The following is a 55,442-nucleotide window of genomic DNA, read 5'->3' on the forward strand; positions in this document are numbered from 1 at the left end:
TGGGCGTGCGGAAATTGAAAGAAACAGCGCCATCGGCGTGTATTTGAGGGCGAATTGAGTATGGGTTTCAGAGCTTTGATGATGGGCTTTGCTGGTGTTTTGCTTTTGGTCTTAGCTGGATGCGAGTCAACATCCAGCCAAGCTTTGGACGCTGACACATCTCGCGCTCAGTTTCGTACACAGGTTCCGCAGGGCCTCTATGATGTGGCCTTTGCCAACGCTATGGCAGAGCAGATTGCAGGCGGTTGTCCGAATTTGTCGCTCAATCGTTCGCAGATCAGGCAAAGCATGAAAACGGTAGCTGACGACCTAGAAGCCAAAGGGTATCGGGAAAGCGATTTTGCCTATCTCGAAAGAAATTTGCCGCGGAAGCGGATACAGGACGACGCTATTCGCTATATCCAAGGAAACGGCATCGTGATTGGCGTTCCAGATACGATGTGCTCGGCAGGGCGAAGCGAAATCGCCAAAAAATCTGCTATCGGCACATTCCTGAAAGGGTAGTTTAAATCATGTCTGACCTCCGCAAAGTAAACATCGACGGACAGGAAATCGAAGTCGATGGTGCGATGACCCTGATTCAGGCCTGCGAACAGGCCGGGGTCGAAGTGCCGCGCTTTTGCTATCACGAGCGTCTGTCGATTGCCGGGAACTGCCGGATGTGTCTGGTCGAAGTTGTTGGGGGGCCGCCCAAACCTGCGGCCTCTTGTGCCATGCAGGTGCGCGATCTTCGTCCGGGGCCGGAAGGGCAGGCACCGGTGGTCAAAACCAACTCGCCCATGGTCAAGAAGGCCCGCGAAGGAGTGATGGAGTTCTTGCTGATCAACCACCCGCTGGATTGCCCGATCTGCGATCAGGGTGGCGAGTGCGATCTGCAAGATCAGGCGATGGCTTATGGCATGTCGGGCACGCGGTTTAAGGAAGCCAAGCGCGCGGTCGATGATCTGGATCTGGGTCCGCTGGTTGGCACCGCGATGACCCGCTGTATCAGTTGCACCCGCTGCGTGCGCTTTACAACCGAAGTGGCCGGGATCACTCAGATGGGTCAGACCGGGCGGGGCGAAGACGCCGAGATCACGTCATATCTGAACCAGACGCTAGATTCGAATCTGCAAGGTAATATCATCGACTTGTGCCCCGTCGGGGCGCTGACCTCGAAACCCTATGCTTTCACCGCGCGCCCTTGGGAACTGACCAAGACCGAAAGCATCGACGTGATGGATGCATTGGGTTCGAACATTCGTGTGGATACCAAAGGGCGCGAAGTCATGCGCTTTTTGCCGCGCAATCATGATGGCGTGAACGAAGAATGGATCAGTGATAAGACGCGGTTTGTGTGGGACGGCCTGCGTCGTCAGCGGCTGGACAAGCCATACCTGCGTGAAAACGGTAAGCTGCGCCCGGCGACGTGGCCCGAGGCGTTGACCAAAGCGGCCGAGGCGTTGAAAGGGGCTGAAAAGCCCGCCGGTATCGTGGGCGACTTGGCCCCGGTCGAGGCTACGTTTGCTCTGAAGCAGATGATTGAAGGGCAAGGTGGTGTTGTCGAATGCCGTACCGATGGCGCCAAGCTGCCAGCGGGCAACCGCGCGGCCTATGCCGGGACCGCTGCGATCGAAGATATCGACAGCGCCGAGCGCATTCTGCTGATCGGAACCAACCCGCGCGATGAGGCGCCGGTGCTGAACGCGCGCATTCGCAAAGCCTGGGCGCATGGGGCCGAGATTGCTGTGGTCGGCCCGGCAGTCGATCTGACCTATGATTACCACCATGTCGGCGATGATCGTGCGGCGTTGCAGCAGGTGGTGGATATGGGCGGAGATGATGAGGTCAAGGGCAAACGCTCGTTGGTCATCATTGGTCAGGGTGCATTGCAGGAAGCGGATGGCGCTGCGGTTTTGGCCTCTGCGCAAACCATTGCGGCGAATACCGAAAGCGGTTTGATTGTCCTGCACACAGCCGCCTCACGTGTTGGTTCTATGGATGTCGATGCCACCAACGAAGGTGGCATGGATGCAATCAGCGCGGCGGATGTGATCTATAATCTCGGTGCCGATGAAGTTGAAATCGGCGACGGCGCCTTTGTCATCTATCAGGGCAGCCATGGCGATCGAGGTGCGCACCGCGCCGACGTGATCCTGCCGGGCGCAGCCTATACCGAGGAAAACGGCCTGTTCGTGAACACCGAAGGCCGCCCGCAACTGGCGATGCGTGCCGGGTTTGCACCAGGTGAGGCGAAGGAAAACTGGGCGATCCTGCGCGCTTTGTCTGCCGAACTGGGTGCGACACTGCCTTATGACTCGCTGGCGCAACTGCGCACCGCGCTGATCGAGGCGGTGCCGCATCTGGCCCGTATCGACGAGGTGATCGAAAACGAGGTTCAGGCGCTGAAGCTCGGCCCGCTGGGCAAGGCGAGCTTCCGTCACACCGTCAAGGACTTCTACCTGAGCAACCCGATTGCACGGGCCTCGCAGTTGATGGCTGAGCTATCGGCGCAGACGCAGGCACGCAAAGGCGAAAAGATCGCGGCGGAATGAACCGAAACTCTGTCATATCGCATTTCGACCCTGTGCTGGTCGGACAGGGGCTCGCCCCTGTTTTGCCTATAAAACGGAATAAAAAGGGTGGCGTAGAGGCTGCAGATGCTGTTTACACCAACGCGCCGACCCAGACGCACTTTGCGCAGGCACATGGCCTTAGCATTTCGTGCGGAAAACGGAATACCCACGGTGTGAGGACCAATGGCTGAATTCTTTAACACCCCAGGCGGAATAGCCCTCATCATTCTGGCACAAGTGCTTGCCGTTGTGGCCTTTGTGATGATCTCGCTGTTGTTCCTTGTCTATGGAGACCGGAAGATCTGGGCGGCGGTTCAGATGCGCCGTGGCCCCAACGTGGTGGGCGTCTATGGCCTGCTGCAATCGGTGGCCGACGCACTGAAATATGTGGTTAAAGAGGTGGTTATCCCAGCGGGAGCAGATCGCACCGTCTTTATCCTCGCGCCGTTGACCTCATTTGTTCTGGCGATGATCGCCTGGGCTGTGATTCCGTTCAACGACGGCTGGGTGCTGTCGGATATAAATGTCGCCATCCTGTATGTCTTCGCCGTGTCCTCGTTGGAGGTTTATGGCGTGATCATGGGGGGGTGGGCGTCGAACTCAAAGTACCCTTTCCTTGGCTCATTGCGCTCTGCCGCTCAGATGATTTCCTACGAGGTCTCGATTGGTCTGATCATCATCGGTGTGATCCTGTCGACCGGGTCGATGAACTTCGGTGACATCGTGCATGCGCAAGACGGGCGCTTTGGGTTCTTCAGCTGGTACTGGTTGCCGCATTTCCCAATGGTCTTCCTGTTTTTCATCTCGGCGCTGGCCGAAACCAACCGCCCACCGTTTGACCTGCCAGAGGCGGAATCCGAACTGGTCGCGGGCTATCAGGTCGAATACTCGGCCACGCCTTTCCTGTTGTTCATGGCTGGCGAATATATCGCCATTTTCCTGATGTGCGCGCTGACCACGCTGCTGTTTTTCGGCGGCTGGCTGTCCCCGATCCCGGGCCTGCCCGACGGCGTGCTGTGGATGGTCGCTAAGATGGCGTTCTTCTTCTTCCTCTTCGCAATGGTCAAGGCGATCACGCCGCGCTACCGCTATGACCAGCTGATGCGGCTGGGTTGGAAAGTCTTCCTGCCGTTTTCGCTGGCCTGGGTGGTATTCGTGGCCTTTGCGGCAAAATTCGACTGGTTCTGGGGTGCATTCGCTCGCTGGAGCGTAGGAGGCTGACATGACCCAAATCGACTACACCCGCGCCGCCAAGTACTTCCTGCTACAGGACTTCTGGGTCGGCATGAAGCTGGGACTGAAGTACTTCTTCGCACCGAAGGCCACCCTGAACTACCCGCATGAAAAGGGTCCTCTGTCTCCGCGTTTTCGCGGTGAACACGCCCTGCGTCGTTACCCCAACGGTGAAGAACGCTGTATTGCCTGCAAACTCTGCGAGGCGATCTGCCCTGCACAGGCCATTACAATCGACGCCGAACCGCGCGAAGATGGCAGCCGCCGTACCACGCGCTATGACATCGACATGACCAAGTGCATCTATTGCGGTTTCTGCCAAGAGGCCTGCCCGGTCGATGCCATCGTCGAAGGTCCGAATTTCGAATTCGCCACGGAAACCCGCGAAGAGTTGTTCTACGACAAGGAAAAACTGCTCGACAACGGCGAGCGCTGGGAAGCCGAGATCGCCCGCAATCTGGAAATGGACGCGCCGTACCGATGACTGACGCCCCGACAAATCCGTTTGAGCTGATGATGAAGCAGGCGCAGGACATGGCCAAGGCGATGAACCCTGCGATGGAGAGCTTCTCGCCCAAAGGGTTCGAAACTCTATGGCCGACCATGCCAAAAGAAGTCATGGAGATGATGTTCGGCAACACCGTCAACAAAGACGGGTTGGATGCCAAAACGCGCCTGTTGCTGACACTGGCCGGGCTGACCTGTCAGGGCGCGCAGGCGGATGCGGCGGTGCGTCAGACCGTGCGCCACGCTGTGGAAGCCGGTGCCAAGAAACAAGAGATCGTGGAAACGATCGGTCAGATGTCGGTCTTTGCCGGCATCCCGGCCATGACCCGCGCGCTGGAATTGGCGCAAGAGGTCATGGGCGATAACGAGGATGAGGATCAATGACCGTCTTTGCCTTCTATCTGTTCGCCATCAGCGCCATCACCGGCGGACTGTTCACGGTGATCAGCCGCCAGCCGGTGCATTCCGTGCTGTGGTTGATCCTGTCCTTCCTGTCCGCGGCAGGACTGTTTGTGCTGCTGGGGGCCGAGTTCGTGGCGATGCTGCTGATCATCGTCTATGTCGGTGCGGTCGCGGTGCTGTTCCTGTTCGTGGTGATGATGCTCGACGTGGACTTTGCCGAACTCAAGGCTGAGATGGCACGCTATATGCCGTTGGCCTTGCTGATCGGTCTGGTCATCCTGATGCAGTTCGTCATGGCCTTTGGCGCTTGGGACAGCGCGCAGGGCGCGGCGGCCAATCTGGCGCAGCCGATCCCGGTGGATCGCCACAATACCGAGGCACTGGGTGTCATCCTGTACGATCAATACTTCCTTCTGTTCCAACTGGCGGGCCTGATCCTGCTGGTGGCCATGATCGGCGCCATCGTTCTGACCCTGCGCCACCGTAAGGACATCAAGCGTCAGGACATCATAGGCCAGATGATGCGCGACCCGGCCAAGGCGATGGAGTTGAAGGACGTGAAACCGGGGCAGGGGTTGTGAAATTCTCCAAAGTCATAATCTTGGCATCTTTAGCCATGGGCGTCTCGTTTGGCGCGAGTAGAGCTTATGCCTGCTCCATAGAGGAGCCAAGTGAAGGTCAGAAATGGAAAGACAACCGCAAGGCGCGAGCTTCGAGCGAACCGGTTGTAGTTGGCCAAAGCTGCGAATTGTCAAATGGCGGAATACGGGACCGTATTAAGACTGGGGCAGCAGTAGCTCTTGGCGGTTCTCGTTTTTACCAAGTGATTGACCAAGGCGAAGGCCAAGTCATTGACGTTATGGTCGGAGACTGCGCTTTGCCTGAAGTAATCCGCATTTTCAGTTTTGAAGAATGGTCAATCGAGAAATTGGACTCGGCGTGCAATTTTGTTGGACGAGAACCCGTTTCTTTGTTGGAGTCCGACGGTCCGTTTTCGCTCACAGAGGGTTCAACTATTGCAGAGTTGAAAACCCATTTGTCGGCGTATTCGGATCAGGTCACCATAGACGAAAACCTAGTACCACTAATGTTGGATGACTTCGGCAAAAAGGTACCCAAAAAGGATCGTTTTGACCCTCTTTGTGGCTGCAAACTCCACTACCCCGACTCGCCAGGAGCGAAGCTATGATCGGACTTGAACACTATCTGACGGTCGCGGCGACGCTGTTCGTCATCGGCATCTTCGGTCTCTTCCTGAACCGCAAGAACGTCATCATCCTGCTGATGAGCATCGAGTTGATGCTGCTGGCGGTGAATATCAACCTCGTGGCGTTTTCCAGCTTTCTGGGCGATCTGGTCGGGCAGGTGTTTACGCTGTTCGTGCTGACCGTGGCGGCGGCCGAAGCGGCGATCGGGCTGGCCATTCTGGTCTGCTTCTTCCGCAACCGCGGCTCGATCGCGGTTGAAGACGTCAATATGATGAAGGGGTAAGGGCACATGGAAACCACCATCCTCTTTGCCCCGCTGGTGGGCGCGATCCTGTGCGGGTTCGGCTGGAAGTTCATAGGCGAGAAAGCCGCCATGTGGACCGCCACGGGCCTGCTGTTTCTGGCCTGTCTGCTGTCGTGGATCGTGTTCCTGACATTCGACGGCCACACCCAGCAGATCGAGATCATGCGCTGGATCGAAAGCGGATCATTGTCGACAAGCTGGGCCATTCGTCTGGACCGGCTGACCGCGATTATGTTGATCGTGGTGACGACCGTCTCGGCGCTGGTGCACCTGTATTCCTTTGGCTACATGGATCACGATCCACAATGGCGCGAAGGCGAAAGCTATAAGCCACGCTTCTTTGCATATCTGTCCTTCTTTACCTTTGCCATGCTGATGCTGGTGACGGCGGATAATCTGGTTCAGATGTTCTTTGGCTGGGAAGGTGTGGGCGTCGCGTCCTATCTGCTGATCGGGTTCTATTACCGCAAGCCAAGCGCCAATGCGGCGGCGATGAAGGCGTTTATCGTCAACCGGGTTGGGGACTTTGGCTTTGCGCTTGGAATCTTTGCGCTATTCCTGCTGACCGACAGCATCAATTTCTCGGACATCTTCGCCTCTGCCCCGGCATTGGCCGAAGAGAAGCTGCACTTCCTGTGGGGTGAATGGACCGCGATCGAGGTGATCTGCGTTCTGCTGTTCATCGGTGCGATGGGCAAATCGGCACAGTTGTTCCTGCACACCTGGTTGCCGGATGCGATGGAAGGTCCGACGCCTGTATCAGCCCTGATCCACGCCGCGACCATGGTGACTGCGGGTGTATTCCTGATCTGCCGCATGTCGCCGCTGATGGAGTTCGCGCCGGGGGCTACTGGTTTCATCACCTTCCTCGGCGCTTCGACGGCTTTCTTTGCTGCGACCGTGGGTTTGGTGCAGACCGATATCAAACGCGTCATCGCCTATTCGACCTGTTCGCAGCTTGGTTACATGTTCGTGGCCGCAGGCGTTGGCATGTATTCGGCGGCGATGTTCCACCTGCTGACTCACGCGTTCTTCAAGGCGCTGCTGTTCCTTGGGGCCGGTTCTGTGATCCACGCGATGCATCACGAGCAAGAGATGACAGAATATGGCGGGTTACGGAAGAAAATCCCCTATACTTTTTGGGCGATGATGATCGGTACGCTGGCTATTACCGGGGTTGGCATTCCGCTGACCACATTCGGTTTTGCCGGGTTCTTGTCCAAGGATGCCATCATCGAAAGCGCCTTTGCCGGAGGCACCGGCTATGCGTTCTGGATGCTGGTGATTGCGGCGGTATTTACGTCATTCTACAGCTGGCGTCTGATTTTCCTGACCTTCTATGGCGAGCCGCGCGGGGACAAGCACACGCATGACCATGCGCATGAAAGCCCGTTGGTCATGCTGGTTCCGCTGGGCGTTCTGTCGCTGGGTGCGGTTTTCGCCGGGATGATCTGGTATGGCAACTTTTTTGGCCATACCGACAAGGTCGGCCAGTTCTATGGCATTCCGGTTGCAGAGGCTTCGGTGGATGGCCACGCGGCAGAGGGCGCGCATGGGGACGATACCCATGTCGAAGATGATCACGGCGACGATACGCATGCGGATGCTGGTCACGCGGAGGACAGCCATGGTGAGAAGGACGCGCAGGGCGGCGATCACCATTATGCCTTTGTTGGCACGCCCGGAGAAGGCGCGCTCTACATCGCACCGGACAATCATGTGCTGGACGATGCGCATGCTGTTCCGAAATGGGTCAAGGTCTCACCCTTCGTTGCGATGCTGCTTGGTTTCATCGTGGCCTATTGGTTCTATATCGTGAATACGACGTTGCCCGCGCGCTTGGCAGCAAACCAGCGTCCGCTTTATCTGTTCCTGCTGAACAAATGGTACTTTGATGAGATCTATGACGCGATCTTCGTCAAACCTGCCTTGGCACTTGGGCGGTTCCTGTGGAAACGCGGCGACGGCAACACGATTGACGGTTTCCTGAACGGGGTAGCGATGGGCATCGTGCCATTCTTCACCCGCCTCGCAGGCAAGGCGCAGACTGGTTACATATTTACCTATGCCTTCTGGATGGTCCTGGGAATTGCTGCCCTGGTCACCTGGATGTCGATCGGCGGAGGCGCACACTAATGGACAATATCCTCTCGATCGTCACCTTCATCCCCGCAGCGGCGGCCGCCATTCTGGCGCTGTTTCTGCAGGGCGACGACGCAGCCGCGCAACGCAATGCCAAATGGGTGGCCATGGTTGCGACGACGGTGACCTTCCTGGTCTCGATTGGCATCTATACTGGCTTTGATCCTGAAAACACCGGCTTCCAGATGGTGGAAGAGGGCCAGTGGCTGATGGGTCTGAAATACAAGATGGGTGTGGATGGCATCAGCGTCCTGTTCGTGTTGCTGACCACTTTCATTATGCCGCTGACAATTCTGGCCAGCTGGAATGTGACAGACCGCGTCAAGGAATACATGATTGCTTTCCTGCTGCTGGAAACGCTGATGCTTGGCGTGTTCATGGCGCTGGACCTGGTGCTGTTCTACCTGTTCTTCGAAGCGGGTCTGATCCCGATGTTCCTGATCATCGGCATCTGGGGTGGTAAAGAGCGCATCTATGCCAGCTTCAAGTTCTTCCTCTACACGTTCCTTGGCTCTGTGCTGATGCTCGTGGCTATGGTTGCGATGTATGCGGATGCAGGCACGACGGATATCGAAGCGCTGATGGCGCATCATTTCTCGTCCGACAGCTTTACCGTTCTGGGCATCCATATCGTAGGCGGTATGCAGACGCTGATGTTCCTGGCGTTCTTTGCCTCATTTGCGGTGAAGATGCCGATGTGGCCGGTCCACACCTGGCTGCCGGATGCACACGTGCAGGCGCCGACCGCAGGGTCGGTCGTGCTGGCGGCGATCCTGTTGAAGATGGGTGGCTATGGCTTCCTGCGGTTCAGCCTGCCGATGTTCCCGGTGGGGTCGGCGGTGATGACCGATCTGGTGCTGTGGATGTCGGCCATCGCTGTGGTTTACACATCGCTGGTTGCTCTGGTGCAGGAGGATATGAAAAAGCTGATCGCTTATTCCTCGGTCGCACATATGGGCTTTGTCACCATGGGCATCTTTGCTGCAAACCAGCAGGGTGTCGACGGAGCCATCTTCCAGATGCTCAGCCACGGGTTCATCTCGGCGGCACTCTTCCTGTGTGTCGGCGTGATCTATGACCGGATGCACACCCGCGATATCGAGGCCTATGGCGGTCTGGTAATCCGGATGCCTGCCTACGCGCTGGTCTTCATGCTGTTCACCATGGCCAATGTTGGCCTGCCGGGCACCAGTGGGTTCATCGGAGAGTTCCTGACCCTGATGGGCGCATTCCAGGTCAATACCTGGGTGACTGCTGTGGCCGCGACTGGTGTTATCTTCTCGGCGGGATATGCTTTGTGGCTGTATCGTCGGGTCGTATTTGGGGATCTTATCAAAGAAAGCCTCAAGGCGATGACTGATATGAGCTCGCGCGAGCGGTTGATATTTGCCCCCCTGATCGTCATGACGATCCTGCTGGGTGTGTATCCATCGCTGGTAACAGATGTGATTGGCAACTCGACTGCCGCGCTGATTTCGAACTATGATACGGCTCTGGCCGCGGCTGAAACCGCGACCCAGACAGCCGCCTCGCATTAAGGAGGCTTTGGAGACATGATCCAGGCTGATCTGACAATTATCCTGCCAGAGATCGTTCTGGCACTATATGCGATGGCGGCATTGCTTGCGGCTGTTTACACCACCAAGGACGGGCTTGCGCCGACATTGGTCTGGGTGACAGCAGGGCTGATGGCGCTGCTGGCGTTCTGGATCGCCACCAATGGCGACGGGACGAACATCGCGTTTAACGGCATGTTCGTTGATGACGGATTCGCGCGCTTTGCCAAAGTGGCGATCCTGCTATCTGCCGCTGCCGTTTTGATGATGAGCCAGGACTATATGACCCGCCGCGGGTTGTTGCGTTTCGAATACCCTTTGCTGGTGGCGCTTGCCGCTGTCGGCATGATGATGATGGTCAGCGCGGGTGACCTGATGTCTCTGTATATGGGGCTCGAGCTGCAGTCGCTGGCACTCTACGTTGTGGCTGCGCTGCGTCGTGACAGCGCCAAATCCACCGAGGCTGGCCTGAAATATTTCGTTCTGGGCGCGCTTAGCTCGGGCTTACTGCTGTATGGGGCTTCGCTTGTCTACGGCTTTACGGGTACCACGCTGTTCTCGGGCATCATTCAGACCGTTCACCACGGCGATGTGACCCTCGGGTTGCTGTTCGGGTTGATCTTCCTGATCTCGGGGCTCGCGTTCAAGGTTTCGGCTGTTCCGTTCCACATGTGGACGCCGGATGTCTATGAAGGATCGCCCACACCAGTCACTGCCTTCTTCGCCACGGCGCCCAAAGTGGCCGCCATGGCCCTGTTTGCCCGCGTGTTGCACGACGCATTTGGAGGTGTCGTAAAGGACTGGCAGCAGGTGATTGTACTCTTGTCTGTTCTGTCTATGCTGTTGGGGGCCGTGGCTGCCATCGGACAACGCGACATTAAACGGCTGATGGCGTTTTCGTCGATTGCCCATATGGGGTATGCGCTGATCGGACTGGCGGCTGGGACCGAGCTGGGTATCAAGGCGATGCTGATGTATCTGGCGATTTACGTGACCATGAATGTCGGAACTTTCGCCTTTATCCTGATGATGGAACGGGACGGTAAACCTGTTACCGACATTGACGCTTTGCGCCAGTATTCCAAACGCGATCCGGGTAAGGCTCTGGCCGTGCTGATCCTGATGTTCAGCCTTGCCGGTGTTCCACCGATGCTTGGGTTCTTTGCGAAATTCGGCGTCTGGCAAGCGGGTATTGAGGCTGGCCTGACCGGGCTGGTTATCATGTCTGCCATCGCCTCGGTGATCGGTGCATTCTATTACCTACGGATCGTATACTATATGTATTTCGGTGCCGAGAATGACGACCCGATCGACGCAAATTCGTCTCCGGTTCTGTGGGTTGCTCTGATGGGGTCAGCTGCATTGATGTTGGTTGGCGTATTCTATCAGTTTGGGATTGAGGGCGCAGCGGCAGCTGCAGCGGCGACGCTTGTTAACTGATCTCGACCATTGCCCGCGGCCTATTGTACTTGTGACATGAGTGATTGGCCGGATGGATATGGCCTGCATGTATTGCAAGAGGTCGATAGCACTCTGAACGAAGCCGCCCGGATCGCGCCGATGGCTCAGGGTCCGGTCTGGATCCTGGCGCACCGCCAGACACAGGCGCGCGGTCGGCGCGGACGGGTCTGGACCAACCCCGAGGGAAATCTTGCTGCAACGCTGCTGATGCGGCCCGCAGGACGCCCGGAACGGGCCGCTCTGCGCAGTTTTGTCGCCGCCTTGGCCCTGTTTGATGCATGTGTGGCGGTCACCGGACGCATATCGGGTCTGTCGCTAAAATGGCCCAATGATGTGTTGCTGAACGGTGGCAAGCTTGCGGGGATACTGCTGGAAAGTACCGGGCAGGGGCGGGACGTCTCGCATTTGGCAATCGGCATCGGCGTAAATCTCGCGCAGGCACCGACTGCAGATAAAGTCGAACCAGGTGCGCTAAGGCCGGTTTCGCTGTTGTCCGAGACAGGGGCAGATGTCACCACCGAAGATTTTTTGACCGAGCTTGCATCGGCCTATGCGCGTTTTGAGGCCCAGTTTGTAACCTACGGGTTCGAACCCATCCGCGCTGCCTGGTTGTCCCGCGCAGCTAAGCTGGGCGAGGTCATCACCGCGCGTACTGTCACCACTGAGACGGTCGGGACCTTCGAAACGGTGGACGCAGGCGGTAACCTTGTCCTAAACACCGCGAAGGGCCGCGTCAGCATACCTGCGGCAGACGTATTTTTCTGAAAGGGGCACCAATGCTTCTAGCCATCGACTGCGGCAACACCAATACCGTTTTCTCGATTTGGGATGGTAAGGAATTCGTCTGCACGCTGCGCACGTCTACGCACCATGCCCGTACGGCGGATGCCTATTTCACCTGGTACTCTACGCTGGTCAAACATTATGAGATCGAAGCTGATATCACCGATGTGATTATCGCCTCGACCGTGCCGCGTGTGGTTTTCAATCTGCGCGTCTTTGCGGACCGGTTTTTTGGCTGTCGCCCATTGGTCGTGGGCAAGCCGGAGTGTCTGCTGCCTGTCAGCCCGCGCATAGACGAGGGTACGGTCCCTGGCCCGGATCGCCTGGCCAACGCTGCCGGGGCATTTGAACGGCATGGCGGGGATGTGGTTGTTGTCGATTTTGGAACGGCCACCAACTTTGACGTGGTGTCTTCGGATGGAGCATATGTCGGCGGCATCATCGCCCCAGGTGTAAACCTGAGCCTTGAGGCGTTGCACCAGGGGGCCGCCGCGTTGCCGCATATCGACATCACACGTCCCGAAAAAGTGATTGGAACAAATACGGTTGGCTGCATTCAATCTGGCGTGTATTGGGGCTATTCCGGTCTGATCGAAGGGCTGATTGCCCGGATCAAGGCGGAATATGGCATGCCAATGAAAGTCGTGGGAACCGGGGGGCTTGCGCCTCTGTTCGATCAGGCAGATGTTGGGTTTGACGCTATAGAAGACGATTTGACGATGCACGGACTGACCGTGATCCATCGCTATAACAAGGAAAATGGCTCAACATGAGCAGTGAACGACTGATCTATCTGCCCCTGGGCGGGGCGGGCGAAATTGGGATGAATGCCTATGTCTATGGCTATGGCAAGCCGGGAAAGGAGAAGCTGATCCTTGTCGATCTTGGTGTAACCTTCCCAGATATGGACACAACACCCGGTGTCGACCTGATCCATGCCGATATCAGCTGGCTAAAAGAACGTGCCGACCGGCTTGAGGCGGTATTCGTCACCCATGCCCACGAAGATCATGTCGGCGCTGTGGCGCATTGCTATGACGACTTGGGCGCCCCGATCTATGCACGCGCCTTCACCGCAAATCTCGCGCGTCGCAAGATGGAAGAGAAAGCCCATCCGACAGACGCGGTTCAGACCCTGTCAGCCTGGCCTGAACAGGTGACGGTTGGCCCGTTTACAGTCGGGTTTTTGCCGGTATCGCACTCTATCCCCGAAAGTGCGGCGCTTGTCATAGACTCGCCTGCGGGGCGGATCGTGCATACTGGGGATTTCAAGCTGGATGCCAACCCTGTAGTAGGTGAACCGTTCGATCAAGACCTTTGGGCAGAGATTTCAAAGGACGGTGTGAAAGCATTGGTCTGCGACAGCACAAATGTGTTTTCAACGCATGCGGGCCGCTCGGAATCCGAGGTCGGGCCCGAGATCACCAAATTGGTCGAAAATGCCAAATCAATGGTGGTTGCGACGACTTTTGCCTCGAATGTCGCACGGGTGAAGACGCTGGCCGAGGCTGGGCAGCGCGCGGGACGCTCGGTCGTTCTGTTGGGTCGTGCGATGCGGCGGATGATTGAGGCCGCGACGGAAACCGGTATTCTCACGGATTTTCCCAAGGTTATCAGCGCCGAAGAGGCCGTAGATATCCCACGCCAGAACCTGATGCTGATCGTAACCGGCAGCCAGGGTGAACGCCGTGCGGCCAGTGCCCAGCTTGCACGCGGTAAATACCGCGGGATCGAGTTGAAGGAAGGCGATCTGTTCCTGTTCTCGTCGAAGACGATACCGGGCAATGAGAAGGGCGTAATCTTCATCATGAACCAGCTCAGCGAAAAAGGCGTTGATGTGGTGGATGACAGCTCGGGTCTGTATCACGTCTCTGGCCATGCCAACCGGCCTGATCTGGAAAAAGTGCACGCCATAGTCAACCCACAGATGGTTATTCCCATGCATGGTGAACACCGACATCTGCGCGAACATGCTAAACTGGCCGAAGCGGGTAGTCGTACCGGGGTTGTGGCAGTCAATGGCACGATGCTGGATCTCAGCGGCAATGCCCCCAAGGTCGTCGACTACGTCGAGACAGGCCGAACTTATCTGGATGGAACCGTAAAGGTCGGAGCCTTGGATGGAGTTGTCCGCGACCGCATTCGCATGGCCTTGAACGGGCATGTAACCGTGACGGTTATTTTAGACGAAGAAGACGAACCGTTGGGTGAACCTTGGTGCGATACGATGGGCTTGGCCGAGACCGGAACATCGCGCGCAGCACTGGTTGAAGTTCTGGAAGAGGACCTGAACCAATTCCTCATGCGGGCGGATGCCAAAACACGGCGCGACGATGACAAGCTGGAAGAGGCACTGCGCCGGATCGTGCGTCAGACAGCAAAGACCGAGATCGGCAAAAAGCCCGAGGTGACCACGGTGATCAGCCGAATGAAGTAGGTTCGGCTAGAAGTCCTGTTCGGACATTGGATAGCCTTTGATCTGTAAGAACAGGCTTTGTTCTTCTTGATTGAGGAAGAACGGAACGCTTTGGGGTGGTTCGGGTCGTGTGACCCGGGCTGCAACTTCGGCCAGAACAACTTCGGTTATGAAGGGAAGATCAAGCTCGCGCGCCTTGTTCAACGGAACCCATTGCAGGTGAGACAACTCATCCGAAGCGCGGCCAAAGTCATCCAGATCGCCTTGCAGGGCGTCTGCATCTACCAAAAAGAATCGTGCATCAAACCGGCGCGTACGGCCGGGCGGGGTGACGGCGCGAAAAACAAACTGCAACGCCTGTGCAGAGGGCAGAAATCCTGTCTCTGCATAGCTTTGCCAGTCAATCGGCACCTCACCTGTCCAAGCGCCGGGAACTCCAAGCACCAGGCCGGTTTCCTCCCAGAGTTCGCGGATTGCGGCGGCCGCCAAAGCATTCTGCAGCCCGGGCGGAGACTGTTCAGTAAGCCGATCGCGGCAGAGCTGGGACATGTCAGCCGATAGCGGGACCAGGGCGTCCTCTGCGTCTACCGCGCCACCTGGAAACACGAATTTGTTCGGCATAAAAACGGCTTTTGCGCCCCTTTGACCCATCAAAATGGAAGGGTTCGTCATCCGGTCCCGCAACACGATAACTGTTGCAGCGTCCCGTATAGCAGTTTTGTCCGTACTCATCTCAGGGCCGACCCAATCATTCCAGTCATCGGTCCGTTTCGAACCCATGCATCCGTCGTGCCCACTGATAGGCGACAACGGCCCCTTTCATTCGCGGTAGCAGGAACAGTGTCAAGGCTGTACATCCGAATGCAAAAATCAGGAACATGTTCAGCGGGTCAGGGCGCCACTGGACATAAGAGATGTGCAAAGCGGGCGCCAGCAGGTGACCGACCAACAGGATCGTCAGATAGGCTGGACCGTCATCCGCACGGTGATGAAACAGTTCCTGACCACAGCTGCTGCAGCTGTCATTCACCTTCAGGTAGCTGTGCAACAGCTTGCCTTCACCGCATTTTGGGCAGCGGCAACGGAAGCCTTTGATTAGCGCAGGCCGGGTTGGACGGTCGCTCTCGGATATTGTGTCGATCGTTTGATCTGTCATTTTGAAACTCGCGCATTCAGATTGCCCTGATATTGCGCTTGTTTTGCCCCACAGAAAAGGGGGGTGCGTCGCTTTGTGCCGCGATGAGATGTCCGGAAATTATGTGGTCGTTGGCAGTGAGCAACAGAAAAAAATTAAAATTGGGCGACGGAAACCGAAAACTGCACCGTTTTAACCTATGTGAGCAGCGACAAACCGGTCGCGAGAAACAAAGGAAAACGATATGAAAAGCGCGAAACTTATCCCGGCCATTCTGGTATCGGCCATTGCATTGACAGGCACAACCGCCTTGGCTGTCGGTCCGAAAGGCCGAGAGGACGTGACCTTTCAAGAGCTGGACCTGAACAATGATGGTCAGGTCACGCAGGAAGAAATGCAAACCTATAGGCAACAGCGTTTCACCAATGCCGACACCAATGGCGACGGCATGTTGAGCGTCGACGAGATGCAAGCGGCTAGCCAGAAGAAGGCGAATGAGCGTGTGAATCAAATGTTCGAAAAGCACGATGCCAATCAAGATGGCCTCTTGTCCGATGATGAGTTGCCCAAGCCGCGCCGTGCTGGCAAGATGTTTGACCGCATCGACGCGGACAAAAATGGCACGATCTCGGAACAGGAATTTGCCGATGCGAAAAACCGGATGGGCTGGCATCACAAAAAACGTGACAAGGCTGGCACCGACGACAGCTAATGAAGGATGCGGGACCTGAGTACCTCATCAACGGGGGCTCGCAGCCAAAGTCAGGCTGCGGGCGACCCCGGAGACGATGCATTGTTGCGGCGGTTCGCCGAGGGTGACGCTGATGCGGCACGCATTTTGACCGATCGGCTTGGGCCGCGCAGTTTTTCGGTGGCACTCAGGCTGTTGAACGACCGGGCCGAAGCCGAAGATGTCACACAGGAAGCCATGATGCGCCTATGGAAGATGGCGCCGGATTGGGTTGCTGGACAGGCAAAGGTGTCGACTTGGCTTTACCGAGTCACTCTGAACCTGTGTGTCGATATTCGGCGGAAGAAATCGGCGGACAGTCTTTCTGATGTTGCCGAACCTGAAAGCGATGCGATCAGTGCAACCGAACACCTTCAGGATGCCGCCAGGTTGGACGCACTGCAGTTCGCGTTGGCGCAACTTCCGGATCGGCAACGTCAGGCTGTTGTCTTGCGCCATATCGAAGAGTTGCCCAATCCCGAAATCGCGGGAATCATGGATATTTCCGTCGAAGCTGTAGAGAGTTTGACAGCTCGGGGAAAGCGGGCACTGGCACAGCAGTTAGCCGCAAGAAGAGACGAGTTGGGATATGCCGATGGATGAAAATAGCGACCTGAATCACCTGTTTTTACGTGCTCGGCAAGAAAATGAGCCGTTACCCGATGCTCTCGCCCTTCGTATTCTGGCCGATGCGGAAACCGTTCGTTTGCAAAGGCATCAGAAATCACCCCAAGGGTTCTGGGCACAGGCATTGGATAGTTTCTTTGGCTGGCAGGGGATGGGAGGTCTGGCGGCCGCGGGCATTGCTGGCATCTGGATTGGATTGACTGCCCCGGCCTTTTTGCCCGATCCGGCGACGTTGCTTTATTCGCAATCCTCTGGCTTTGAGGTTGCGGATATGGATCTGAATACAATCTTCCTGGAGGAAGGCGAATGAGCGAACAGTCAAAACCTAAACGCCGGTGGATGCCTGTTCTGCTGATCGTGTCCCTTGCTATCAATCTGCTAGTCATCGGTGCGGTTGTTGGCACGGCGCTGCGCATCAGAAACAATGACCACGTCAAAGCCCCTCCGGGATTTGGATCGGCGCTTTATCGCGCGCTTCCCAAGCATGAACGCCAGGCGATGCGGGCCGAGCTTTCGGGCCTGCACCGCCAAGGTGTCGATCATCGGACGGCGGATTTTCAAGCCCTTGGCGACGCACTTCGTGCCGAACCCTTCGCGGTTGACGCTGTAGAGACTTTGTTGGGTCAGCAGGCGCAGGTGATGTCAGAGATGCAGTCTGCTTTGCAGGAACAGTGGCTGATCCGTGTGTCAGCCATGAGCCCGAAAGAACGCGTCGAATACGCTGATCGTCTGGAAGATGTGGTGCACCGAAAATCGAAAGCGGGCAGAAAGCGCGACTGACCGGATCAGGCTGCGTGATTCTGGACCATGACCTGATTGCGTCCCGCCTTTTTCGCAGCATACAGGGCCGTATCCGCAGATTTTATCATGTTGTCCAATGGTGCGGGTGGGATGCCCTGGCGAAACGTGTTGTCATCGGCTGTAATGAGGCCGATGCTGATTGTCACTGCGATTGGTTCGGCGGCCTCGGATAGGTCAAATGGACACTGGCAGATGTCATCGCAGACGGTTCGTGCGATCCCCAATGCTCGAGGCCCCGTAGTTTCAGGCAGACCGATCAAGAATTCTTCGCCCCCGATCCGTGCCACAAAGCCGTCAGAACCAATGGAATTGCACATGCGCTTGGCTGTTTCGATCAAGACCTGATCGCCTCCGGCATGGCCAAACTTGTCGTTGATTGATTTGAAATGGTCCAGATCGGCCACCATCACGGTAAAACCGCGCCCGGTCTGCGCAGACTGCCGGGCGATTTGCTTCAATGCTCGCATTGCATAGCGGCGGTTATGCAGGCCGGTCAGTGGATCCACCCAGGATTCCGCGATGCCACGCCGCAAAGAATCCCGCATCTGGTCAATTCGGCTTTTGCGGGCAAGCTGGTTATCAAGCCGCAACAGAGTTTCACGGGGGCAGAACCCCGCCATACAGATGGTATCCGCGCCACGATCCAGCGCTTCGGCAGCCAGAGACGCGTCATCCTTTCTCAAGATGCCGATCAGCACTGTGTGCCGCGTTGCCCCGCGCGATTTCAAATCCGCCAGAACACTCAGGCCTGAAGATTCGCCATCAATTTCGACAATAACCGCGTCCGGGATGGGACTAGAAAGCAGGCGGTGAAGGTTCGATATCGTGTGAATTGACAGACTGTGATGCGTATGTTCGGACAGCGCCTTCTGCCAAAGCGCCCCGGTTTTAGCGGATTGCGTCAGTAGGGCGGCGCGCGCAGCTTTGGGTGGCGTGGCAAAGGTGCTTGTCGCTTCGGCAAATCCCAAACATGGCGATCCGCTATTGTCTTGCAATTCCTGCGTATCGGCGCGTGCCCGTAACAAGCTGCGAACCCGAGCTAGCAACAACGTGTCCTTGAACGGGTGCGCCAATACATCGTCCAACCCATCTGACAATGCCCTCAACCTTGCGGATTTGTCGTTTTGCGGCGCGATAGCGACAATGGGAATATCCGCCAGATCCGGGTCGGCCATTACCACTTTCTTGACATCAGCCGCCGTTCCATCCGGCAATGACTGCGCGGTTAAAATTAAATCGGGGCGCACACGTTTCAGCAGCCCATCAAGACCCCGCAGATTTTCCCCCTGTGCGACGTGATACCAGGCCGCGGTAAGCTGTACTTTCAGCATAATTCGATTGGTTGAGGTCCCGTCCAGGACAAGGATCGTTCCTTGCACCGACATATCAGTCACCGTTGATTGCATGCGTTGCTAAAGTGTTTATGACTCTGGTTAACAAACCCTTTCCAATATCAGATCAGGGGCTTCTTTATGCCAATTTCCGCTCAATCCGCCGAAACGCTGGCGCTGAATGCCCTTGCCTGGCTTGTTGGCAATGATGACCTGCTGCCTGTATTTCTGGGTTCGACGGGGGCTTCGGTGCAGGACATCAAAGACAGGGCGGCAGAGCCGGAGTTTCTGGGCTCAGTTCTGGATTTTCTAATGCTTGACGATTCGTGGGTAGTCGAGTTTTGTGACGTCAATTCTGTGCCGTATGATCAGCCGGGCCAGGCCCGCGCCTTGTTGTCTGGTGGCGCGGAAGTTCATTGGACCTGAAAGCCTACCGGGCAGGAGTTTCACAATGCCAATCCAAGCCATCCTGTTCGACAAAGACGGTACCTTGTTTGATTTCGCGGAAACCTGGGGCACGTTTGGGCGCAATTTTTTACTGCGAGTGACGAACGGAGATCATGCCCGTGCGGCCGAGCTTGGGCAGGTGATCGGCTTTGACCTCGAACAGGTTGCCTATTCTGAGGACAGTGTTGTCATTGCGGGCACCGTCGAAGAAATCGCCGAGGTTCTAGAGCCGCACCTCCCGGAAATGCCGCGCGAAGAGTTGGTGGATCTGTTGAATGCCGAGTCAGCCTCATCTCCGCAAGCCCAGGCCGTTCCGCTTATCCCGTTCCTTGATGGGCTGCGCGAGGCTGGGCTGAAACTGGGTGTTGCGACCAATGACGGAGAGATGCCCGCATCCGAACATCTTTCGTCTGCAGGGATCCGCGAACATTTCGATTTTGTCGCCGGTTATGACAGTGGACACGGATTCAAGCCAGGCCCGGGGCAACTCTTCGCCTTTGCGCAGCATGTGGGGGTAAACCCAGAAAACATAGCAATGGTGGGCGACAGCCTGCATGATCTGCAGGCCGGACGGGCAGCAGGTATGAAGACGATCGGGGTTCTGACGGGTATGGCGCGTGCAGAAACGCTCGAAGCGATGGCGGATGTCGTCTTGCCAAACATCGGACATATACCTGCTTGGTTGTACGAAAAGGCGTGATCGGGCTGTGAATTCGGCGGTTCAGACGTCGAAACCGACATAGCCTGTCGCAGACAGAGCGGCCAACAGTACGCGTTCGGGGCTTGCTTCTAGAAAGCCAAGTTCCGAGGAGTGTCCAATGGCCGACAAGAAAGCACGCAGAGGTCGCAGCGGAGGACGGGCCGGTGCCGCCGAGAGACGGGGCGCAGCGGTTATTGATCAGATGCCGTGGAGCCCTCCGATCAACACCGACAAACCAACCGAACCGTTGGACGAGATCGGCGTCGCGGCGATCCACGAGGGCGCAATGCGGATTCTCGAAGAGATCGGGATCGAGTTCTACAACGAAGAGGCAATCGGAATCCTGCGTGAGGCCGGATGTACGATCAACGGCGACAACGTTCGAATGGGCCGGGATTTTGTCATGGAAATGGTGCGTAAAGCCCCATCCACCTTTACCATCACACCGCGTAATCCCGACCGCGCAATCGAGATCGGGGGCAAAAACCTGCTGTTCGGAAATGTGTCGTCCCCGCCGAACTACTGGGATATGGAGATTGGCACCAAGGTACCGGGAAATCGCGAGATGTGCCGGAACCTGTTGAAGCTGACGCAGTATTTCAACTGTATCCATTTTGCCGGCGGATACCCGGTCGAGCCAGTGGATATACATGCCAGCGTCCGGCATCTGGATGTTCTGTACGACAAGCTGACTCTGACCGATAAGGCGATGCATGCCTATTCGCTGGGCAAGGAACGCGTCGAAGACGTCATGGAAATGGTGCGGATCGCAGGGGGGCTGAGCCATGAAGAATTCGAAGCCAAGCCGAGGATGTATACCAACATCAACTCGACCTCGCCGCTGAAGCACGATCAGCCCATGATCGACGGTTGCCTGAGGTTGGCGCGGCGCGGGCAGGCGATTGTTGTGACGCCGTTCACCTTGGCCGGGGCGATGGCCCCCGTCACAATGGCCGGTGCAGTAGCGCAATCCCTGGCCGAGGCGCTGTGCGCGATTGCCTTGTTCCAATATGTGCGACCAGGGATTCCTTGTGTCATCGGTACGTTCACCTCGAATGTGGATATGAAATCTGGTGCTCCGGCATTTGGAACGCCGGAATACATGCGGGCGACACAGATGACCGGCCAGATGGCCCGATTTTACGACCTGCCCCTGCGGTCTTCGGGTGTCTGCGCGGCAAACGTTCCGGATGGCCAATCTGTATGGGAAACCTCGAACTCATTATGGGCGGCGGTGCAATCGGGCACCAACATGGTCTATCACGCTGCAGGTTGGCTTGAGGGTGGCCTGATCGCAAGCCCTGAAAAGTTCATTATGGATTGCGAGATATTGCAGCAAATTCAGCGGTATATGCAGCCGGAATTGACGGCAACCGGCCCTGACGAGATTGCTCTGGATGCGATCCGGTCAGTCGGCAATGACGGGCATTTCTTTGGCATTCAGCACACTCAGGATCGCTATACCACCGCGTTTTATCAGCCGTTTCTGAGTGACTGGAAGAACTATGAGGGTTGGGAAGTCGCAGGAGGCGTCTGGACCGCTGAGCGCGCGCATCACATGTTCAAGGAAATCATCACCAGCTTTGAAGCTCCGGCAATGGATGAGGGCATCCGGGAAGAGCTTGCCGACTTTGTCGCACGACGCAAAACCGAAGGCGGAGCGCCGACAGATTTCTAGCGTAATCTCAGTTACTTCCACTTCGATACTTGCGTGAATTCTATGTGGTGACGCCCGTGTGTTGGGTGTTTGTTAACAAATTTCAGAGCAAACTGCGTGAGAAACCAATTTGAGGTCTCTCATGCATGGTCTGATCAACCGGGCGATTCAATCCTTTGTTGCGGTGACCTACGGGCAGCCGTGCTGGATGCGCGTGATGGATTCAGCCGAACTGGGCTTTGCCGAGTTCGAGGCCATGCTTGTTTACGACGATGATATTACCGAGCAGGTATTGGATGAGGTATGCACGGTCCTGAAACGTTCACGCAGTGACGTTCTTGAAGATCTGGGAACGTACCTTGTGTCTCATCCCAACATGGAAGACCTGCGCCGTCTGTTGCGATTTGGCGGTGTCAGCTATCTGGAATTTCTCCATTCGCTTGATGATCTGTCTGACCGGGTCAGATTGGCCGTATCGGATCTGAATCTTCCGGCGCTTGAATTGCACGAGCTTTCACCGACGGAATACAGATTGTCCTGCCATCCAGGTCTGCCTGGGTTTTCAAGCGTCATGGTTGGCGTATTGCGCGCGATGGCTGATGATTACGGGGCTCTAGCCATGTTGTCGCATGAGGGCCAGCAGGGTGAGATCGAATTTATCTCAATCGTTCTGGTAGAAAGCGCTTTTTCAGAAGGTCGGCATTTTGATTTAGGGGCGCGAAAAGCATGATGAACGCGAATAATCTGGCAGAGCTTTTGCAAACCCTGTGCCCGATGTTTTTGCTGGTGAACGAGGATGGAAAAGTGACCCGCGTCGGATCAACCTTGCAAAAGCTGCGCCCTGAAAAGCCGATGGAAGGTCAGAGCTTTCTGGATATCTTTGAGCTGCTTCGCCCTAGGGCGGTTACCACGGTTTCAGGCTTGATGTCCCAGGCCGGCACCAAGTTACAGCTCAGGTTCCATGACGCCCCGCGCACAGCATTGAAGGGCCTTATCGCTCCGCTGCCCAAAGGTAAGGGGGCGGTCATCAATCTGTCTTTCGGAATATCGATTTTGGATGCGGTCCGGGACTATGCCCTGACCAGTGCGGATTTCTCGGGCACTGATCTGGCGATCGAATTATTGTATCTGGTCGAGGCGAAATCGGCAGCGATGGAGGCGTCCAGATCTCTGAACCTGCGCCTTCAAGGGGCGATGCTTGCCGCCGAGGAAAAGGCATTTACAGATACACTGACGGGGCTGAAAAATCGCCGGGCGATGGATGTTCTATTGGATCACATGATCTCGTCCAAATCTCCATTCGCGCTGATGCATCTGGATCTTGATTTTTTCAAATCGGTCAATGACCAATTCGGACATGCCGCGGGCGACTATGTGTTGCAACAGGCGGCGCGGATCATGGGTGAGGAAACCCGCGGAGACGATACAGTGGCGCGTGTCGGCGGGGACGAATTTGTAATTATATACAAAGGATTGACGGACGAGGGTGTTCTCGCTGCAATCGCCAGCAGGCTGATCGAACGGCTGCGGGAACCGATGATGTTCGACAACGTGTCGTGCCAGGTTTCAGCCAGTATAGGCACGGCGCTTTCGACCCAGTTTCCATCGCTTAAACCGGCTGAGATTTTGCATGCGGCAGACCTTGCCCTGTATGCGGCCAAGCGAAATGGCCGGTCTCGCCACTGTCTATATTCGCAGCTTGTGGATCACTCACACAGATAGGTTTCCCGCTAAAGGAACCGGCAAAGTGTATGTGGTCAGACGACTCTATTTCGATGAAGAAAAAGCTTTGAGAATGGACGCTATGTGTTGCTGCACCAGTGGCAGTTCACCCACAACCGGTAAAACCTGTCCCTTGAACTCGGCCTTGCTTAGTTCTTGCGGCACATCCTCAAGAACATGGCCACCCGTGCAGGCAAAAAATGGCAAACACAGGGTTTGGGCGCCGGTTCCTGCGGCGGCCACAGAAATCGAAGGGGCCTCTTCGACAAACCCAAGGCGCAGGGATCCAAGTGGAATCAGTTGCAACAAAGCGTCGCCGAATGCCGTTGCAACGGCGGATGGGTTTCTGCTGCGGCCCGATCCATGCGCAGCGATCACAAGGTCCGTTTCTTGTGACCGCCAGTCTTTGTCCTGCAGCGTTCCCTCAAGGGTTTGCGCGACCAACTGGGGCAATTTCGGGTCCGCGCCCAAGGGATCTAGAATAGGGTTTCGGCGGTCACCAATACGTTTTGGCAGCACATCTGTGACAAACCACCCTTTGGCCATGAATAGGGGATAGATGACGGCGTCGCCGGGAATCTTGTCCAGTGCGCTGTCAAGTGCCCCAGGGGCTGCCAGCGTTGCAGAATGAACCGAAACACCGGCACACAGGGCATTTACATCGGCCGCATAAGCCGCCAAGGCCGCTTCGGCTGGTTCTGGGTCAGAAGGTTGGCCATGGGTAACGATAAGGGCGTGTGTCATAAATCTGTCCTGTCCGCTTTAGCGATAGGTGCGCCGCGTCGTGTAAAAGTCAATCCGCCTGCCGCACCGTCAGCCCAATAGGGTCAGCCAAAACCAGACGCTCAGGATAGATACTGCCGTACCCAACAGAACAGAGGATGCAGCAACCCGTTTGGCGCGGCCATAGATGTTTGCAAAGATATAGGCGTTGAAACCAGGGGCCATGGCGGCTGTCATCACTCCGGACCGGAATAGATCCTGTGGCAGTCCAAGGGTGGATCCGAAAAGCCAGAAAAGGCTCGGGTGCAGCAGCAGAGAAACGCCGCAGACAAAGGCGATCGCCCTTAGGTCACCTTCGGGTCTGTATTTAACCAGAACGCCCCCAAGCGCGAATAGCGCGCCGGGAAGGGCCGCGCGGGTCACCAGGCCAAGGGCATCATCCACAACGGCTGGCACGCCGAGCCCGGACAGATTTACGATGAAACCCAGTGAGATTCCGACAATCAGAGCGTTGCGAAACATCGCGGTCAGGACCGAGCGAACCATTCGCGATCCTCCGTGGCCCCGGTTCCGGATCACCTCCATTACCGTGATGCCTAGGCCGTAACAAAACGGCGAGTGAAAGGCGATGACGGCATAATTGCCCGTAAGGCTTTCAGGGCCATAAGCCCGTTCAGTAATCGGCAATCCCAGCAGGACGGAATTGGAGAACAGGCAGCAAAAACCGATTGCGACGCAATCTTCCCATTCGCGGTTGAAGATCAGTCGCGCGCCGAACAGGCCGGCACAAAAGCAAAGCGCAGCAGCAGAGTAAAAGCTGATCAACAGCTTGGGATCAAAACTGACACTGAGGTCGAGATGTGAAATCGCAAGAAACAGAAGGCAGGGGATTGCAAAACCCTGAGTGAACTTCATCAGGCCATCAATGTGGTTTTCCTTGAAGTATCCAAGAAGAGTGGAGACGTAACCGGCTCCAATAACAAGAAAAACTGGAAGGATGACTTCAATGAGATTTTGCAGCATGTCAGCGTTCCGCAACAGTTATTCGCGCGGGAAAGGATATCTGCATGATCTCGGCCAGGGCTCTACAGAGCCTGATGTATCACCATGCCGTCATAAGCAGGGGTGATGTTGTCTGCGGTTTCTGCGTCGACCGTGGCATAGTCAAGATCGATATGCATGTTGGTCAGAACCGCGGTTTTTGGTTGCAACAGGTCGATCCAGCCAAGGGTCTTTTCCAGATGCGCATGGGTCGGGTGCGGGGACCGGCGCAGCGCGTCGATCACCAGACAGTCCAGACCCTCTAATGTGGTCCAGGCATCGTCATATATCTCTGCCACGTCCGGCAGGTAGGCCAGATTGCCCATTTTGAAACCAAGCGCGTCGATTGATCCGTGGTTCACCTTGAAGGGGTGAAACGGGATAGGGCCTCCGGGGCCAGTGATCTCGAACGGGCCGTCGATTGTCTTGAGGTTGAGGATCGGCGGGTAGGGTGAGTTTTCGGGTTGGATGAAGGCATAGCCAAATCGGCCCAAAAGATCATTCTGGGTGTCGCCATCAGCCCAGACCGGCACCCGTTCGCGCATGTTGAAGACAATCATGCGCAAGTCGTCAATGCCGTGGACGTGGTCGGCATGGGAATGGGTATAGACCACCCCGTCCAACCGCCCGGTGCCGGTGTCCAGCAGCTGGCTGCGCATATCCGGGGTTGTGTCGATCAGAACAGAGGTGGTGCCTTCGGTCCCGTCACGTTCGACCAGCATCGAGCAGCGGCGGCGGATGTTCCTGGGGTTTTCGGGGTCGCAGTCGCCCCAGTGACCGCCAAGACGTGGCACTCCACCTGACGAGCCGCAGCCCAAAATGGTGCAGCGCAGCGTGGTCATGCCGCCGCCTTGTAAGAGGCGACCTTGGTGAAGAGTCTTTCGAAATTGGCCTGGGTCTGCGCCGCGAAATCGGCATAGCCCATGCCAAAGACCTCGGCGCCTTTGCGGGCGGTGTGGGCGGTATAGGCCGGTTCATTCCTTTTGCCGCGAAACGGGGGCGGCGCCAGATAGGGCGCGTCGGTTTCAACCAGGATGCGGTCTACTGGCGCATTTGCGAAAATATCGCGCAAATCCTGGCTTTTGGGAAAAGCGGCGATGCCCGACATGGACAGGTAAAACCCAAGATCCAGGGCGGACTGTGCCAGTTCGGCCGAAGACGAAAAACAATGCATCACACATGAATAGGGGGCATTGCCGTATTCTTCGGCCAGAATGCGGGCCATGTCTTCGTCCGCCGCGCGCGCATGAATGATCAAAGGCAGTCCGGTACGCTGAGCGGCCTCGATATGAACGCGCAGGGATTGCTGCTGAACCTGCGCACTGTCGGCGGTATAGTGATAATCCAGCCCGGTTTCACCGATACCAACAAACTTGGGGTGCTGTGACAGTGCCACCAGCTCGTCCACAGTTGCCATCGGTTCATCGGCTGCACTCATCGGGTGCGTGCCTGCCGCGTAGAATACCGGCGCGTGAGCCTCAGCTATGGCGCGCACAGTGGGTTCGTTCCTCAACCTGGTGCAGATCGTCACCATCCGGGTCACACCGGATTCGGCCGCATTTGCGACGATCAGGTCCAACTGTCCTTCAAAATCGGGGAAGTCCAGATGGCAATGGCTGTCGGTGATTTGGGGGGTGTCGCTCATCTGTTCTGACCGGCGGTTTCCTGTATCTTGAACACCGTATCTAGGACCAGAGCGGCAGGGTCAAGGTTCACCGCCTGCCCGTGGCGGGCGCGGGCGGTGATCTGGGCTGCGGTTTCCGCCCAAAGGCGTGCCTGCTCCGGCGATCTGGACAAACGGGACAGGATATCACCTTCGTTTGGCGCGGCCTCTGGCGATGGCGGAGCACCAGTCGCACCGGTCACAGCAAGACGTGACAAGGCAATGTCGATCAGCGTCAACAGCAACTCGAACCGTTCGGCTGCTCCGCGCTGTGCGGCAGCCTCGGCCAGAGCCAGAGCGCGTTGTCTGTCCAGCCGGGGCAGGGTGCTCAGGATCGCGATGAGCTCGGCATATATTTCGAGTCCGCTCAGATTTATCAGGCGGACGGCGTCCCCAACGGACCCGCTGGCCAGAGCGGCCAGATGGTCGGGGTTTCCAGTCAGCTCAACCCCGGTCTGGGTCAGTGCGGCGTTCATATCTTCCGCGTTCAGCGGCGAAAGGCGCAAGGTACGGCACCGGGATCGGATCGTGGGCAAAAGGCGGGACGGTTGATGCGATATCAACAGCAGCGTTGTCCGCGCAGGCGGTTCTTCGAGCATTTTCAGCAATGCGTTGGCGGCGCTGATGTTCATTTCATCCGCAGAATCTACGATGACGACACGGCGGCCCCCATCGGCCGAGGACAGGCCGAAGAACTTCCCAAGTTTGCGAATGTCGTCCACAACGATTTCATTTCGCAACCTGCCCTGATCGTTCACGGATCGTTTGATGGCGGCCAGGCCAGGCTCGGCACCAGCCAGAATTCGATGAACAACCGGGTGATCTGGTGGAATCTCAAGCGTTTTAGGGGGAGGTGGCGCGCCAAACAGTCCGTCCTCTTCGACCGGCGGGGTTGCCAGCAGAAACCGCGCGATCCGCCAGGCCAGCGTTGCCTTACCCACACCTCGGGGGCCGGTCAGCAGCCAGCCGTGGTGCAGACGATCAGAAGCATAAGCACTAAGAAAGGCCTGCTCGGCCTCTGCCTGCCCAAACAGATGTGGCGTTTCGCGCGGATGAAGGGCACCGGGTGCCTGATCCGGGATCGGGATGTCGTTGTTCATCAATCGTCCGTCACAAGGCTTGCATGACGATATCTGTCACATCGCGGGCAACGCTGTCCATGTCCCTATTGCCATCGACCAGGCAAAACCGGTCGGAAAATTCATCCGCCAGTTCCAGAAAACCGGCCCGCATCTTCTGTTGCAGGTGAATGCCGAAATCCTCGAACCGTTCTTCGGTGCCCTGCCGGCCCTTGGCCCGAGAGAGGCCGGTTTCAGGATCCATGTCGATCAACACGGTCAGATCCGGTTCACGTTTGATCATCAGCTTATGCAACTGATCGACCAAACCACGCAGGTCGCCGCGAGATAGGCCCTGATACATGCGGGTGCTATCGGCGAAACGGTCGCAGATGACGATCTTGCCCGCAGTCAAAGCGGGTTCAATGGTGCGTTCCAGATGGTCGCGTCGCGCAGCAGTGAACAGCAGGATTTCCGTCTCAGCTGACCAGCGATCGGGATCGCCTTCAAGAACCAGTCTGCGGATTTCCTCGGCCCCGGCTGAGCCGCCAGGTTCACGCGTGAGAACGACATCATGCCCGAGCCCGCGCAAATGCTCGGCCAGCAGGCGCGCTTGCGAGGATTTGCCCGATCCGTCAATGCCTTCGAAGGTTAGAAACAACCCGCCCGCCGTCACATCGCGCCCAACGGGTTACCGATGACATCTTTCGCAACAATGCCGCCAACTGTCATAATCCGCACGAAGAAACCGCCCTTTTCGACGCTTTCCGCTGCAACCAGGGGTCTGCGTATCTCGGGCAGGCCATCGGGCTTGATGACAAGCTCAGCGATTTCCTGTCCTTTGGCGATGGGGGCCTCAAGCGGACCGTCATAGACGATTTCGGCCTCAACATTCTTATCCCCGAGAACAGGCAGCAGCAGTGTCAAATCCTCTTGCGGGACAAGATCAACCGTTTTCGAAGTGCCCATCCAGATATCGGCTTGTCCTATCGGTTTTTCTGCTTCGGCAAGCTGCCTCTCGACAAAATTGCGAAACGACCAGTTAACGACGGCCTCAGCCTCCTCTGCGCGGCGAGCGACGCTGTCGAGCCCCGACAAAACGAAAATGACCCTGCGATCCCCCTGCTGTGCCGATCCTACAAGGCCATAGCCCGCTTCTTGCGTGTGGCCAGTCTTTAGCCCATCCGCACCAATCCCAAGTTTCAGTAAGGGATTCCGGTTACGCGAATTTGACGGCACCCGGTTGTCGAATTCGAACTCTTCCTCGGCGAACAGAGGGTAATATTCGGGAAAGTCGCTGATCAGATGGTCGGCCAGAATGGCGAGGTCATGCACAGACATCATGTGGCCTGCGGCTGGCCATCCGTTCGAATTCGCAAAGTTCGAATTATTCATGCCCAGCTGTTGCGCGCGTTGGGTCATGAACCGGGCAAACCCAGCTTCGGTTCCGTCCGGGCTGAGGGCTTCGGCGATAACAACACATGCGTCATTTCCTGACAGGACTATGATCCCGCGCAGCAGGTCTTCGACCCGTACACGGTCCTGCGTGTTCAGGAACATGCTTGAGCCTTTATAGCTGGTCGCATGTTCGGAAACCGGAAGTTCCTCATTCAGTTCCAGGCGACCGTCCCGCAGCGCTTCGAATGCTACAAACAGGGTCATGAGCTTGGACATGGACGCGGGCGGCAACGGCTGGTCTGCGTCTTTGGACAAAAGAACGGTTCCTGTCGTTTGGTCCATGACATAGGCAGCACGGGCTTGCGTATCGAAAGCTTGTGCGGGCAGGGCAAACATAGCCAAACCGAGGGTCAGTACAGATGATCGAAATGAGGACAGCACGAGGGGGACCTCCTTTTGCTTAATTCTTCACGGTATAGGCGTCAGAAAAGCCCAGATCTTTGACGTCGCTTTGCATTGCGTTTCGTTCCGCCCGCGTCAAAGCAGGACCAACGATCACCCTCCAAACAGTTTTGCCATTGGCTTCGAGTTTTTGAACTTTCGCAGGCAACCCGTTTCGCCGAATTTTCTCGGCAGCACCTTCGGCATTTTCTTCAACTGTGAAGGTGCCCACCTGAATAAACGGTTTTGAAAGCGATGAAACGGAGGCTGCCTCAGTGCTGGCTGCGGTTGCTGCCGGGGTAGGGGCGGCCTCTTCGATGGCCGCTGCAGCGCCCTCAATCGGGTCCAGAGGTGTTTCGGTGATTTCGTCGGCAGGCTTCTTTTGCCACCATTTCCGCTTCGGTGCAGCCTCGGTTGGCGGCGTGACAGTGGGATCGGTCAGATTTGCGGTTGGTGCTGGCTCAGGCGCCGCCTCGATAATCTCTGTTGCCGCCTCATCGGTCTTTTCTGCGGTTTCAGCCACGGCTGCAGCTGTCGCAGCACCAGCTGCGGCAACTGGAGCCTTCTTTTGCCACCATTTACGCTTGGCTGGTTTATCAACGTCTTCGGACACATCTGCCGTGGTCTGGCTATCGGTTTTCTTGTCCTGAAGTTCAACCGCCTCAGCCGTTGGGGTCACTTCGGGTTCAGCGACCTCTTCGGGCTCAGGAGCTTTTTCTTCTACTTTCTCGGCAGGCTTGCGCCGCAGGGCAACAACTTCAACCCGAGTCGGTGCGCCTGCGAGGATACCCAGTTTTGCGGCGGCAGCCGAAGACAGTTGCAGCGCAGGGCCCGGCAGGTTGCGTTCACGGCGGAAAAGTGCGCCGGTTACGGATTTGTTGTTCTTTGTATTCGTTATCCGAACACGTTCAGGCTGTGTAACGTCCGGGTGCGCGACCCAGATTCCGCCCAACGAGGGGCGCCCATCCCACAATCCGGCTTCGGTGACCTTGAAGACATCAGGAGCTTCAACATCATCACGCGCGTTCCCTGTTGTATTGGGAAACAGCTCTAATTTGCCGTCGTCCTGCACGCTTTCGTCCGCCTGCTCGGTGGATGTTCCACCCGATGTCAGGGCCTCGTCGCACCCTGACAGAGCCGCAACTGTTATTACCAGAACCGCCAGTGCCCGCGGTTTTGCGCGTGTCGTGGTCGCTCGATCCATATTTGCAATCCCTTGCCTGTAAGGGGCCTCTTTCATCGTACCCCGCCGCCGATCGCTGGTTCTGAACTGCCAGCCTGTCACGGTCTTTCACGCAAAGCATAGCCTGCACGTTCGGCCATGGAAAGTCTGCTGCACAGGCTTCGGCAAGATTTCCCTATTTGGTCTTGCCACCGTTTAAAGATAGCCTTAGACCCGGCCCCACGCGGGGAGGTGGCAGAGTGGTCGAATGCGGCGGTCTTGAAAACCGTTGGGCGTGAGAGCGTCCCCAGGGTTCGAATCCCTGTCTCCCCGCCACTCATACTTGTCTCACTTCAGTTGTGTTTTCTGATCCGGAATTGCGCCGCAATTCCCGCGAGTTGGCGCATGCGCTTTCAATCAGAGACGGAGCAATCCGTACACTCAGAACGCAATTCAGGCCTCAGTCTCAGTGGCGCATTTTGGCGGGGTCGCTTTGGGAGGGATTTCCCTGATACCCGGCAATTAACAGGGAATTTTCGTGAGATGGGTCTGGAACCCAGAGTTTCTCCTCTCAGAAATGTATGTTTTTCAGGGGTCTATACTGCAAATTCCCAAAAAGGTGGAGCAGGGAATTGCTCCCACGGATCAAGGAGGGCGAACCCTGTATCTGGGAGGCCGGTTCTTGAGGTGTCAAAAGTCGAACGACATTCCTGTTCGGCCCAATCAAGTGCGTGGGTAACGCTGACCAGACGCTTGAGTGTGAGTTCGGGCGGCCGGGTGCCGTCGAGAATCGCGGCCTGAATCTTCGGTGAGAGAAAGGCAGTCAGGTCGCAACTCCCGATGAAGCGAGAGAAATCCTGGACTTGAAAGGAGGGGACCGCGTCGCGTTTTGAGGATAGGATGACTGACATCAACTCCCATCGAGCAACATATTTTTGGATTTCTGAAAACCCTAAGGAGATCGAACCATGCGAGTGAGTGTTTTGACATTCAGCGCGCTTCTTACAGGATTTACTGCCGTTCAAGCTCATCCTCAGAACGCGGCTCAGAACATCACCAATCTTTTGCTCAGCAACCGGTCTGGAGACTGCGCGGACTATGCTGGAGTATATTCTGCTTCAGTGGAAGACGTCACGCGACAACAACAATTTAGGCCCATTGATTTCCGTTTGGCTGCGTGATTCATCGCGCTCAAATGAGCGGTGCACATGTCTGATCGGGCGCACCAAGGCCGGCATGAACACAAAGTTGCATGCGGTTTGTGACAGATGAGCCCTTTTGCGCTATTGGTTCAAGCACAATGGCGAATGAAGCCCCTGGAATCTGTTTGTCACTGCCGGTTAGGTCAGCAACTACATTAGCGCGAGGGCATTGGTCAGCAGCCCGCCAAATGTCGAATGGTTGCTGGGTGAGCGCGGATATGATGCCGATTGGTTTAGAGAAGCGTTGAAAGATAAAGGGATACGCGCGTGCATCCCAGGCCGCAAACAGCGCAAGACAACTGTCCGATACGACAAGCGCCGCTACAAACGCCGCAATCGGATTGAGATCATGTTTGGCAGATTGAAGGACCGGCGACGTGTGGCGACGCGGTTCGACAGGTGTCCCAAACTCTTCCTTTCAGCAATCGTTCTCGCCGCTTTGGTAATTTATTCGCTATGTGTCCTGAGCCTAATGCTTCCTATCTCGACCTCCCTATTGCGTTTAGACGAAGCAACCGCGGCGAGAACGATGGCCAATGATTTTAGGTTGGTTCTTGCAGATGTTGAGGGCTCTCGGTCGTCTTCAATTGAACAAAGAAGCTCCCCCATGGCGCCACGAAACCCGTCGTTGAACCATTGTCCTTCGAGTGCAGGCCGCGCAATGCCATGCGCTGTCTCAAGTGTCACAGATTGCGTCGACAGATCCGGTCCAACTGATGTCAGGCTACCGGTCGTACCTGCAACGTATGTTGTATCGCGAGGCCCATAGGGAACGCCCCCGTCAAAAACCAGGCTTGCTTGGCCTTGGTCCAAACGAACCAGAGCCTGCGACATCAGAGGCACTTTGTTGGCCTGGCCGCGTGCAGATGTAGCAGTTGCAAAGACGCTTTCTGCTCTGTCTCCGACAAGAGACGCAAGAAAGTCGAACCAGTGAATTCCAAAGTCGTAAAGTATCAGCTGGTCGATTTCGTCAAACGGGGTACCTGCAGTCCAGCTGTGATCCCAGTGAATTGAGATATGGGCCGACAGAACATCACCGATCAATCCGGCTGAAACCGCCTCACGCATCCAGGACAGGTGCGGGGCCCAACGACCGTTCTGGTTTACCGCTAGTTTAACGCCTTGATCATCTGCCAGCTTCACAAGGTCATTACCCAGATCGAGGTCGGTAACAAAAGGCTTCTGGCTGAGCACGTGTTTGCCTGCTTGCAGGGCAGCTCTGATGATTGGCACGCGATGTTCAGGGTGCAGCGTGACATCGACAACGTCGATCTCGCTATCGGCAAGAAGCGCCTCCCAGTCATTTTCGATGCGGGCAGACGGGCAGTAAACAGCAGCTTTCTCTTCAGCCTTCGCGCGCGTACGGTTCCAGATTGCAGCGACGTCCCAGCCTGCTGTTCGGTAGGCATCAAGATGGCTTGCAGAAATCCCACCCGTACCAATAACCCCGATCCGGGGTCTATAGCGTCGAGGCATTGGTGGAAGATACTGCAGATCCGGCGCATCGATTTCGTGCCGATGCGCAGATTTTAGTGCGTACTGGTCTGTATTGGCACTGTCTGAGGTCATGCGAGTAACCGAAGTGTTCGTTTTTCATATGCCGAGCGGAGCGCCGTATCGACGATCCGTTGCGCTGTCAGGCAAAGTGCTGGATCCAGTGGCCCTTTGACCGGGATTTCTCTGGATATGCAGTCAAGGACGTACTCAATCGCATTTCGTTCACCTAACGGTAGCGGAGTCACTGGTATCTCGTGCCGGTCAGGTCGTGTGCGGGTTTGAACCGTTATGTGATCGGCATAATCGGGCGATGAAATGGTGCCGTCTGTGCCCACAAAGACGAATCCGCAAGTTGGTTGAGGTTGCGTTGTCCACGGGTCGGTGAAGGTGCCCCAGCGCGTTTCCATTTTTGAGAGCCCGGTTTCATAACGGCAAACGGCAATGGCGTGTTGATCGACCTCAATCCCCGGTGTCTCATCGACTGTGCATGTCACCTCGATCGGCTCCTTTCCCCCTAAATACCAGGTTCCAAGCGTCGCACCGTAGCCAAGGTAATCCAACAGCGACCCACCGCCCGATGCCCGCTTATACCACCATGAGTTCGGTTTCTGACGCTCAACCTCGTCCGGGGTGACTTCGACCTTGTCGGCCAGATGGTATAGGGGGCCGCGATTTCCGTCGTAGAAATGCACTTCGCGCAGGTTGCCGATCATCCCCTCATCAATCAACCGTTTGGCCGTGACGTGGCTTTCGACCCATCGTAATGGCCAGTTGACGATCAACTGCTTGTCGGTCCTATCCATTGCAGCCATCATGCGGCGCGCATCATCAGAAGATGCGGCAAAGGGCTTTTCGACAAAAACATGCAGGTCGTAAGAGGCCAGACGTTCGGTATATTCCGCATGCTGAGCCGTTGCCACGCAAAGAATTGCCATGTCGTAGGGTCCCGCAGCCATGCATGTGTCGAAGTCGGTAAAGATCCGATCTTCGGGAACGCTGAATGCCGTTGCCGCTGCCTTCATCTTGTCCCAATCAGGATCGAATATACCGGCGATTTCAGCGTCTGGATGATCGTGCACCATCCGAAGCAAGTCACCCATATGCATGTGATCGAAACTGATGCCGACGATCCGGAATTTGGCCATTGGAAACTCCCTTTAGCGCGTGCCGGTGATCCTGACGTAGAGTGCGGTAACTGCAAGAATGATCAACCCAAACAGGGCCGTGCGCGCACCTTCCGGCATTTGCATCAATGTTAGCATGGTATCCAGCACACGCAGAATAAGTGCGCCCACAATCGCACCTGCGAAACTGCCACGACCTCCGAAGATTGATGTGCCGCCAATCACCGCCGCAGCGACAGAGGGTAACAACAAGGGGTTGGCAAGGCTCAGCGAAGTTTGACGGATCATGCCGAGATAGAGCAAGCCAGCCAGCGCAGCGATCAAACTTGAAAGCACGTAGAGCCCCAGATAGACCTGCCATGCTCGGACCCCGGACAGCTTAGCGGCCTGCTCATTGGAGCCTAAGGCGAACAGCAGCCGACCAAATCCTGTATAGCGCATCAGCCACAGGATAAAGAGCGCAAACGGGATGAATACAAAAAGGCCGTTCGGCATTCCAGCGGTGCGGCCGGTTCCGAGCCAGGCAAGGAAGGCGGGAATTTCGGTGCCAGCATTGATAACGAGGCGTTGATAGACCTGCAGACATCCGGTGGCGATTAACCCCGATCCCAGTGTCATGATCAATGGATGGACCCGGACCAATCCCACACCGATGCCATTTACAACGCCCACAACTAGGCCAGCTGACAGCGCGATCAATACTGCAGGTGTCACGCCCCAAATCGCACTAAGTGTTGCGCAAACGAAGGCTGACACGGTGGCAACTACCCCGACCGAGAGATCAATTCCTGCGGTTAGCATTGTCAGCACCTGACAAGCCGCAAGCATCGCCAACGGAATTGCAAACTTGATCAGGTTGCCAACCCAAAAAGTAGAGATCAACCCATCTCGACCTGCTCGGACCGGGGTAACGATACCTGGCCGCAATATTTCGAGCACAGCGATCATCAAGACAAGGAAAACCAATAGCGGGATGATCGGGTTGTCTCGCAGATAACGGCCAAAGCGGACCATCGGCGGATCTGCAGTGTTCATGCTCATCGGCGGGTCCCCTTTAAAGAAGCCGCCGTGCCCAGCATAACGACGAGAACCATAATTGTGCCTTCGATAATCGTGGTCACGTTTGGATCGACGGCAAGCAATGTCAGGATCGTTCGAATGATCCGCAAAACGAACACCGCGATGATCGGCCCAAGCAGACCGCCTTTACCACCGCCCAGCACGACACCGCCCAGAACTACGGCCGCGACCGAGGCCATAAGATATGGCCCCGGAACCGGCTCTCCAATCCCGGTCAGCGCAGCGAGGCTTAGACCGCCCATGGCGCAAAACAGCCCGCATAGCGCATAGGCCGTTATCTTTGTTCTTCCCACTGAAACGCCAGAGCGGAAGGCGGCAAGCTCGTCTGATCCGGTGGCGTAGATCGATAGTCCGAGTTTGGAGCGCCGGATTGGCATCCAGACAACAGCGATGCCCAAGGCAATGACAAGCAGTGCCTTGGGCATCCCGGCGAATAGAAAGTGACCGCGTATTGCCTGTTCCAGCCAATCTGCAGTCGCGCCGCCCGGTGTCTCAAGGATCAACAGCGCGACGCCTTCCCACACAAACAGCATGGCGAGTGTCACAACGATGTCGGGTACGCGCGTTACAACGATCAAAAGACCATTGATCAACCCCATCAAAAACCCGACCCCCAACACGATAAACAAGGCCGGTACACCGGCCATGCGCTCCATCAGAACGGCTGCAGTCACAGCACAGACCGCCATCATAGACGCAACAGACAGGTCGATACCGCCGACGATTACGACGATGGCCATACCGGCGGTTGCGAAAGCAAAGGGCAGGGCGGCGCGGGCAATACTCTCCAGTCCTGACGCACCGAAAGTTGGTTGTATCAATTTTATGATGGTCAAAAGGACCATGAGAAGAACCGCTAACCCCATGACCCATGCGTGTTTTCGGATGGCCACGCTCACGCCGCGCCCTCCGTCTCGGTCAGGCCATAGGCCGCACGCATCAGTGTTTGTTCATCCGCGTCAGCGGCATCAATCACATCAACCACGCGACCGTTGAAGATTACGACCGCGCGGTCACAGGCAAGTGGGATTTCTTCCAACTCGGACGTGTAGAATAGAACCGCCGCTCCTTGATCTGCCAACTCACGGACAAGCGGGTAAATCTGGCGTTTTGTGCGCACATCGATGCCACGGGTCGGATCGAATAGAAGCAGGGTTTCGACACCTGTCGCGAGCCAGCGACCAATGGTGACTTTCTGTTGGTTGCCACCTGAAAGCCTTTGCACCTCGCCCTGCGCGCGTGTGTCGATCTGCAGTTTCTCGACCGCATAAGCGACCCGATCGCGCTCATGCCGCAATTTTATTGGTCCCCAGTTCTTGAGCCGGGCAGAAAATGGCAGAGCGATGTTTTCTTTAACTGACCTTTGCGCCAGCAGAGCGTCTGAACGATCGCCCGGAACGAAAGTTATCCCGACGGCAATGGCGTCGGCGGGGTGGGCGAAGTTTACGGGCTTTCCATCAACTTCCATCGATCCTGAAGACGGGCGATCAAAGCCCGCCAGAACCTCAAACAGTTCATCCTGCCCCTGACCCTCAAGCGCGACCACCCCTAGGACCTCGCCGGGGAATAAGTCGAACGAAACATCCGAGAAACTGGGCTCAAAAGCCAGTGACTTAATGCCTAGGCGCGGTGTCTTGGCCTGTGGTTCATTTGCTCGAAGGATCTGACGTGTTCCAATGTCAATCTTCTGACCCAGCATCAATTCGACCACGCGTTCTTCTACGCCGGGTTCAATGTCGAGATCTCCGACAGACATGCCATCCCGCAACACAGTGGCCCGATCGCACAGTTCCGAAATCTCGGTGAAACGGTGAGAAACATAGATCACACCCATCCCGTCATTTGCTTTGCGCCTTACGGTCTTCAATACGCGTTCAACCAGATCCGTCGGCAGCGCCGCGGTCATTTCGTCCAGCAAGAGGACATCTGGTTCAACTGCCAGCGCGCGTGCCAGATCGAGGATGCGCAGCGTAGCAAGTGGCAGGTCGCCAATCATTGCCGATAGTTTCAGGCCTTCGATGCCAAGTTCTGTAACCCAGTTTTGAAACTGATCGACAGGTGTGTCTGTCAGCCGAAGATTGTCGGATACGTCGAGATCAGGAATGAGTGAGGGTTCTTGATAAACCGGCACCAAACCGGAACGGCGCGCCTCGGCGGGGCTTCCGACAAACGCTTGTTTGCCTCTGATCAATACCTGACCAGCGTCGGGTTTAAGGGCACCGGTAATGATCTTGACGAAAGTGGACTTGCCAGCGCCATTTGCGCCCATCAAGGCAACGATCTCGCCTTCGGCAACCGTGAGGTGCGCATTGGTCAACGCCCGTACGGCGCCAAAACTTTTGGCCACGTCAGACGCGTCGAGAAGTGGTGTGCTGCTCATGGAAGTCCTTGAATGCCGAGTGGGTTGGATTTGCCTTCCGCCCAGCTAAAGGCGGAAGGCCAGTCAATTCGGATCAGCCCTCGCCGGGTCCCTTACAGTCGATGATTTGTTCCATCGTGTAATCGGTCCAGCCGGGAACGGTCACTGATACGGGCCACTCTGGGTCAAGGTTAGGATTCTGAGCCGCTGTGATCGTTTCACGGCCTGCGTCCGTCGCATTCTCCCAAAGCACAGGATCTACAAGAACGGTTTTGTTCTCAGGTGCCTTGCCGTTAAGAATGTCGACAGCCAGAGCAATGCCTGCGCCGCCGACTGAGCCAGGATTTGTTACCGCTGCGCCATTCAATCCCTCAACCTCGGTCAAGTATTGAACAAAGCCCGCGTTGTCTGCGCCGACGATCGGCACCAGGGGAGCGCCGGATTCAGTGAAAGCGTCGACGATTACATTGTCGATGCCGCTGGTCCAGACACCGTCAAACGGGATGCCGGTGGCCAGGTAATCAAAGATCTGTTGCTTACCCTGGTCTTGCTGCCAGCCGGTGAAAACTTCATGCACCACATTGATATCGGGGTGTTCTGCCAACGCGCGTTTAAAGCCGTTGTCGCGGTCAGTATCCGCCGAAACCCCAGCAATGCCACGCATATAGACAACGTCACCTTTGCCACCAAGCTGTTCAAACAACCACTTGGCGCCAAGATAGGCGTATTCTTCCTGATTGTTCGAAAGAATGTAGGCGCCTTCGGCCGAAACGCCGGCATCCACGGCAACAACTACGATGTCCTGAGACATCGCCTTTTCCAGTGCCGAGTTTAAAGCATCAGGGTTGGATGGGTTCAGCACGATGGCGTCTACACCCGCTTCGATGAGGTTGTTGATGTCTTCCAGTTGCCCGGCTGAATCAGTGTTGCGATGCGCAACGATTAGGTTCGTCACATCGGCTTCGACCAGAGCTTGCGCACGCATGGCGCAGATCATCTGTTCGCGCCAACCATTACCTTGAACGGTGTTGGACACTCCGATTGTGTATTGCTTGTGCCCGTCAGCCATTGCCACAGTTGAAAGAGACGCTGAAACTGCAAGAGCAGCGACACCATAAAGTAGGTTCTTCATTCTAGTTTCCTCCCAGTTTTAGTCATTTCAAATTTGATAATTTCTTCACTTGATGAATGGTGACAGGACATCCCGGGCCAGCAGAAAACCCCGCTTGACCTTTTCGTCAGTCCCTTCGAACAATCTGTCTTCATGTTCGATAATGATCGGACCGTCGTATCCTGCGCGGTACAGGCCGGAAAAGAAATCGGGCCAATCCACATCGCCCAGCCCGCAAAGTCGCGGGATTTGCCATCCCATGCCGGTAGACATCACACCGTTCTCATAAAGCCCGTCCTCATCAACCATCACGTCTTTGGCATGGACATGAGCCATGTGAGAACCGAACTCCTTGATGAACCGTGTCTGATCGATGAACTGCCAGATCAGATGTGAAGGATCGAAGTTCATGCCAACCGCATCGCCCCATTCTTCAAAAATCCGCCGCCAGATTCTTGGCGAGTAAGCAATGTTGTGCCCCCCGGGCCATTCGTCATAGCTGAAGATCATTGGGCAGTTCTCAAAGCACAGACGCACACCAGAGTTTTGTGCATGCTTCACGATCGGATCGAAAATTTCGGTGGCACGCTCCCAGTTCGCGTCTAGATGCAGAGTGCGATCTCCGCCGACGAATGTGTTGACAACTTTGATGCCCATAACACCGGCGGCGGTGATTACTTTGTTAAGATGTCCAATAACTTCAACCCGATGCTCTTCATCGGCGTGGAGCGGGTTGGGATAGTACCCCAGACCCGAAATCTCGATCCCCTGATCGCCGAGTTGCCCGACAATTTCATTGCCCTGATCCGCGGAAAGGCCATCTACGTTGATGTGGCTGGTTCCCGCATAGCGCCGTTGTTCGCCACCCGAAGATGGCCAGCAGGCGACCTCCATCGCCGAAAACCCATTGGAACCGGCCCAGGCCGCCACCTCAGTCAATTGAGAGTTTTCGAATGGTGCAGTCAGTAAGCCCAGTTTCATGTCATCGCCCTCAAATCTCGCTCAAATCGACCCAGCGGCTCTCACTCGCCGATTTCACGACGGCATCGCAGAACTGCATCTCGTAATGGCCGTCCTCAAATGTGGCCCATGTGCTGCCTTGTTGCCGCCCGCCTGCGATGACGTCGGCATAGACCGCCCGGAAAAAGTTGAAGAATGAATCTGCGAACCCTTCGACATGCCCGGGCGGCAATGTGGCGGCTGCGATCCCCGGACCGTTCATCAAGGTGAAGTCACGCATCAGGGTCTGGTTGGGTGCGTCACGATGCCCAATGAACAGGTGGTCGGGTGTTTCGCTGTCCCAAGCGGCGCTGGCTTTCCCTCCGGCGATGTCCCATTGCAATGAGTTCTTTCGGCCCATGTTCACCTGAGACGTGCTCATCACGGCCCGCGCTCCGTTCTCATATCGGATAAGGATCATGGCAGCATCGTCGGTATCGATGCGCACAGTCTCGGTTTCGCCGGTTCCGCTGGTAAATGTCTCAACCGGGCCAAGAGGTTTCTGGCGTTCCGGAAGGAAGGTTGTCAGCTCTGCAAAGACAGAGGTCGCCTTCAACCCTGTGACGAAGCTGGTCAGATCAACCCAGTGCGTTCCGATGTCACCAACCGATCGCAGCGCGCCGCCCACTTCGCTTTCCAACCGCCAATTCCAGTCTGTGGGTTTGGCCAGCCAGTCCTGATGGTAGTGCCCGGTAACAAAACGGATATCACCCAGATCCCCGGCCATGACCATGCCATGGGCTTGTTGGTTCAGCGGATAAAAGCGAATGTTGTAACAAACCGCTGCAATCTTGCCAGAAGCCTTGGCAAGGTCGACCATTTCAGCGCTTTCAGCGGATGTCATGGCAAGGGGTTTCTCGCAGATGAGGTGTTTGCCCGCAGCCAGGATTGATTTCACTTGCGGATAGTGTGCGTGGTTAGGGGTCGTTACGTGCACTACATCGATGTTTTCATCCGCCAACAGATCCTCCAGAGTGTCATAGGCGCGGGCCACGCTCATTGCCCGCGCCCGTTCCCGTCCGCGCTCTGGCGATGACCCAAGAACACCTCTTACGTCCACGCCCAGACGCCGAAGCGCCTGAACGTGCACTGTTCCTATGAAGCCGGTCCCGATCACTGCGGCGCGAATTTCCGCGAAGTCTCTCATCGTGCGCTCCTGTCAAACAACCGAATACCCTCCGTCCACGATCACGCAGGCACCGGTCACAAAGGCTGCCGCATCGGATGCGAGAAACAAGGCTGTTCCAGCGATATCTTCTGGGTGACCCCAGCGTGCCAAGGGTGTGCGCGCTTCTACAGCGGTTGAGAAACTGGCGTCTTTTCGGGCTTTCGCCGATTGCTCGGTCACGATGAACCCGGGCGCGATCGCGTTCACCCGAATACCGTCTTTGGCCCACGCAATCGCCAGTGATTTTGTTAGTTGTTCCACGCCGGCTTTTGACGCGCCATAGGCTGGGTTGAGCGGTGAACCAAAGCGCGCATACATGGAGGCCACATTTATGACGCGCCCTTTCGCGACCGAAAGGGCAGGGTGCAGCGCTTCGGCGCAGCGAAAAGACCCGGTCAGATTCACGTCCAGCACGTGGGAAAAGAACTCAGGTGCCATTTCTTCACCGCGTCGAGTCACCGCCGCACAGTTTACCAAGACGTCAATATGGTCGCGTGTGCTTGCGAAATTGTAGACTTCGTCGGTGTCGGTTACATCCAGTTGAATGTAGTCAAACCGGGCGGCGTCCTCTTCGACGCATTGCGGTTCCACACCGGTAATCTCCACTGTGGCACCCGAGTCCTGGAATTCTTTTGCAATAGCGGCACCAATGCCGGCTCGGCTGGCACCGATCACCAGGACCTTTGCCCCGGCAAAGTCGAATGTGACCTTCGAAACCATCAAAGAACCTGGCTTTTGTTGCGTTTGAATTCGGATGCCATCAGTTTCCCTCGTTTGGCGAAATCGTTACTGCAATCGATTACATTATGGCAAAAACCTACTTTCCAAATTGTGTAATCGATTACATAATCGGCATCACATGAGATTCGAGTCAAGCCAGAAATCGACTGCCAAGCAATGAGCAAGATACCCAAACCCGCCACAATACAGGACGTCGCACGTGTTTCGCAGGTGTCGACAGCCACTGTCAGTCGTGTTCTGTCCAATCCCGATCTGGTGTCAAAATCAACACGTGTTGCTGTTTTGGAAGCTATTCGCGAGACGGGATATCGCGTTAATCAGGCAGCCCGAAACCTGCGGATGAAAAGGGCGGGGGCCGTACTGATCCTTGTTCCCAACCTCGGCAAACCTTTCTATTCGGGCATACTTGCCGGTATCAGTGAGGGGTTTGCGGGCTCGGACTATGCAGTTCTGATTGCCGATACCGAAAGTAATCCGCTGCAGGAAGAAACTCTTGCCGGGTACTTTCGAGACGGCCGGATAGATGGCGCAATCTCTTTGGATGGTGGCATTCCTTCGACCGCACTTCAGCAATGCGTCACATACGGCGCGGGCGACCGCATAGTATTTTTGTGTGAATGGGTGGAAGGCGAGGCCTTTCCGGTGATTTCCAGCGACAACGCCGAAGGTGCGCGATTGGCGATCAGGCATCTGCATGATTTGGGCCACAAAAAAATCGCGCATGTTACCGGTCCCGACGGGAATGTTCTGACGACCGCTCGGCGTAAGGGCGTGGTCGAAGAACGGACACGCTTGGGGCTTCCAGCGCGGCCCGAGTGGATTATCAGGGGCGACTTTTCGCTGGAATCCGGACATGAGGCCGCCAGACGAATACTTGCGATGGATGAGCGCCCAACGGCGGTGTTCTGCGCCGCGGATATGGTTGCCTTTGGGTTGATTTCTGGGCTGGTCGCGGGTGGTTTGAAGGTGCCCGGTGACATTTCGGTTGTTGGTTTCGACGATATCGAAATGTCAGGATCTTATGTTCCGGCTCTGACAACAATCCGACAGGACAGACACCAACTGGGACGCCGTGCGGCAGAGGTTTTGCTGGGCCAGTTGGCGAACTCTGGCAAAGCGCTTCCAATGAAATCAGCGCTTCCCGTAGAGCTTGTAACGCGGGCGAGCTCCGCGCCGCCCAATTAGCGAAGTCAAAATTTTGGCGCCTTTGCTATAGTCAACGAAGACGCGCTGTGAGCGATGGAGACAGGGGAAATGAGTAAGTCGACCACACCCATTGGCTCTGAACTCACTGTTCGGGATTATTCCCTGACTGGTGTGAATACGCGTCAAGCGATAGAAAACGGTCTTTCGGCCGCAGAGTGGTACCACAGCGATGTTCCTCGTAAGAAGCTGAAATCGCTTATGAAGCGCAGGGATGCGCCGGCCATTCGTGACACAGTGATCTGGATCGCTTTGCACTTTGTATTTGCGGCTGGCGGGCTATACTTCTGGGGTAGCTGGCTTTGCGTGCCTTTCTGGTTTGTTTACGGTGTCGTGTATGGTTCGGCCTGCGACAGCCGTTGGCACGAATGCGGACACGGAACAGCCTTTCGAACCCGATGGATGAATGACGTCGTGTACCACATCGCGTCCTTCCAGATCATGCGAAACCCGGTCAATTGGCGATGGAGCCACGCGCGGCATCACACCGATACACTCATTGTTGGCCGCGATCCGGAAATAGCGTGGATGCACCCGATCAGCCTGATCCTGAAGGCGCTTGCATTTGTAGGGATTTTTGAGACCTGGACTTCACTCAAAACTCTAATGCGAAATGCCATGGGGAACTTGTCGCAAGAAGAGCAGGATTACATTCCGGAAAGCCAATGGCCCAAAGCGGTCCTTTGGGCGCGGATTCACATTGCGATCTACGCCGCTGTTTTGTTGATTTCATTTGTTTTGCTTGTCTCCGGGGCCGCATGGAAATCCCTGATCCCCATACTCTTGATCGGAGGTCCTCGGGTCTATGGGTGTTGGCATTTTGTAATGACGGGGTTGCTTCAGCATGGAGGGCTTGCGGAGAACGTTCTTGATCACCGTTTAAATTCACGTACACTTTATATGAACCCGATAAGCCGTTGGGTTTACTGGAACATGAATTACCATATTGAGCATCACATGTTCCCGATGGTTCCGTATTACTCTCTTCCAGCGCTTCATGATCTGATCAAGGATGATCTGCCGCCGCCGAATACTTCGATTTGGGACGGCTACAAAGAAATGATGGGTTCCGTCATGAAGCAGCGTGTTGACCCGAGTTACGCCATACGAAAGTCTCTCCCGCCGACGGCCCGCCCATATCGGGAACATTTTCACTTGGCAGTTCCGGAGAGAAACACGGGGTTAGAAATCGGTGATCGAGGAGGAACGTAATGCCTTGGGTTGACGCATGCGCCGTAGACGATGTTGAGGAAGAAGATCTCATTCGTTGGGACCACGACGGTAGAACCTACGTGATTGTTCGCAGTTTGGACAATGAGTTCTATTGCACCGACGGCCTCTGTACACACGAACAAGTGCACTTATCGGACGGTCTGGTGATGGACAACGAGATAGAGTGCCCCAAGCATAATGGGCTATTCGACTATCGCACGGGCAAAGCTTTGAGGGCACCCGTATGCGAAGATCTTCGCACCTACGAAACCAGAGTAGGAAATGGTCGCGTCATGGTATTGGTGGAATGACTTTTTGGGCTAGGAGTGGTTTGTGATCGAGCTGTCCGCAACAGGCATCCGGCTTTCATTCGATTTGCAGTTGGGGTTGATCGAGAGTTTCAGTGTGTACGACGGTAACGCTGAGATTTCACCGCTGCATCGCGCACCTTGGGTTGGCACAGACGAAGTTATGCCCGAAGGTATAGCACCTCATTTGGAAAAACTCGGCGGTGATTTCTTCTGCGCCCCATTCGGGTCAACTGAGGGGACATCGCCGCTGCATGGGTGGCCAGCTAACTCTCGTTGGAGACTTGAAGAAAAGACCGACAGCTATTTGCGCGCTGAGCTCGACAGAACGGTCTATGGAGCTAGGCTGCAAAAAGAGATTACACTGCATCCTGAGCATCCATTCGTCTACCAGCGTCACACTTTCATTGGTGGCGACGGCACGATGCCGGTTGCAAATCACGCAAATGTATCCTTGCCCAATGGCGGGATCATTCATACCTCTCGAAAGCAGTGTTGGAGAACGCCTAAGGTTGAACAGGAAGTTGATCCGGCATTAGGCTATTCAGCGCTTAGATATCCGGCTGAAAGCCAAACGTTGGCGTCTTTCCCCGGGAAAGACCGCGAAGTGAATCTGTCAAACTACCCATGGACTCCACAGAGTGAAGACTTTGTTGTTGGATTGGATTCGCCTGATGAGAAATTGGGTTGGACCGCGGTAACTCGCCCCGTGGAGGGCGACATGTTCCTGTCGCTTAAATCGGCTCAGGCTTTGCCGATGACGATGTTGTGGCATTCGAACGGTGGTCGATATTATGCTCCTTGGTCTAGCCGCCACTTCGCCTGCCTTGGGGTTGAGGAGGGGGCCGCTTCGCCCATCCTGGGAAATGTCGAAAATAGTTTCCCGAACGATCACGGCGTCATTCATCTAAACCCCGATCGCCAAGTTGAGGTTACACATGTCATCGGGGCGCTTCGTTGGCGTAGTGGAGCCAGGGTGATTGCAGTTGAAACTCTGGGAAACCAACTTTTGATCCGAGGTACAGAAAATCAGGAGATTCTTGTGCCATTCGATCCGCAAGCCCTGAACATTTGAACGGGTGGTGCAGGGGAAATTGGCTTGAGACAGGCAGGGTAGTTTCGTAGCTTCGCTTGATGACAAAACCGCTCACTTTTTTGCTGCTTCAAAACCAACCCTGAGATCATTCGTCTAGCAGTGATCGTGTACGTTCGATTCTGGTTGAATAGGTTTGGCCCTATCTGTGCCGCAGAAGTTAGCCGAAAACGCATAAATCGGATGCGATGTTTCGCGAACTGGTAGCGGCATCTAAATAAGGTTATTATTGAAGATCAACGGCAAGCAATATCACCTGTGGCGGGTATCCGACCATGAAGGCGAGGTGCTGGAAATCTATGTCACGAAGCGCCGGGATCGTGTTGCGGCCCTTTTACACTTGAAGAAAGCGATGAAACGATGCGGCCAGTCAGGTTTCGTCGTCACTGACAAATTGCACTCTTACGACGCGGCGATGAAAGTCATAGGTAATGCCTCAAGGCAAGAAACTGGCCGTTGGAAGAACAATCTTGCTGAGTATTCACATCTTCCGTCGGCGAAAAGAACGTGCGATGCTCTGCCTCCGGCAAATGTGATGTTTGCAAAATTTTGCCGCAGACGACTCTTCCGTCCATAGTCACTTCAATCATGAACGGCAGCTTTACTCACGCGACAAGTTCAAACTCAGTTGAACTGCCGCCCTTTCGGCGTGGAGCCAATTTAGTTTCGCCTAATTTTTAGCTTTCTGAGGTAGACTGAGACTGGTTCGAATTTGCCTGACAGCACCGCCACTCAGCCTGTTTCACCAAGCAACCTGCGATTTCTTTCTTCTGCAAACGCAGATTGGCTTCGCTGCAAGAATGTGCGTCGCGCTGCAGATCCTTCGAGAATATTTCCCACGAATAAGGGTCAGTTGCCCTGATTGCGGGCTTCCAACCGTTCAAGGTTCACAACGGTCGACAACATCAACCTGTCATGGCTCCAGTCGTCTACAGGCTGCAATGACGCAGCGCCTAACGCCAATGTCACAGCAAAAGCTGCGCTTAAGGCAAAGAACAGAGGGGGCATTGTGGGTTGGATTGCAGGGGCATCTGCCAGGGCAATCACACGTTGACGCAAGACGCGTTTGGCCTTGCCCCCTTTAACCAAAGCCACATTCAATACACGCGGGCTGCCGCGCATTACTGTATTGGAGCAATAGTTCAGCAGGCAGGAGGTGTATTCGACCGCGTTGATTCCACGGCGCGAAACGACGGATTGATCACAGGCCAGCTCGCGCAGCCGATCGAATTGAAACTTGAGAATCAGATATGCCGGGTTCCAGAACAGGAACGGCCGCAAAAGCTCGAACCCCAGTTCCCATTCTACATCGGCAGCCCTGACATGTTGCAGCTCGTGTGCAAGGGCAAACCGCATATCGCTGGGGGTGTTGAGCAGATGGCTGGGCAATACCACATGCCTGCGCCACAAACCGCGAACGGCGAAGGGGACTGTGACCCGGTCGGACAGGCGGATATCGACCTTTTCCGAGCTTCGCCACAGATAGCTGGAGCGAACAATGCCTCGGATTGCCAACCCGTCACGGATAATGCGCAGGATGCAGACCGCAGAATAGAGCGCCATTACCACCAAGATTGCCGATATAATCGGGTTTTCGCCTGAGAGGGTCTGTTCGATCCACCTTTGCCGGGTATTTAGCAGGGCCTCGAACTGGGTGGCGGGCATGGCGATATCGCCACGCAGATAGGCGGCAACCGCAAGATCCCCAATGGCGACCCCGCTTTCAACGGAATACAGCGCCATGACCAAACCAGCCCCGATTGCCAAAAGGGGGCTGAGCAGGACGCAAAGACACAGAATTTTCAATGCGCGTAGCTGTGCAACAAACCCGTGTCGCATCTGCGTCATTGAAACCACGTATCTTGCCGCGATCCATACAATAGCCGCTAGGGCAAGAACCAGATTCAGTTCGAGAAATGCGTCGAGAACCGGTTTAACCGCTGTCATTTTGCAGTCTCCTCTCTACCAGTGCCCGAATATCCTCAAGATCTGCCTCGCTCAGACCGGCGTCATCTACCAACCGTGCAACCAGCGTGGCTGGTGTGTCATCGAACAGGGTTCGTGACAGGTTCTGCAGTGAACGCGCCTGATACCTATCCTTTTCCAGAAGCGGCGTATAACTTAGGGTCTTGCCGTTTTTGCGACTTTCTACAAAGCCTTTTTCGTCAAGAATGCGAAGGATTGTGGCCCCTGACGTATAGGCCAGGTTCCGATCTGGTGGCAGCCGGTCCAGTACATCACGCACCGAGCCCTGACCCAGAGCCCAGAGTTCGTTCATGAACTCCAGTTCGACCTCGGTCAGCAGGTTTGTCGTCTTTTTCTTTCGCATTGATCCCAGTGCCGTCATTTTACCTGTGCCTGACAGACAAGCATCCTTTGATGGTTTCGCAAAGCTTAAACTTTCCAGAACACGAAAACGCCCCAGCCGATGGACAGGAACAGCGGTGTCCAGACCGGTTGCCCGACTAGCCCTAACCAGGCCAGAAAAATATAGGCTGCCCCAAGCAATGTGATGAACAGCCGGTCGCCCAATGTGGTGGTCAAGCCCAGAACGCCGCGCCGTTCAATCCCGTCGCGGAATTTGAACCCTTCCAGCAGACCGATCAGCGCGATGGCTGAAAAGATGCCGACAAATACGGCCAGGGTCGCCGGTGTCCACGCCATCCAGAAATCCGGCCACAAGGGCGCAGTCCAGGAAAACTCTTTTTCTTCGGGCTGACCCACACTTCCCCACCCGGCCTGTGCTTGCGCCAAGGCCGAACCCGGGATCAGAAAGGGGATCAAAAGCAGTTTACGCATATCGAACCTCATACACGCCCCATCGCGAAACCACGCGCGATGTAGTTGCGGACAAACCAGATGACGATGGCGCCGGGGATGATGGTCAGCGTCCCGGCGGCGGCCAGCAGGCCCAATTCGTACCCGGCGCTGGACGCGGTTCGGGTCATTACGGCAGCGATGGGTTTGGCCTCGACCGCTGTCAGGGTCTTGGCCAACAGCATTTCGACCCATGAGAACATGAAGCAGAAGAATGCCGCAACGCCTACACCCGCTTTGATATTTGGCAGGAATATCGTGACGAAAAAGCGCGGGAAGGAATACCCGTCGACATAAGCGGTTTCGTCCAACTCCTTGGGGATGCCACGCATGAACCCTTCCAAAATCCACACCGCTAGCGGCACGTTGAACAGCGTATGCGCCAGCGCCACCGCCAGATAGGTGTCAAACAACTGGATTGACGAATAGAGCTGAAAGAACGGCAAGGCGAACACCGCAGCCGGTGCCATCCGGTTGGTCAGCAGCCAGAAGAACAACTGCTTGTCCCCTAGGAACCGATAGCGTGAGAACGCATAGGCCGCTGGCAGGGCGACACAGACGGAAAGCACCGTGTTCAACGTCACATAGGTGATCGAGTTAATGTAGCCCCAATACCACGTCGGGTCTGTGAAGATCGTGATGTAGTTTTCCAGCGTAAAGGTCTGCGGGAACAGAGAAAAGCCCGACAGGATCTCGTTCGTGGTCTTGAAGGACATCGCCACCAGCCAATAGATCGGCAACATCAGGAACGCGATATAGAGAATCGGGATGAGGGAGCGCTTTTTCATTCGGCGTCATCCTTTGTCATCAGAGTGTAGAAGACCCATGAGACCAGCAGTGTGATGGCGAAATAGATCAAGCTCATCGCAGCCGCAGGGCCAAGGTCGAACTGTCCCAGCGCGATCTTCACAAGGTCGATCGACAGTAAGGTGGTCGAGTTTCCGGGACCCCCGCCAGTCAAAACGAAGGGTTCGGTGTAGATGTTGAAACTGTCCATGAACCGCAGCAGGATGGCGATTGTCAGAACCGTCTTCATCTTGGGTAACTGGATATACCGGAACACTGACCACGGGCTTGCACCGTCGATCTTGGCCGCCTGATAATAGGCGTCCGGGATCGAAACCAGACCCGCATAGCACAGTAGAACCACCAGCGAAGTCCAGTGCCAGACATCCATGATGATGACAGTGATCCAGGCCGACAATGGTTGCTGTGTCATGTCATAATTGATGCCCAGCACGTCATTCAGAAAATACCCCAGCAGGCCGATTTTTGGCAGGGTAAAGATGTTCCACATCGAGCCGACTACGTTCCAGGGGATGAGCATCGGCAGAGCCATCAGCACCAGACAGACCGGCACCCAAAAGCCTTTGCGCGGCATCGACAGGGCAACAATGATGCCCAGCGGCACCTCGATGATCAGGATCATGAAGGTAAACAGGAACTGTCGCCCCAAAGCGGCCTGAAAACGGTCGGAGCGCAGGATTTGTTCGAACCATCCCAGCCCTTCCCAGAAGAACTGGTTATTGCCGAAGGTCTCCTGCACCGAGTAGTTGACCACCGTCATCATTGGCACCAGCGCGTTGAACGCGACCAGTGCCAGAACCGGCAGGACAAAGAACCATGCTCTTTGGTTTATTGTTCTCATTGGGCCCGCTCCTGCGTTGCGATCCAGCCGTCGCGATAGACGCGGGACTGCTCGGGTTTGAATTGCAGAAAGACCATCGAGCCTTGTTCGGGCGCATTGTGTTCGGTGACGGCCTTGATCGGCGTGTTCCCAACCATGGCACTGACCACGTAATGGCGCCCGATATCGGCTACTTTGGTGACATGTGCCGGTATGCCGGATTGGCCGAAGCCTACATATTCCGGGCGTATTCCCAGATCGGTGCGACCACCTTCACCATGGGTCGGACCTTCCAAGGCCACCTCATGCCCTTCAAAAATAGCGCGATCGCCCTTGGTCTCGCAGGGCAAGACATTCATGCCGGGCGAGCCGATAAAGTGACCAACGAATGTATGCTGAGGCCGCTCGAACAGTTCAACCGGCGTACCAATCTGAACCACTTCACCATCCTGCATGACCACGACTTCATCAGCAAAAGTCAACGCCTCGGTCTGGTCGTGGGTGACGTAGATCATTGTGGCTTTTACGCGCTGGTGCAGCTCTTTCAACTTGGACCGCAGTTTCCATTTCAGATGCGGGTCGATCACGGTCAGCGGCTCATCAAACATCACCGCATTCACGTCATCGCGCACCAGTCCGCGCCCCATCGAGATTTTTTGCTTGTTGTCCGGGCTCAGGCCAGAGGCTTTGGTGCCCAGCATATCCGCGACATCCAGCATTTCGGCAATCTCATCAACACGCCGCTTGATGGTTGCCGCGTCAACGCCCCGGTTTTTCAGAGGAAAGGCTAGGTTCTCGCCTACGGTCATCGTGTCGTAGATCACTGGAAACTGAAAAACCTGCGCAATGTTGCGCTGATCAGGGGGCAGGGCGGTCACGTCGCGGTCATCAAACAGGATCTGCCCCTCGGAAGGTGTCAGCAGGCCCGAGATGATGTTCAGCAGCGTAGACTTGCCGCAGCCCGATGGCCCCAGCAGCGCATAGGCCCCACCATCGCGCCAAGTGACGTCGATTTCCTTCAGCGCATAATCCTCGGGGCCTTGCGGCGATGGCATATAGCTGTGTCGAAGGTTTGAAAGCTTGATCTGTGCCATGTCAGGCCACCCTTTTGCCGTCTTGGCCGAAATACCGGCAATGGGCCGGATTCATATAGAAACTATGGTCTTCGCCAACCTGATAGGGATGTACGCCCGCCGCCAATGAAACCCATGCGTCGTTCCCATGTTGGAAATGCGCACTGGAGTCAGATCCGGATAGCTCGGTCACGATCACACGCCCGGTCAGTTCTACATCTGCGTCCGATGTGCGGAATGGCGTCACGCGATGCGGGCGTACCGCAACTGTGTATTCACCGTCTGCGATGCCGGTGACGGCCCATCCACCGCCCCCTGCAAGTTGCGCCTGCGCACCCGAGACGGTGATATGCGCGACATTGATGGGCGGATCCGAGAACACACGTGCGGCAGCGATGTTTTCCGGATTGCGGTAGATATCAGCGGTTGGCCCAAATTGGGTGACCCGGCCGTCTGCCATCAGAGCGGTATGACCACCGAGCAGCAATGCTTCTTCCGGTTCTGATGTCGCATAGACCACAACGGCCCCGCGTCCGGCAAAAAGATCAGGAAGTTGCTCGCGTAGCTCTTCGCGCAGTTTGTAGTCCAGATTGGCAAGGGGTTCATCAAGGAACACGGCCCGGCTTTCCTTGGCAATCGCGCGGGCCAAAGCGGTGCGTTGTTGTTGCCCACCCGACAGCTCGTGCGGGCGGCGCTGCAGCATCGGGCGCAGCTGCAGCAGATCAGCGGCCTCTTCCACGCGGCCTTCGATTTCGCTTTTCGCCATGCCTGCTACGCGCAGGGGCGAGGCAATGTTGTCGAAAACGCTCATATGGGGGTAATTGACGAAAAACTGGTGCACCAGACTGATCTTACGCTTCTGCGTATTCAGCCGAGTCACGTCCTGACCGTCCATCAGGACTTTGCCTGCGGCGATCGGATCCAATCCGGCCATCATCTTGATCAGTGATGTTTTCCCGGAACCGGTGGCACCCAGTAACACATTGAAATGGCCTGTTTGCAGCGTCAGATTCGTGGGTTTGATATGGATGACGTTGCCGACCCGTTTGGTCGCGTCTTGAAGTTCGATCATCTGGTGTTCTCTGGGGGTATTTGGGGGTAGGCCGGGTCTGAGCCCGGCCTACGAGTTTACGCTTACTGGGACTGCCAGCGCTGAACCAGTTCGTCATAGTTGACAGTCTGGCCTTGCGGCTTTTCGTTTTCCAGCTTGGCTTTTGGCGAACCCGGCTTTTCCAGCCAGAAGGACGCATCCTGCGGCTCGTTCAAGCGCGGACCACAACCGCCGTAGACACCGGCGCTTTCATCCGCGGCCTGCATCCGGCCCATTGTGATGTCCATCTCTTCGGCCAGACGATCCATCGCTTCTTGCGGAGTGAAGGCACCCGAGTTCACGTCACCAATCTGCTGCCACCAGATCTGGGCCAGCTTCGGATAATCCGGCACGTTGATGCCGGTCGGCGACCATGCCACGCGGTCAGGTGAGCGATAGAACTCGACCAAACCACCCAGCTTGGGCGCGCGTTCGGTGAACGACTCGTGGTTGACCGAGCTGTCGCGAATGAAGGTCAGACCCACATGGGACTTCTTCACGTCGACCGTCTTGGACGTCACGAACTGGGCATAGAGCCAAGCCGCCTGAGCACGATCCGCAGGGGTCGACTTCAGGAAGGTCCAGGATCCCACGTCCTGATACCCAACCTTCTGACCATCTTCCCAATAGGGGCCATGCGGGCTCGGCGCCATCCGCCAAAGCGGTGTGCCTTCGTCGTCGACGGTGTTGTTGCCTTCGGACTTCGGCTTCACCATGTCGGCAGTAAAGGCGGTGTACCAGAAGATTTGCTGGGCCACGTTGCCTTGGCTAAGCGCCGGCAGCGACTGGTAGAAGTCATAAGACGCGGCACCTGGAGGCGCATAGTTGCGCAGCCATTCGTCCCATTTGCGGATCGCATAGACCGCAGCCGGACCGTTTGCAGCACCACCGCGCGACACAGATGCGCCAACAGGGTTACAGGTGCCCGCTTCCATGCGGATGCCCCATTCGTCAACGGGGATGCCGTTCGGCTCACCCTTGTCGCCAGCACCAGCCATCGACAGCCACGCGTCGGTCATACGCCAACCCAGGTCAGGTGCGCGCTTGCCGTAATCCATGTGGCCATAGATCGCGGTACCGTCGACTTCTTTCACATCGTTGGTAAAGAAATCGGCGATGTCTTCGTAAGCGGACCAGTTGACCGGAACGCCCAGATCATAGCCGTACTTCTCTTTGAACGCGGCTTTGTTTGCCTCATCGTCGAACCAGTCCTTGCGGAACCAGTAGAGGTTCGCAAACTGCTGATCAGGCAGCTGATACAGCTTGCCATCCGGACCGGTGGTGAACTGAATGCCCATGAAGTCATCCAGATCCAGCGTCGGAGAGGTCGTGCCCGCCCAGTCGCCACCCATCATGTCGGTCAGCGGATACGCCAACTGCAGACGCGAGTGGGTGCCGATCAGGTCACTGTCGTTCACGTAGCCGTCATACAGGTTCCGACCTGTTTGCAGCTGGGTTTGAACGGCTTGAACTACTTCGCCTTCACCCAGAATCTGGTGATTGACCTTGATGCCGGTAATTTCTTCGAACGCCTTGGTCAGAACCTCAGATTCGTAAGAGTGCGTAGGGATGCCTTCGGACAGGACGTTGATTTCCATGCCATTGTAAGGCTGTGCAGCTTCGATGAACCATTGCATCTCGGCCATCTGTTCGTCTTTCGACAGGGTTGATGGCTGGAATTCGTCGTCGATCCAGCGTTGTGCTGCGGCTTCGTCGGCCCAAACGGGACCGTGCCCCGCAATGACGGCAGCCGCCGCCACTGCGGAAAGTAGATGTCTCCGCATCTGTTTCCTCCCAAAAATAATGTGATCCGGCGCAGACCGGATGACGATCAGCATCAGCGATTTGCCTCCTACGTGTCAAACTAAATTTTTAGTAATTGAGGTGATGGCCGGGATAAATTTCTGAAAATGAATTGATTTATGTCATGTTTTAAAGCACCATTTGCCCATTATTTCAGTTTGCAGACCCCTTGAATGCAGGGTCGCGCGCATGGTTTTTCGGCAGACGCTGTGATGTGGGTCGATTTGAAAAGCAGACCTTTGTGACCGTTTGCTGCACGATTTGAGTTCAATCAAGTTTTCAGGCTATGAGGATCAGAAATGTCCCGAAGTCTTCTGAAATTTACCCGCGTTCTCGAGATCGTGGGGGATACGCTAAAGATAAAAGTTCCGAGTGACGGGTCCGCTGACGCGACGGTGCGTTTCAACGATCTGGCCGTGATCGAAACTGTCGATGGGCACAGAACGCTGGCGCAAGTCATCTTCATCGACCGCGATGTGATAACCTTGCAAGTGTTCTCGGGTACCAAGGGGATTTCGACCGAGGCGACAGCAACGTTCCTTGGTCATCCGATGCAAACCCCGTATTCGGCCAATATTCTGGGCCGGGTGTTCGACGGCGCAGGCGAGGCGATTGACGGCGGCCCGGATTTGTCTGCCGAACCGCGCATCGACATTGGGGGACCAACGGTGAACCCGGTTGAGCGGTCGGTTCCCGACAAGATGATTCGCACGGATGTGCCGATGATCGACG

At 56.0% G+C, this 55,442-nt stretch carries 57 protein-coding genes, 1 tRNA gene and 2 pseudogenes (2 of these 60 only partly in view); 32 read left to right on the top strand and 28 right to left on the bottom strand.

Annotation, left to right across the window (positions count from 1 at the left end; all coding sequences use genetic code 11):
- From AC2FLE_RS01700 to AC2FLE_RS01770, 15 genes are all read left to right on the top strand, one after another.
- Positions 1-58, top strand: partial view of a DUF5333 domain-containing protein gene (locus tag AC2FLE_RS01700; protein WP_496694875.1) — the 3' end only. The gene continues 347 nt to the left of window position 1, outside the view; 58 of the gene's 405 nt are visible here — the last part of the coding sequence; the start codon falls outside the window, past its left edge; its stop codon occupies positions 56-58.
- 2 nt (positions 59-60) lie between these two features.
- Entirely contained in the window at positions 61-504 is a 444-nt protein-coding gene (locus AC2FLE_RS01705) for a DUF5333 family protein (protein ID WP_496694877.1), read from the top strand.
- Between the two features lie 8 nt (positions 505-512).
- A complete protein-coding gene (gene nuoG, locus AC2FLE_RS01710; protein ID WP_496694879.1) occupies positions 513-2,534 on the top strand; it encodes an NADH-quinone oxidoreductase subunit NuoG in 2,022 nt (673 codons plus the stop codon).
- Positions 2,535-2,738: 204 nt separating this feature from the next.
- A complete protein-coding gene (gene nuoH / locus AC2FLE_RS01715) occupies positions 2,739-3,776 on the top strand; it encodes an NADH-quinone oxidoreductase subunit NuoH (RefSeq protein WP_142634879.1) in 1,038 nt (345 codons plus the stop codon).
- Position 3,777: 1 nt separating this feature from the next.
- Positions 3,778-4,272, top strand: a complete 495-nt coding sequence (gene nuoI / locus AC2FLE_RS01720; RefSeq protein WP_037307839.1) for an NADH-quinone oxidoreductase subunit NuoI — start codon at positions 3,778-3,780, stop codon at positions 4,270-4,272.
- Positions 4,269-4,679 (top strand): carboxymuconolactone decarboxylase family protein, encoded by a 411-nt coding sequence (locus tag AC2FLE_RS01725; protein WP_142634878.1) that lies wholly within the window; start codon positions 4,269-4,271, stop codon positions 4,677-4,679. The genes nuoI and AC2FLE_RS01725 overlap by 4 nt, the downstream gene beginning before the upstream one ends.
- Positions 4,676-5,278 (top strand): NADH-quinone oxidoreductase subunit J, encoded by a 603-nt coding sequence (locus AC2FLE_RS01730; protein ID WP_496694881.1) that lies wholly within the window; start codon positions 4,676-4,678, stop codon positions 5,276-5,278. The genes AC2FLE_RS01725 and AC2FLE_RS01730 overlap by 4 nt, the downstream gene beginning before the upstream one ends.
- Positions 5,275-5,886, top strand: coding sequence for a hypothetical protein (locus AC2FLE_RS01735; protein WP_496694883.1), 612 nt, complete (start codon positions 5,275-5,277; stop codon positions 5,884-5,886). Before AC2FLE_RS01730 ends, AC2FLE_RS01735 begins: the two co-directional genes overlap by 4 nt.
- Positions 5,883-6,188 (top strand): NADH-quinone oxidoreductase subunit NuoK, encoded by a 306-nt coding sequence (gene nuoK / locus AC2FLE_RS01740; RefSeq protein ID WP_050602759.1) that lies wholly within the window; start codon positions 5,883-5,885, stop codon positions 6,186-6,188. The genes AC2FLE_RS01735 and nuoK overlap by 4 nt, the downstream gene beginning before the upstream one ends.
- A gap of 6 nt (positions 6,189-6,194) precedes the next feature.
- Positions 6,195-8,345, top strand: a complete 2,151-nt coding sequence (nuoL, locus tag AC2FLE_RS01745; protein ID WP_496694886.1) for an NADH-quinone oxidoreductase subunit L — start codon at positions 6,195-6,197, stop codon at positions 8,343-8,345.
- Positions 8,345-9,889 carry an NADH-quinone oxidoreductase subunit M gene (locus AC2FLE_RS01750; RefSeq protein ID WP_271950170.1) on the top strand — a complete coding sequence of 515 codons (1,545 nt, stop codon included), beginning with the start codon at positions 8,345-8,347 and terminating at the stop codon, positions 9,887-9,889. The genes nuoL and AC2FLE_RS01750 overlap by 1 nt, the downstream gene beginning before the upstream one ends.
- A 15-nt stretch (positions 9,890-9,904) precedes the next feature.
- Positions 9,905-11,347: an NADH-quinone oxidoreductase subunit NuoN gene (gene nuoN, locus AC2FLE_RS01755; RefSeq protein ID WP_496689762.1), complete on the top strand. Its 1,443-nt coding sequence runs from the start codon at positions 9,905-9,907 to the stop codon at positions 11,345-11,347.
- A gap of 36 nt (positions 11,348-11,383) precedes the next feature.
- A complete protein-coding gene (locus tag AC2FLE_RS01760; RefSeq protein WP_496694889.1) occupies positions 11,384-12,133 on the top strand; it encodes a biotin--[acetyl-CoA-carboxylase] ligase in 750 nt (249 codons plus the stop codon).
- Positions 12,134-12,144: 11 nt separating this feature from the next.
- The gene (locus AC2FLE_RS01765; RefSeq protein WP_496694891.1) at positions 12,145-12,924 is read left to right on the top strand and encodes a type III pantothenate kinase; all 780 of its coding nucleotides are present in this window, start codon (positions 12,145-12,147) and stop codon (positions 12,922-12,924) included.
- On the top strand, positions 12,921-14,588 hold the full coding sequence (locus tag AC2FLE_RS01770) for a ribonuclease J (protein ID WP_496694893.1): 1,668 nt from the start codon (positions 12,921-12,923) through the stop codon (positions 14,586-14,588). Before AC2FLE_RS01765 ends, AC2FLE_RS01770 begins: the two co-directional genes overlap by 4 nt.
- Positions 14,589-14,594: 6 nt before the next feature.
- Here AC2FLE_RS01770 and AC2FLE_RS01775 read toward each other — a convergent pair whose 3' ends face one another.
- Both AC2FLE_RS01775 and AC2FLE_RS01780 read right to left on the bottom strand, forming a co-directional pair.
- Positions 14,595-15,299, bottom strand: coding sequence for an NUDIX hydrolase (locus AC2FLE_RS01775; RefSeq protein ID WP_496696072.1), 705 nt, complete (start codon positions 15,297-15,299; stop codon positions 14,595-14,597).
- A gap of 25 nt (positions 15,300-15,324) precedes the next feature.
- Positions 15,325-15,723, bottom strand: coding sequence for a DUF983 domain-containing protein (locus AC2FLE_RS01780; protein ID WP_496694895.1), 399 nt, complete (start codon positions 15,721-15,723; stop codon positions 15,325-15,327).
- Between the two features lie 223 nt (positions 15,724-15,946).
- On the opposite strand from AC2FLE_RS01780, the gene AC2FLE_RS01785 reads away from it, so the two are divergent.
- From AC2FLE_RS01785 to AC2FLE_RS01800, 4 genes are read left to right on the top strand one after another with little or no spacing between them, the layout of a single operon-like run.
- Positions 15,947-16,414 (top strand): EF-hand domain-containing protein, encoded by a 468-nt coding sequence (locus tag AC2FLE_RS01785; protein WP_142634858.1) that lies wholly within the window; start codon positions 15,947-15,949, stop codon positions 16,412-16,414.
- Positions 16,415-16,420: 6 nt separating this feature from the next.
- On the top strand, positions 16,421-17,035 hold the full coding sequence (locus tag AC2FLE_RS01790) for an RNA polymerase sigma factor (RefSeq protein ID WP_281994866.1): 615 nt from the start codon (positions 16,421-16,423) through the stop codon (positions 17,033-17,035).
- The gene (locus tag AC2FLE_RS01795; protein ID WP_496694898.1) at positions 17,028-17,369 is read left to right on the top strand and encodes a hypothetical protein; all 342 of its coding nucleotides are present in this window, start codon (positions 17,028-17,030) and stop codon (positions 17,367-17,369) included. The genes AC2FLE_RS01790 and AC2FLE_RS01795 overlap by 8 nt, the downstream gene beginning before the upstream one ends.
- The gene (locus tag AC2FLE_RS01800; protein ID WP_496694900.1) at positions 17,366-17,839 is read left to right on the top strand and encodes a periplasmic heavy metal sensor; all 474 of its coding nucleotides are present in this window, start codon (positions 17,366-17,368) and stop codon (positions 17,837-17,839) included. The genes AC2FLE_RS01795 and AC2FLE_RS01800 overlap by 4 nt, the downstream gene beginning before the upstream one ends.
- A gap of 5 nt (positions 17,840-17,844) precedes the next feature.
- Here AC2FLE_RS01800 and AC2FLE_RS01805 read toward each other — a convergent pair whose 3' ends face one another.
- Positions 17,845-19,245: a diguanylate cyclase gene (locus AC2FLE_RS01805; protein WP_496694901.1), complete on the bottom strand. Its 1,401-nt coding sequence runs from the start codon at positions 19,243-19,245 to the stop codon at positions 17,845-17,847.
- Between the two features lie 87 nt (positions 19,246-19,332).
- On the opposite strand from AC2FLE_RS01805, the gene AC2FLE_RS01810 reads away from it, so the two are divergent.
- From AC2FLE_RS01810 to AC2FLE_RS01830, 5 genes are all read left to right on the top strand, one after another.
- On the top strand, positions 19,333-19,617 hold the full coding sequence (locus AC2FLE_RS01810) for a DUF3572 domain-containing protein (RefSeq protein WP_142634849.1): 285 nt from the start codon (positions 19,333-19,335) through the stop codon (positions 19,615-19,617).
- A 25-nt stretch (positions 19,618-19,642) separates the two neighbouring features.
- Positions 19,643-20,338, top strand: coding sequence for an HAD family hydrolase (locus AC2FLE_RS01815; protein WP_496690835.1), 696 nt, complete (start codon positions 19,643-19,645; stop codon positions 20,336-20,338).
- Between the two features lie 118 nt (positions 20,339-20,456).
- Positions 20,457-22,016: a trimethylamine methyltransferase family protein gene (locus tag AC2FLE_RS01820; RefSeq protein WP_496690834.1), complete on the top strand. Its 1,560-nt coding sequence runs from the start codon at positions 20,457-20,459 to the stop codon at positions 22,014-22,016.
- A gap of 121 nt (positions 22,017-22,137) precedes the next feature.
- Positions 22,138-22,725: a heme NO-binding domain-containing protein gene (locus tag AC2FLE_RS01825; protein WP_496690833.1), complete on the top strand. Its 588-nt coding sequence runs from the start codon at positions 22,138-22,140 to the stop codon at positions 22,723-22,725.
- On the top strand, positions 22,722-23,717 hold the full coding sequence (locus AC2FLE_RS01830; RefSeq protein WP_496694904.1) for a diguanylate cyclase domain-containing protein: 996 nt from the start codon (positions 22,722-22,724) through the stop codon (positions 23,715-23,717). Before AC2FLE_RS01825 ends, AC2FLE_RS01830 begins: the two co-directional genes overlap by 4 nt.
- A 45-nt stretch (positions 23,718-23,762) precedes the next feature.
- Here the strand turns inward: AC2FLE_RS01830 and AC2FLE_RS01835 are convergent, their stop codons facing one another.
- The 8 genes from AC2FLE_RS01835 to AC2FLE_RS01870 all read right to left on the bottom strand — a co-directional run bounded on the left by AC2FLE_RS01835 (position 23,763) and on the right by AC2FLE_RS01870 (position 31,245).
- A complete protein-coding gene (locus AC2FLE_RS01835; protein WP_496694906.1) occupies positions 23,763-24,461 on the bottom strand; it encodes a CbiX/SirB N-terminal domain-containing protein in 699 nt (232 codons plus the stop codon).
- A gap of 69 nt (positions 24,462-24,530) precedes the next feature.
- A complete protein-coding gene (locus AC2FLE_RS01840; RefSeq protein ID WP_142634838.1) occupies positions 24,531-25,463 on the bottom strand; it encodes an AEC family transporter in 933 nt (310 codons plus the stop codon).
- A gap of 62 nt (positions 25,464-25,525) precedes the next feature.
- Complete coding sequence (locus AC2FLE_RS01845; RefSeq protein ID WP_496694909.1) at positions 25,526-26,323, bottom strand: MBL fold metallo-hydrolase; 798 nt, start codon at positions 26,321-26,323, stop codon at positions 25,526-25,528.
- Positions 26,320-27,126, bottom strand: coding sequence for a TatD family hydrolase (locus tag AC2FLE_RS01850; RefSeq protein ID WP_496694911.1), 807 nt, complete (start codon positions 27,124-27,126; stop codon positions 26,320-26,322). The genes AC2FLE_RS01845 and AC2FLE_RS01850 overlap by 4 nt, the downstream gene beginning before the upstream one ends.
- Complete coding sequence (locus AC2FLE_RS01855; protein ID WP_496694913.1) at positions 27,123-28,244, bottom strand: DNA polymerase III subunit delta'; 1,122 nt, start codon at positions 28,242-28,244, stop codon at positions 27,123-27,125. Before AC2FLE_RS01855 ends, AC2FLE_RS01850 begins: the two co-directional genes overlap by 4 nt.
- Before the next feature lie 10 nt (positions 28,245-28,254).
- Positions 28,255-28,878, bottom strand: coding sequence for a dTMP kinase (tmk, locus tag AC2FLE_RS01860; protein ID WP_496694915.1), 624 nt, complete (start codon positions 28,876-28,878; stop codon positions 28,255-28,257).
- Entirely contained in the window at positions 28,875-30,041 is a 1,167-nt protein-coding gene (locus tag AC2FLE_RS01865) for a D-alanyl-D-alanine carboxypeptidase family protein (protein ID WP_496690829.1), read from the bottom strand. The genes tmk and AC2FLE_RS01865 overlap by 4 nt, the downstream gene beginning before the upstream one ends.
- A gap of 19 nt (positions 30,042-30,060) precedes the next feature.
- Positions 30,061-31,245: an SPOR domain-containing protein gene (locus AC2FLE_RS01870; RefSeq protein WP_496694917.1), complete on the bottom strand. Its 1,185-nt coding sequence runs from the start codon at positions 31,243-31,245 to the stop codon at positions 30,061-30,063.
- A gap of 204 nt (positions 31,246-31,449) precedes the next feature.
- Here AC2FLE_RS01870 and AC2FLE_RS01875 point away from each other — a divergent pair.
- Both AC2FLE_RS01875 and AC2FLE_RS01880 read left to right on the top strand, forming a co-directional pair.
- Positions 31,450-31,539: transfer RNA gene (locus tag AC2FLE_RS01875), tRNA-Ser, on the top strand.
- An 876-nt stretch (positions 31,540-32,415) separates the two neighbouring features.
- Positions 32,416-32,862: pseudogene (locus tag AC2FLE_RS01880) on the top strand (transposase); the annotation flags it as partial.
- Here AC2FLE_RS01880 and AC2FLE_RS01885 read toward each other — a convergent pair.
- The 9 genes from AC2FLE_RS01885 to AC2FLE_RS01925 form a co-directional block, all read right to left on the bottom strand.
- A complete protein-coding gene (locus AC2FLE_RS01885) occupies positions 32,853-33,974 on the bottom strand; it encodes a Gfo/Idh/MocA family protein (RefSeq protein WP_496694919.1) in 1,122 nt (373 codons plus the stop codon). The pseudogene AC2FLE_RS01880 and the gene AC2FLE_RS01885 overlap by 10 nt on opposite strands.
- Positions 33,971-35,047 (bottom strand): Gfo/Idh/MocA family protein, encoded by a 1,077-nt coding sequence (locus AC2FLE_RS01890; RefSeq protein WP_496694921.1) that lies wholly within the window; start codon positions 35,045-35,047, stop codon positions 33,971-33,973. Before AC2FLE_RS01890 ends, AC2FLE_RS01885 begins: the two co-directional genes overlap by 4 nt.
- Before the next feature lie 12 nt (positions 35,048-35,059).
- Positions 35,060-36,067 (bottom strand): ABC transporter permease, encoded by a 1,008-nt coding sequence (locus tag AC2FLE_RS01895; protein WP_496694923.1) that lies wholly within the window; start codon positions 36,065-36,067, stop codon positions 35,060-35,062.
- On the bottom strand, positions 36,064-37,005 hold the full coding sequence (locus AC2FLE_RS01900) for an ABC transporter permease (RefSeq protein WP_496694925.1): 942 nt from the start codon (positions 37,003-37,005) through the stop codon (positions 36,064-36,066). The genes AC2FLE_RS01895 and AC2FLE_RS01900 overlap by 4 nt, the downstream gene beginning before the upstream one ends.
- Positions 37,002-38,486, bottom strand: a complete 1,485-nt coding sequence (locus tag AC2FLE_RS01905) for a sugar ABC transporter ATP-binding protein (protein ID WP_496694927.1) — start codon at positions 38,484-38,486, stop codon at positions 37,002-37,004. The genes AC2FLE_RS01900 and AC2FLE_RS01905 overlap by 4 nt, the downstream gene beginning before the upstream one ends.
- Positions 38,487-38,559: 73 nt before the next feature.
- Positions 38,560-39,597, bottom strand: coding sequence for an ABC transporter substrate-binding protein (locus AC2FLE_RS01910; protein WP_496694929.1), 1,038 nt, complete (start codon positions 39,595-39,597; stop codon positions 38,560-38,562).
- A gap of 45 nt (positions 39,598-39,642) precedes the next feature.
- Complete coding sequence (locus AC2FLE_RS01915; protein WP_496694931.1) at positions 39,643-40,557, bottom strand: sugar phosphate isomerase/epimerase family protein; 915 nt, start codon at positions 40,555-40,557, stop codon at positions 39,643-39,645.
- A gap of 10 nt (positions 40,558-40,567) precedes the next feature.
- Positions 40,568-41,722, bottom strand: a complete 1,155-nt coding sequence (locus AC2FLE_RS01920) for a Gfo/Idh/MocA family protein (protein WP_496694933.1) — start codon at positions 41,720-41,722, stop codon at positions 40,568-40,570.
- Between the two features lie 12 nt (positions 41,723-41,734).
- Positions 41,735-42,463, bottom strand: coding sequence for an SDR family NAD(P)-dependent oxidoreductase (locus AC2FLE_RS01925; protein ID WP_496694934.1), 729 nt, complete (start codon positions 42,461-42,463; stop codon positions 41,735-41,737).
- A 177-nt stretch (positions 42,464-42,640) separates the two neighbouring features.
- Here AC2FLE_RS01925 and AC2FLE_RS01930 point away from each other — a divergent pair, with 177 nt between their 5' ends.
- The 5 genes and pseudogenes from AC2FLE_RS01930 to AC2FLE_RS01950 all read left to right on the top strand — a co-directional run bounded on the left by AC2FLE_RS01930 (position 42,641) and on the right by AC2FLE_RS01950 (position 46,932).
- Positions 42,641-43,669, top strand: a complete 1,029-nt coding sequence (locus AC2FLE_RS01930; RefSeq protein ID WP_496694936.1) for a LacI family DNA-binding transcriptional regulator — start codon at positions 42,641-42,643, stop codon at positions 43,667-43,669.
- A gap of 54 nt (positions 43,670-43,723) precedes the next feature.
- Complete coding sequence (locus AC2FLE_RS01935; protein ID WP_496694938.1) at positions 43,724-44,899, top strand: fatty acid desaturase family protein; 1,176 nt, start codon at positions 43,724-43,726, stop codon at positions 44,897-44,899.
- Positions 44,899-45,210 carry a MocE family 2Fe-2S type ferredoxin gene (locus tag AC2FLE_RS01940; RefSeq protein WP_496694939.1) on the top strand — a complete coding sequence of 104 codons (312 nt, stop codon included), beginning with the start codon at positions 44,899-44,901 and terminating at the stop codon, positions 45,208-45,210. The genes AC2FLE_RS01935 and AC2FLE_RS01940 overlap by 1 nt, the downstream gene beginning before the upstream one ends.
- A 70-nt stretch (positions 45,211-45,280) precedes the next feature.
- Complete coding sequence (locus tag AC2FLE_RS01945; RefSeq protein WP_496694941.1) at positions 45,281-46,282, top strand: hypothetical protein; 1,002 nt, start codon at positions 45,281-45,283, stop codon at positions 46,280-46,282.
- A 105-nt stretch (positions 46,283-46,387) separates the two neighbouring features.
- Positions 46,388-46,932, top strand: a pseudogene (locus AC2FLE_RS01950) (DDE-type integrase/transposase/recombinase).
- 217 nt (positions 46,933-47,149) lie between these two features.
- On the opposite strand, the gene AC2FLE_RS01955 reads toward AC2FLE_RS01950, so the two are convergent.
- The 8 genes from AC2FLE_RS01955 to AC2FLE_RS01990 all read right to left on the bottom strand — a co-directional run bounded on the left by AC2FLE_RS01955 (position 47,150) and on the right by AC2FLE_RS01990 (position 54,691).
- Positions 47,150-48,247, bottom strand: a complete 1,098-nt coding sequence (locus AC2FLE_RS01955; RefSeq protein WP_496694943.1) for a M56 family metallopeptidase — start codon at positions 48,245-48,247, stop codon at positions 47,150-47,152.
- Positions 48,234-48,629: a BlaI/MecI/CopY family transcriptional regulator gene (locus AC2FLE_RS01960; protein WP_142634715.1), complete on the bottom strand. Its 396-nt coding sequence runs from the start codon at positions 48,627-48,629 to the stop codon at positions 48,234-48,236. Before AC2FLE_RS01960 ends, AC2FLE_RS01955 begins: the two co-directional genes overlap by 14 nt.
- Positions 48,630-48,694: 65 nt before the next feature.
- Positions 48,695-49,099, bottom strand: a complete 405-nt coding sequence (locus tag AC2FLE_RS01965) for a DUF2160 domain-containing protein (protein WP_281972348.1) — start codon at positions 49,097-49,099, stop codon at positions 48,695-48,697.
- A gap of 8 nt (positions 49,100-49,107) precedes the next feature.
- On the bottom strand, positions 49,108-49,905 hold the full coding sequence (locus tag AC2FLE_RS01970) for a carbohydrate ABC transporter permease (protein ID WP_142634711.1): 798 nt from the start codon (positions 49,903-49,905) through the stop codon (positions 49,108-49,110).
- The gene (locus tag AC2FLE_RS01975) at positions 49,902-50,765 is read right to left on the bottom strand and encodes a carbohydrate ABC transporter permease (RefSeq protein ID WP_142634709.1); all 864 of its coding nucleotides are present in this window, start codon (positions 50,763-50,765) and stop codon (positions 49,902-49,904) included. Before AC2FLE_RS01975 ends, AC2FLE_RS01970 begins: the two co-directional genes overlap by 4 nt.
- Positions 50,762-51,838, bottom strand: coding sequence for an ABC transporter ATP-binding protein (locus AC2FLE_RS01980; protein ID WP_496694946.1), 1,077 nt, complete (start codon positions 51,836-51,838; stop codon positions 50,762-50,764). Before AC2FLE_RS01980 ends, AC2FLE_RS01975 begins: the two co-directional genes overlap by 4 nt.
- Before the next feature lies 1 nt (position 51,839).
- Positions 51,840-52,889: an ABC transporter ATP-binding protein gene (locus AC2FLE_RS01985; RefSeq protein ID WP_142634705.1), complete on the bottom strand. Its 1,050-nt coding sequence runs from the start codon at positions 52,887-52,889 to the stop codon at positions 51,840-51,842.
- A gap of 62 nt (positions 52,890-52,951) precedes the next feature.
- Positions 52,952-54,691: an ABC transporter substrate-binding protein gene (locus AC2FLE_RS01990; RefSeq protein WP_271946219.1), complete on the bottom strand. Its 1,740-nt coding sequence runs from the start codon at positions 54,689-54,691 to the stop codon at positions 52,952-52,954.
- A 318-nt stretch (positions 54,692-55,009) separates the two neighbouring features.
- Between AC2FLE_RS01990 and AC2FLE_RS01995 the strand changes: the two genes are divergently transcribed.
- Positions 55,010-55,442: the beginning of a V-type ATP synthase subunit B gene (locus AC2FLE_RS01995; protein ID WP_496694947.1), read on the top strand. It continues 929 nt past the right edge of the window; 433 of the gene's 1,362 nt are visible here — the first part of the coding sequence; the start codon lies at positions 55,010-55,012; its stop codon lies beyond the right edge, outside the window.

The organism is Ruegeria sp. CDSA077 (assembly GCF_059612265.1).

What these genes read in the sequence shown, in the direction of transcription:
- AC2FLE_RS01705 (WP_496694877.1), top strand. Translation starts at nt 61, where the DNA reads ATGGGTTTCAGAGCTTTGATGATGGGCTTTGCTGGTGTTTTGCTTTTG.
- nuoG (WP_496694879.1), top strand. Translation starts at nt 513, where the DNA reads ATGTCTGACCTCCGCAAAGTAAACATCGACGGACAGGAAATCGAAGTC.
- nuoH (WP_142634879.1), top strand. Translation starts at nt 2,739, where the DNA reads ATGGCTGAATTCTTTAACACCCCAGGCGGAATAGCCCTCATCATTCTG.
- nuoI (WP_037307839.1), top strand. Translation starts at nt 3,778, where the DNA reads ATGACCCAAATCGACTACACCCGCGCCGCCAAGTACTTCCTGCTACAG.
- AC2FLE_RS01725 (WP_142634878.1), top strand. Translation starts at nt 4,269, where the DNA reads ATGACTGACGCCCCGACAAATCCGTTTGAGCTGATGATGAAGCAGGCG.
- AC2FLE_RS01730 (WP_496694881.1), top strand. Translation starts at nt 4,676, where the DNA reads ATGACCGTCTTTGCCTTCTATCTGTTCGCCATCAGCGCCATCACCGGC.
- nuoK (WP_050602759.1), top strand. Translation starts at nt 5,883, where the DNA reads ATGATCGGACTTGAACACTATCTGACGGTCGCGGCGACGCTGTTCGTC.
- nuoL (WP_496694886.1), top strand. Translation starts at nt 6,195, where the DNA reads ATGGAAACCACCATCCTCTTTGCCCCGCTGGTGGGCGCGATCCTGTGC.
- AC2FLE_RS01750 (WP_271950170.1), top strand. Translation starts at nt 8,345, where the DNA reads ATGGACAATATCCTCTCGATCGTCACCTTCATCCCCGCAGCGGCGGCC.
- nuoN (WP_496689762.1), top strand. Translation starts at nt 9,905, where the DNA reads ATGATCCAGGCTGATCTGACAATTATCCTGCCAGAGATCGTTCTGGCA.
- AC2FLE_RS01760 (WP_496694889.1), top strand. Translation starts at nt 11,384, where the DNA reads ATGAGTGATTGGCCGGATGGATATGGCCTGCATGTATTGCAAGAGGTC.
- AC2FLE_RS01765 (WP_496694891.1), top strand. Translation starts at nt 12,145, where the DNA reads ATGCTTCTAGCCATCGACTGCGGCAACACCAATACCGTTTTCTCGATT.
- AC2FLE_RS01770 (WP_496694893.1), top strand. Translation starts at nt 12,921, where the DNA reads ATGAGCAGTGAACGACTGATCTATCTGCCCCTGGGCGGGGCGGGCGAA.
- AC2FLE_RS01775 (WP_496696072.1), bottom strand. Translation starts at nt 15,299, where the DNA reads ATGAGTACGGACAAAACTGCTATACGGGACGCTGCAACAGTTATCGTG.
- AC2FLE_RS01780 (WP_496694895.1), bottom strand. Translation starts at nt 15,723, where the DNA reads ATGACAGATCAAACGATCGACACAATATCCGAGAGCGACCGTCCAACC.
- AC2FLE_RS01785 (WP_142634858.1), top strand. Translation starts at nt 15,947, where the DNA reads ATGAAAAGCGCGAAACTTATCCCGGCCATTCTGGTATCGGCCATTGCA.
- AC2FLE_RS01790 (WP_281994866.1), top strand. Translation starts at nt 16,421, where the DNA reads ATGCGGGACCTGAGTACCTCATCAACGGGGGCTCGCAGCCAAAGTCAG.
- AC2FLE_RS01795 (WP_496694898.1), top strand. Translation starts at nt 17,028, where the DNA reads ATGGATGAAAATAGCGACCTGAATCACCTGTTTTTACGTGCTCGGCAA.
- AC2FLE_RS01800 (WP_496694900.1), top strand. Translation starts at nt 17,366, where the DNA reads ATGAGCGAACAGTCAAAACCTAAACGCCGGTGGATGCCTGTTCTGCTG.
- AC2FLE_RS01805 (WP_496694901.1), bottom strand. Translation starts at nt 19,245, where the DNA reads ATGTCGGTGCAAGGAACGATCCTTGTCCTGGACGGGACCTCAACCAAT.
- AC2FLE_RS01810 (WP_142634849.1), top strand. Translation starts at nt 19,333, where the DNA reads ATGCCAATTTCCGCTCAATCCGCCGAAACGCTGGCGCTGAATGCCCTT.
- AC2FLE_RS01815 (WP_496690835.1), top strand. Translation starts at nt 19,643, where the DNA reads ATGCCAATCCAAGCCATCCTGTTCGACAAAGACGGTACCTTGTTTGAT.
- AC2FLE_RS01820 (WP_496690834.1), top strand. Translation starts at nt 20,457, where the DNA reads ATGGCCGACAAGAAAGCACGCAGAGGTCGCAGCGGAGGACGGGCCGGT.
- AC2FLE_RS01825 (WP_496690833.1), top strand. Translation starts at nt 22,138, where the DNA reads ATGCATGGTCTGATCAACCGGGCGATTCAATCCTTTGTTGCGGTGACC.
- AC2FLE_RS01830 (WP_496694904.1), top strand. Translation starts at nt 22,722, where the DNA reads ATGATGAACGCGAATAATCTGGCAGAGCTTTTGCAAACCCTGTGCCCG.
- AC2FLE_RS01835 (WP_496694906.1), bottom strand. Translation starts at nt 24,461, where the DNA reads ATGACACACGCCCTTATCGTTACCCATGGCCAACCTTCTGACCCAGAA.
- AC2FLE_RS01840 (WP_142634838.1), bottom strand. Translation starts at nt 25,463, where the DNA reads ATGCTGCAAAATCTCATTGAAGTCATCCTTCCAGTTTTTCTTGTTATT.
- AC2FLE_RS01845 (WP_496694909.1), bottom strand. Translation starts at nt 26,323, where the DNA reads ATGACCACGCTGCGCTGCACCATTTTGGGCTGCGGCTCGTCAGGTGGA.
- AC2FLE_RS01850 (WP_496694911.1), bottom strand. Translation starts at nt 27,126, where the DNA reads ATGAGCGACACCCCCCAAATCACCGACAGCCATTGCCATCTGGACTTC.
- AC2FLE_RS01855 (WP_496694913.1), bottom strand. Translation starts at nt 28,244, where the DNA reads ATGAACAACGACATCCCGATCCCGGATCAGGCACCCGGTGCCCTTCAT.
- AC2FLE_RS01870 (WP_496694917.1), bottom strand. Translation starts at nt 31,245, where the DNA reads ATGGATCGAGCGACCACGACACGCGCAAAACCGCGGGCACTGGCGGTT.
- AC2FLE_RS01885 (WP_496694919.1), bottom strand. Translation starts at nt 33,974, where the DNA reads ATGACCTCAGACAGTGCCAATACAGACCAGTACGCACTAAAATCTGCG.
- AC2FLE_RS01890 (WP_496694921.1), bottom strand. Translation starts at nt 35,047, where the DNA reads ATGGCCAAATTCCGGATCGTCGGCATCAGTTTCGATCACATGCATATG.
- AC2FLE_RS01895 (WP_496694923.1), bottom strand. Translation starts at nt 36,067, where the DNA reads ATGAGCATGAACACTGCAGATCCGCCGATGGTCCGCTTTGGCCGTTAT.
- AC2FLE_RS01905 (WP_496694927.1), bottom strand. Translation starts at nt 38,486, where the DNA reads ATGAGCAGCACACCACTTCTCGACGCGTCTGACGTGGCCAAAAGTTTT.
- AC2FLE_RS01910 (WP_496694929.1), bottom strand. Translation starts at nt 39,597, where the DNA reads ATGAAGAACCTACTTTATGGTGTCGCTGCTCTTGCAGTTTCAGCGTCT.
- AC2FLE_RS01915 (WP_496694931.1), bottom strand. Translation starts at nt 40,557, where the DNA reads ATGAAACTGGGCTTACTGACTGCACCATTCGAAAACTCTCAATTGACT.
- AC2FLE_RS01920 (WP_496694933.1), bottom strand. Translation starts at nt 41,722, where the DNA reads ATGAGAGACTTCGCGGAAATTCGCGCCGCAGTGATCGGGACCGGCTTC.
- AC2FLE_RS01925 (WP_496694934.1), bottom strand. Translation starts at nt 42,463, where the DNA reads ATGGTTTCGAAGGTCACATTCGACTTTGCCGGGGCAAAGGTCCTGGTG.
- AC2FLE_RS01930 (WP_496694936.1), top strand. Translation starts at nt 42,641, where the DNA reads ATGAGCAAGATACCCAAACCCGCCACAATACAGGACGTCGCACGTGTT.
- AC2FLE_RS01935 (WP_496694938.1), top strand. Translation starts at nt 43,724, where the DNA reads ATGGAGACAGGGGAAATGAGTAAGTCGACCACACCCATTGGCTCTGAA.
- AC2FLE_RS01940 (WP_496694939.1), top strand. Translation starts at nt 44,899, where the DNA reads ATGCCTTGGGTTGACGCATGCGCCGTAGACGATGTTGAGGAAGAAGAT.
- AC2FLE_RS01955 (WP_496694943.1), bottom strand. Translation starts at nt 48,247, where the DNA reads ATGACAGCGGTTAAACCGGTTCTCGACGCATTTCTCGAACTGAATCTG.
- AC2FLE_RS01960 (WP_142634715.1), bottom strand. Translation starts at nt 48,629, where the DNA reads ATGCGAAAGAAAAAGACGACAAACCTGCTGACCGAGGTCGAACTGGAG.
- AC2FLE_RS01965 (WP_281972348.1), bottom strand. Translation starts at nt 49,099, where the DNA reads ATGCGTAAACTGCTTTTGATCCCCTTTCTGATCCCGGGTTCGGCCTTG.
- AC2FLE_RS01970 (WP_142634711.1), bottom strand. Translation starts at nt 49,905, where the DNA reads ATGAAAAAGCGCTCCCTCATCCCGATTCTCTATATCGCGTTCCTGATG.
- AC2FLE_RS01975 (WP_142634709.1), bottom strand. Translation starts at nt 50,765, where the DNA reads ATGAGAACAATAAACCAAAGAGCATGGTTCTTTGTCCTGCCGGTTCTG.
- AC2FLE_RS01980 (WP_496694946.1), bottom strand. Translation starts at nt 51,838, where the DNA reads ATGGCACAGATCAAGCTTTCAAACCTTCGACACAGCTATATGCCATCG.
- AC2FLE_RS01985 (WP_142634705.1), bottom strand. Translation starts at nt 52,889, where the DNA reads ATGATCGAACTTCAAGACGCGACCAAACGGGTCGGCAACGTCATCCAT.
- AC2FLE_RS01990 (WP_271946219.1), bottom strand. Translation starts at nt 54,691, where the DNA reads ATGCGGAGACATCTACTTTCCGCAGTGGCGGCGGCTGCCGTCATTGCG.